Origin of the sequence: Amycolatopsis sp. NPDC023774 (assembly GCF_040639695.1) — a bacterium.
Lineage (GTDB): Bacteria > Actinomycetota > Actinomycetes > Mycobacteriales > Pseudonocardiaceae > Amycolatopsis.
Genome location: NZ_JBFAAJ010000001.1, coordinates 382,704 through 437,706, shown reverse-complemented (window position 1 = coordinate 437,706; position 55,003 = coordinate 382,704). Strand labels below are relative to the sequence as shown.

The following is a 55,003-nucleotide window of genomic DNA, read 5'->3' as shown; positions in this document are numbered from 1 at the left end:
CAGTCGCTGCTGGACAGGACGCGTGCGGGTGACGGGTTCAAGTACTACAACCAGCTCTCGCAGGACGAGATCAAGGCGTTCGCCTCGGCAGTCGACGCGCTGAGCGAGCCGCTGAGCAAGGTCGCGGAGGTTGTGTCGAAGTGAGCGAAGAGGGCACCCGCGTCTCCCGTCGGAAGCTGTTCGGTCTAGCGGGGGCGGGGGTCGCCCTGGCCGGCGCGGGGGCGGCGGCCGGGGTCGGCATCGACAGGATCGGCGGTTCCACGGCGCAGGCCGCAGTGTCCACTGTGGACTTCCACGGCGAGCACCAGGCCGGCATCGTCACGCCGACTCAGCAGAACTTGCACTTCGCCGCGTTCGACGTGACGACGACCGACGTCGGCGAGCTGCGGCAGCTGCTGCGCACGTGGACTTCGGCGGCGCGGCGGATGACGGCCGGGCAGGAGGTCGTGGCAGGCGGCGCCGTCAGCGGCGCGGCCGAAGCCCCACCGGGAGACACAGGTGAGGCGCTGGACCTGCCCGCAGCCGACCTGACGTTGACGATCGGTTTCGGTCCGTCGCTGTTCGACGGCCGGTTCGGCCTGGCGTCGAAGCGACCGGCCCAGCTGATCGACCTGCCGCTGTTCCCCAAGGACAAGCTCGACCCCGCCCGCACCGGCGGCGACCTGTGCATCCAGGCCTGCGCCAACGACCCGCAGGTCGCCGTGCACGCCGTGCGCAACCTCGCGCGGCTCGGCTTCGGCGTCACGGAGGTCCGCTGGTCGCAGCTCGGCTTCGGGCGCAGCGCGTCGACGTCGCGCGCGCAGGCCACACCGCGCAACCTGTTCGGCTTCAAGGACGGCACCAACAACATCAAGTCCGAGGACACCGACTTCCTGCGCGACGAGGTGTGGGCCGCGGCCGGCGACGGCCAGGCCTGGATGGCCGGCGGCTCGTACCTCGTGGCGCGGCGGATCCGGATGCACATCGAGACGTGGGACCGCGAACCGCTGGAGGGCCAGGAGCAGATCATCGGCCGCACCAAGGGTTCCGGGGCGCCGCTGGGCCAGACGGCGGAGTTCGACGACGTCGACCTCGGCGTCCGCGGCGAGGGTGGCGTGCCCCTGATCGCCGACGACGCGCACATCCGGCTCGCTTCGCACCAGACGTTGAACGGGACCCGGATCCTGCGCCGCGGCTACAACTTCGTCGACGGTTCAGACGGTGTCGGCCACCTCGAAGCCGGCCTGTTCTTCCTGGCCTTCAACCGCGATACGCGCAAGCAGTACGTGCCCATGCAACAGGCGCTGTCGTCGAAGGACGCGATGATGGAGTACGTCCAACACACGGGTTCGGCGCACTTCGCGGTTCCGCCGGGCCTCACCCCCACCTCGAACTGGGGCGACGGCTTGTTCGCTTGACTTCAAGTGGGGTTGAACTTGCACGGTGGAGTGCATGTTCACCTCAGCAGAACTCGACTACCTCGCCACGCAGGGTCTCGGCCGGCTCGCCACGCAGCAGCCGAACGGGACCCTGCAGGTAAGCCCCGTGGGCTTCACCTACAACGCCGAAGCCCAAGCCATCGACATCACCGGCTACCACCTGACGCAAAGCCGCAAGTACCGCAACGTCGCCGCCAACGGCCGCGCCGCCTTCGTGGTGGACGACCGGCCGTCGCTCAACCCGATGCGCGTGCGGTGCCTGGAGATCCGCGGCCGCGCGGAGGTGCTGACCGACGTGTTCGCCCCGGACGGCCACCTCGACGGCGCGGTCATCCGGCTCCACCCGGAACGCATCATCAGCATGGGCATCGACGACGGTGATGTGCCGCCGTTGGAGATGAAGCCGAACAACCGCAACGTGTAATGCCGCCCTCGCGCCGGGCGCCGGTGCGCGATCATGTCTGCATGGCGAGTAAATCCGAGGACGGACGTTATCCGTCGACCGAGCCACACGAGACAGGCATGTTGGAGGTCGGCGACGGCCATGCGCTGTATTGGGAGGTGTCGGGCAACCCCGACGGCAAGCCGGCCGTCGCGCTGCACGGCGGTCCCGGCTCGGGGAGCTCTCCGCGATACCGGAGCTTGTTCGACCCGGACCGCTACCGCGTGGTCCTGTTCGACCAGCGCAACTGCGGGCGCAGCACTCCTTCGGCAACCGACCCGGTCGTCGACCTGTCCGCGAACACCACCCAGCACCTCGTCGCCGACATCGAGGCGCTGCGGGCCCACCTGGGAATCGAGCGCTGGCTCGTGTGGGGCGGCTCGTGGGGCGTCACCCTCGCTCTCGCCTACGCGCAGGCACATCCCGAGCGGGTGACCGAATTGGTGCTCGCGGCCGTGACCAACGGTGACCGGCGCGACACCGACTGGATCACTCGTGACATGGGCCGCGTTTTCCCGCGCGAGTGGGAACGGTTCCGCGACGGCGTACCCGCTGCCGAACGCGACGGCGACCTGTCAGCAGCCTACAGCCGGCTGCTCCACGATCCCGACCCCGAGGTCCGCGCCGAAGCCGCACGCGGGTGGTGCGAGTGGGAGGACACGCACATGTCACTGGCCCCCGACGCCGCACCGTTCCTGTCGGTGGCGGACCCGGCGTTTCAGCTGGCCTTCGCCCGCATCGTCACCCACTACTGGTCCCACGGCTGTTTTCTGGACGACGGGCAGCTGTTGCGTGACATCAAGCGGCTCCACGGGATTCCCGCCGTGTTGATCCACGGGCGCTACGACGTCAGCGGTCCGCTCAGCACAGCCTGGGAGCTGCACCGGGCCTGGCCCGGCAGTGAGCTCGTGGTTCTCGACGACACCGGTCACGGCGGCGGCAGCATGACCGCGGCGATCATCGCCGCCACCGACCGCTTCGCTCGCGACCAGAACCAGTAATCGACAGCACCGAAGCGCCGGTTGCCGTACCCGCCCCTCGTGCGAGTAGGACGACCGGCGGGCCCCAGAACACTCAGCGAGGTGCCCCCGCCGCCGAGTACGCCCCCGCGCCCGCCAGGAAAAGCGCGCCCGCCAGCCACCACGACAGCGCGACGTCCGCGGGCTGCAGCGGCCACGCCACCACCTCGTACAGGCCCTCCGGATCGTGGGGCGCGAACAGCGCCACCACGATCCACAGCAACGGGAACGTCCACCCGAACTGGCCACCGAACGCGAAAGCCGCCAGGCCGGCCAGTCCGACGAGGCCGAGGCCGTCACGCAGGATCACCGGGGCCGGGATCGCGGACGCCTGCACCGCCAGCAGGACTCCGACGGCGAGGGCGCCGAGCATGACGAGGTGCACCAGCCGCCGCGGGAACCAGCCGAACGCGGCGGTGCGGTCGAGGTCCACGTCCTGGCCCGACAGCCCGGTGGCCGCGACGGCGATGGACGCGCCGAGCGCCAGCGAGGCGAACACCACCGACCAGTCGGCGCCGGCGAGCACGCGGATCACCACCGGGCACAGCACCAGGGCCGCGAACGACGCGGGCAGCCGGCGCGAGCGGGCGTACAGCGTCAGCCACCTCATCGCGACGCTCCGGTCAGCAACGCGTACGGGTCGCCGGAGCAGGTCTGCTGAGCCTGGCGCGCCGCGGCAACGCGCGCGAGCTGCTCGGAAGCGGGCAGGGCGCGCAGCTTTGTCCACGCGTCGCGCATCGACGTGGTCAGCGAGGGGCCGTAGTGATCTGCGTCGGGCGGGGTGATCAGGTCGCCGAGGAGCCAGGAGGCGATGACGTAGCGGGCCGCCGAGCCGGTGACCGCACCGGAGCACGAAGGGGCGCTCGCGAGGATCTCGTACTCGAGGTCTCGACCGGTTGCGCCACGCAGGAGGTAGCTGTCGCGGCGCACGACGAGCTCGGACGGATCACCGGGCCCGTGGCTGACGTACTCCGAATCGGTCGTCTCCACGATGTGCGTCGGCGCGGCAGGCAGCTTTGCCAGCAGGGTCAACGCGTCCTTGCCCGGACCGGCCACAGTGGACAACCATTCGGCGTGCAGGGTGGTGACGCACACCGGACCGTCGCACACGGGCTTGCCCGCGCCGGTGCTGTCGGTGAAGTTGTCGGCCGCCGAGGCCGGGAAGAGCGGAAGGGCGACGGCCAGCCCGACGACGGCCGGCAGCACCGCGAACCAGCGCCGGGCGGCCAGCACGAGGAACCCCGTCGCGGCCAGGCCCAGGAGCCAGCACAGCTGGCCGATCGACACGGCGAGGACCGGCTCGACGAGAGCGCTGCGCGGCTGGGAAATCGTGGGCGAGAGCAGCGCGATGCGATTCGGCACCGTCTGCTGCACCGAGCTGCCGCGTTCGCCGGCGATCTGCAGCACCACGCCGACCACCAACGCCACGACCCCGGCGGTCGGGGCTGTCAGCGGGTGCGGCAGCAGGCGGCCGAAGGCGAGCCCCACGGCGGCACCTGCGACCACCGAGGCGATGCCGACCAGCAGCGGCAGCACCCACGTGAACGTGAACCGTCCGTCGTTCGCGATCACCTGCCCGAGTCCGACCGCGACGATCAAGAGGTAAGCGACCACCGCGGACAGCCCGATCACGAGCCCGACCTTCGCCGTGCGCCGCCCGACGGGCAGCGGGGTCGTGGCCAGCAGTTCCTCCATTCCGGACCGCCTGTCGCGCATCCCCTGCAGCGCCGCGCCGCACACGATGATGGGCCACAGCAGGGAAAGCAGATAGCGCGACCACAGGACCGACGGTGTCCACTGCAGGTTCCACGCCACGGCGTCTCGCGACCACGGCCCGCTGAACAGGAAGAAGAACCCCAGCCCCACGGCCAGGAGCACGAACAGCAGCCAGGGCGCGATCGTCCGCCGCGCCTCGGTACGCAGCACGCTCACCACGAACCCCTCCCCCGGTCGTGGTTGAGCAGCGCCGAGTAGCCACGCTCGATGGGGCTGTCGCCGATGTCTTCGGGAGTGCCCGCGGCGGCCAGCTGGTCGGGCGTGCCTTGGAAGACGAGCTTGCCCTCGGCGAACAGCACCACGTCGGTGCACGCCGTGGCGACGTCTTCCACCAGGTGCGTCGACACGACGACACACGCGTCCTGCCCGAGCTGCGCCATGAGCTCGCGGAACCGCACGCGTTGCGCCGGGTCGAGGCCCGCGGTGGGCTCGTCCAGCAGCAGGATCTGCGGGTCGTTCACGATGGCTTGTGCGATGCCGACGCGGCGAACCATGCCGCCCGACAGGGTTTTGAGTTTGTCGTCGGCGCGGTCGGCCAGCCCCACGCGTTCGATCGCGCGCTGCACTGCGGCGGGGATGTCCTGTTTGGACATCTCTTTCAGCCACGCCAGGTACTCGACTAACTCACGCACCGTGAACCGCTTGTAGTACCCGAACGTCTGCGGCAGGTACCCGATCCGCCGGCGCAGGCGGCGCTGGTCGATGTGTCCCCCGACTGACTCACCGAGCAGCGCCAGCCCGCCTTCCGCCGGCCGCAGCACCGTCGCCAGTGCTCTGATCAGCGTGGTCTTGCCGGCCCCGTTGGGCCCGAGCAGGCCGTGGACTCCCTTGCCCAGGGACAAATCCAGGCCGTCGACGGCCATTTTCCGCCGCCCCACCCGTACTTTCAGCGCTTCCGCTTGGATTTCCCAGGTATAGGTCGACGGAGCGACCTCAGCGGCTTCGACTGCCCGCATGTCCATTGTCCCCTTCCTCCCTCAGTGGTGCGCGCCGAGCCGGGTGAAAGCGCTCCGGCGGAGCACCACCACCACGGCAGTCAACGCGAAGATCCCGCCCCAGACCGGGAGCGATCCCGGTTGCAGTGCGAACGAATGCCCCTTGGCCAACGTCGGCAGCACCAGCACCGCGAGCCACGCGGCCACCAGCACCAACGCCGCCCGGCTCACGCCGATGAGCCCGCCCAGCGCCAGGGTTCCCGTGGTGAACGCGAGGCTCGGCAACAGCGCCAGCCCCAGGTTCGTGCCGGTGACCCAGCCCGCGACCAGCAGCACGGGAACCACCGCCACCAGCACCGCCGTGGTGCGGCGGAGAACCAGGTCCAGGCCGGCCCGCGGGCTGGCGGCGACCAGCTCGTACGCCGGGTCGAGGCCGCGTGACCACGACGCCGCCACGCCCAGCACCGGCAGCACCGGTGCGAAGATCTGGACGAACGACAGGTTGCCCTGGAATCCACGGTCGAGCACCACGGCCACGACCGCCACCAGCACCGTCATCACCAGCCACGGCAGCATCACCGGGGTCGCCCAGCTGCGGAACTTGAAGCGACTGGGTACGGGTTGCGGTTCGGTGGCGAGCTGGGGCTGGAGTCCGTTCCAGACCTCGGCGACCATCGGGTCCGATGTGGACAGTTGCGCCAGCCGCGCGCGGCAGACGGCACACGTCTCCAGGTGGGCCTCGGCGGCCCACTCCTCGTCGCCCGGCAGCGTGCCGCCGTCGAGGTAGCCGGTCAGGAGTCGATCGGAGACGTGTTTCATGTCAGTGCCTCTCGCATGGCGATCCGCGCGCGGCGCGCCCGCGTCTTCACAGTTCCTTCCGGCAGCCCGAGCAGCACGGCGGTCTCCCGGACGGACAGCCCGTCGAGCACCATCGCCTGCAAGACCTGCCGCAGCTCCGGGGCGAGTGAGCGCAACGCGTCGCCGACCTCGTCGCCGACGGTGCCCTTGAGCGCTTCCTCCTCCGCGGCCGGCGCGGTGACGTCGACCTCCGTCACGGTGGGCACCTGCGTGTGCTGCGCCCTCCGCCGAAACGCGTCAACCAGCCTTCTCGCGGCGATCGTCCAGACCCAGCCGACCGCCGACCCGCCGGCCGCCGCCCCCGCGAACGACCCGGCCGCCCGCCACACCGCCAGGTACGTCTCCTGCATGACCTCGGCGACCACCTGCTCATCCGCACAGCGGCGCCTCAACCGCACCGCCAACCACGGCGCCGTGCGACGGTAGAACTCCTCGAACGCCGCCCGATCCCCCCGCGCAGTCCGGCGGACGAGCTGCTCCTCGTCCACCTCTGGCGCGGGCTTCTGGTGCTTCACATCAGGCAAGACGCCGCGAATCATCCCACGGTTCTCGTGATTGTGTGGTTTGGGTCACACCAGTGGATGCAGGGCGTGCTGGTCGCGAGTGAGGCGTTGCGGCGGGGGTGACGCCGAAGGTATGAACCCGCCCGGGCGGTGAAGCGGCGCGAAGCAGCGGCGGACCAGGCGGCGTAGCTGCTCCGGCGTGTTCGCTGCGCCGCGGGAATCCGGCGTTGCCACGCGAAGGACGTGCGCGGCAGACCAGCCCGTCGCCTGCGGGCCAGGGATGTCGGCCGCTCGGCGCAGCGCTCCGCCATCGGGAAGGCAGAACCCGTCAGCCTGCGCAGGCGCGTTGGGAACACCTGTGGTCACGCCACTGCACAGGAGGGCATGCGGGCGGCAGGCGACAGCTGGGGAGTGACGCGGAAGGCCTGGACCGCCCGGGGCGGCGAAGCGGCGATCTGCCCCCACGCGGCCACAGCGCCACAGAAATTCGGCGCTGGAACCCGTCGGCCCGCGAAGGCGGGCCGGCTCCGCCGTGGTCACACCACCGGTTGCAGAGGCATCCGGGCCGCAGGTGGCAGCGGTGACAGCTGCGGACTGGCGCGGAAGGCCTGGATCGCCAGGGCGGCGAAGCGCCGTGAAGCGGCGACGCGGATGGCGGGCGAGGTGGCGTGGATGCCGTTGTTGGCCATGAGGACCAGAACGAGGTCGTCGACGACGAAGTCGGGGCGGAGGTGGCCCGTGGTTTTGGCGCGGCGGGCCAGTTCGGCGATCGAGGCGAGGGCGGAGTCGCGGGCGGTGGTGAAGTCGAAGGCGCGCGGGAAGCGCGAGAGGAAGGCCCCGGTGAAGCCGCGGTCGCGGGCGTGGACGTCGAAGAGTTTTTCGATGACCAGGCAGAAACCGAGCCACGGGTCAGGGCTGGCCAGGCCCTCGTCGACGATCTGCCGGCACACCTGGAGCTGAGCAGCGAAAGCCGTGCCCGCCAGGTCTTCCTTGGTCGGGAAGTGGCGGTAGAGCGTGGCGGGGCCGACGCCGGCGCGACGCGCGATTTCGCGCATCGGGACGTCGAGGCCTTCGGTCGCGAAGACCTCGCGGGCCGCGGCGAGGATGCGGTCGCGGTTGTCGCGGGCGTCAGAGCGGACTGGGCGCGGGGCGTCCACGGGGGAAGCAGCACCGCCCGTAGCAGCGGGGCCGGGGCGCGGGGTCTGAGGCAAACGAGCCGTCACGCTCTCACTTTAGCCGAAACGGACGCCCCCGTCCGTTAGCGTCGGAAGCCGTACGAGAGGAGAACACGCAGGTGAAAGCAGTGGCGATTCAGGAGTTCGGGCCGGCCGCCGGGTTGCGGGTCATCGAAACACCGGAGCCCACACCCGGTGCGGGTCAGGTGCTGATCGAGACCGAGGCCATCGGCGTCGGCGGGGTCGACGCGGTGATCCGGCGCGGCACGCTCGGCAGTTACGGCTTCAAGCCCGGCCACATCCCCGGCAGCGAGGTCGCCGGGACGGTCATCGCGGTCGGCGCGGGCCTGGACGAAGGGCTGAAGGGCCGGCGCGTGTGGGCGTTCACCGGCACCGGCGGCGGGTATGCCGAGAAGGCGGTGGCCAGCGACTTCCTGCCCATCCCCGAGACTCTGACCAGCGAAACCGCCGTGGCGATCGGCACGTCGGGAGCCGTCGCGCATTTCGCGCTGGCCCATGCGCACTTCAAGCCCGGCGAGTCCGTGCTGGTGCGTGGGGCGGCCGGGAGCATCGGGGTGTCGGCGGTTCAGCTGGCGGCGAGAAACGGCGCCGAAACCGTGGCCGTCACGACCTCGAACGAAGAGCGAGGTGCGCGCCTCCGGCAACTTGGCGCGACGGAAGTCCTCGACCGCGCGGGGACCGGCGAAGGCAAGTACGACGTCATCGTCGACCTGATCGCCGGCCCGAACCTGCCGGACTTCTTCGACAAGCTCAACCCGAACGGCCGCCTGGTCGTCGTCGGCGTGGTCGGCGGGATGCCGCCCGGCGACTTCGCCGCGAAGCTCCTGCAGAACTTCCAGAAGTCGTGGGCGTTCATGACCTTCAGCGCCGACACCGTGCCCCGCGAAGAACTACAGGCCGTGCGCCTGGAGCAGTTCGACGACGAAACGTTCCACGGCGTCGTCCACGAAACCCTGCCGCTCGACCAAGCCGCCCTCGCCCACCAGAAGATGGACGACGGCGAAGTCTTCGGCCGGATCGTGCTGAAACCCTAAGCGTTGGCCGCCTGGATGAAGTCGCGGACGGACGTCACCGGGTCACCCGAGCGCACCAGCGCCTCGCCAACCAGGACGACGTCCGCACCCCAGCTGCGGTACTCCGCGACGTCGCCCGGGCCGGCCACGCCCGACTCCGCCACGCGCACCCGGTCCGCGGGAATCTGCGGGCCCAGCTCCTTGAACACGGTCCGGTCGACCTCCAACGTCGTGAGGTCGCGCGCGTTGATCCCCAGCACCTGCGCGCCGGACGCGACCGCGCGCTCCAGCTCGCCGGCCGTGTGCGATTCCACCAGTGGCGTCAGGCCCAGCTCCACCGCGAGGCCGTGCAGGTCGCCGAGCAGCGAGCCCTCCAGCGAGACGACCATCAGCAACGCCAGGTCCGCCCCGAACGCTCGCGCCTCCCACAGCTGGTACGGCTCCACGATGAAGTCCTTGCGCAGGACCGGCACGCCCACCCGCGCCCGCACGGCTTCGAGGTCCGCCAGCGACCCGCCGAACCGGCGGCGCTCCGTCAGCACGCTGATGGCCGCCGCGCCGCCCTGCTCGTACTGGCCCGCCAGCGCGGCCGGGTCGGTGATGTCGGCGAGCGCGCCCTTGCTCGGGCTCTTGCGCTTCACCTCGGAGATGATCGACACGCCGGGCGCGCGGAACGCGGGCAGCGGGTCCCGCGTCGGCGGCAGATCGCGGACGCGCGCCTGCAGGTCGGCCAGCGACGTCGACCGCTTGCGCTCCTCCAGATCCTCCCGGACACCCTCGAGGATCCCGTCCAGCACGCTCATACCCAACTCCTCCGCCAACGACCGCTCAGCCACCATCGTCGGTCCACCCGGGACAGAAGGCACGCGGGAGTGCGCGCGATCACTGCGTGACATACCGCCCAGGGCACACTGCGTGGCCGAAGAGACGCCGACCGCGCCGGACCAGAACCCAAAATGTCCGTTACGGCCAGAACTTCCGCCAGCCGTCCGCTTCCAGAGTCGACGGTTCCACGCCCGCGTCCCGCGCCGCTTCCTCAGCCGCCCGGATATCGCGCGCGAACTGCTTCGCGACGGCGCGCAGCTCACCCTCCGGATCGGTGCCCGCCCGGCGCGCCGTGGCCGCAGTGCGGAACAGCTGCGCCGCCGGGTCCGAGCCGGCCGGGAACAGGTCCAGCGGAATTCCCGCCCTCCCGCTGCGTTGCCCGAGCTTCGCGGCCAACGCGACGGCGGGCTGACCGAGCGCGACACCGTCCACAATGGAGCGACGCTGCTTCTCCGCCTGCTTGAGCTCTTCCCACTTCAGGTTCTGCTGGTCGACCGTGGCCACCTTCGCGGCGTTGGCGAACACGTGCGGGTGCCGCCCGACGAGCTTCGCCGTCAACGCCCGCGCGACGTCGTCGATCGTGAACGGATCCTCGGTATCCTCCGCGGCCACGCGGGCGTGGAAGAGCACCTGCAGGAGGACGTCGCCGAGCTCTTCGCGCAGGGCCTCGCGGTCGTTCTCCTCGATGGCGTCGAGCAGCTCGTAGGTCTCCTCGACGAGGTACTGGCGGAGCGTTTCGTGCGTCTGCACCGCGTCCCACGGGCATCCGCCGGGAGAGCGCAGGCGGTCCATGACCTCGGCGGCTTCCAGCAGCGGCGCCACCGGAGCCTCGATCACGCGCGCGCCCGCCGCCACCAGCGCGGCAGCTTCCGGCGACGACACGGACCCGGCGATCAGCACGAAATCACCGGAAACACCGGACGGAACCGGCGAAACCCCGAACGCCGACGCATCGACGTCCGAAGCTGCGTACACCGCGGCGCCACGCAACAACCCCACGGCCGCGGCCGGAACGGTCGCCCCGTGCGCGACCACCACCACCGGCCCGGTCACGGCTGAACGAGCCATTGCTGAATCAGTCACTGCTGAGCCGGAGCACTACCCCGGACCGGCAGCACGATGCCCTGGAAGCTGTTCGCGTTGGCCGCGAGGTCCATGCCGACCGGGTCCCAGACGCCGTAGCGCGGGTTGATCTTGAAGTCCACGTCGTTCACGTACGGCTGGAGCAACCGCACTCCGATCGCCCCGATCTGGTCGGGCGTCGGCTGCTGGACCTGGTCGGTCGCCACCGGCTTGCCGGTGGCGCGCTGCCGCACGACGGCCGTGACCCACCACGTCGGTGCCGACGTCGGGTTCGGCTGGAACGCGATGGCCGTGTTCGCCGGGACGCCGAACAGCACCGTCGCGGCGTCCTCCGGTGACGACAGCGCCGGCGCCTGCTGCCCGACGTTGCCCTGCGCGCCGTTCTGGATCTCGGCTTGGATGGCATTGGGGTTGGCCGCGTACTCCTCGGCCTTCGCGATGGCCTGGCTCCGCGCGGTCGCCGCGTCGATGGCCGGCGCTTCGCTGTCGGACGTCGGCGCACCGATGCTCGTGTAGTCGAAGTTCACCGACAGCGTCGGCAGGTACTTCGCCGCGAGCTTCTGCTCCAGGTACTGGTCGGTGATCGCCTCGCGGTGGTCGCGCACGCGCCAGACGAGCTGCGTCACGGCCGCGGGCTGGTCCTGCGCGAGGTTCTCCGGCAGCGCGCCGGCCAGCGGGTCACCCTGCGACATCGCGGCGGAGATGGCGGCGTCGTCGGTGGAGAGGCCTTCCTTCTGGGCGGCCTTGTGCACCACCGCGTGCAGCAGCTGCTGGCGCACGATCTCCCGGCCCACCAGGTCGAGCTTGTGCTGCGCGGCGAGCTGCTGCGCGTACGGCTGCTCCTGGACGGCCTTGTCCAGGAGGTTCTGCACCTGGTCGATGGTGGTGACCTGGCCGTCGATGACGGCCGCGGTGCCCACCTGGCTGGGCCCGGCGCCGCACCCGGCGAGCAGAAGGCCACTGGCAACTACACCTGCCAGCGCGCTAGACCGTTTCTTCGAGCCGAGGCGCCCCATGATCCGCATCACAGGCCATACCCTCTCACACCGCCGCCCCTGAAACGCAACACCATCGGGGTGCGCGAAGCATTATTGTCGACAAATGGACTCATGGTTGTCGATCGAGGTTCTCGACGGGAAGTTCGCAGCGCACAGCTGGCAACGCGCGCACGGCGACAACCTCACCGAAGCCGCCCTGACTCACGGCGCCGGACAGTGGACATGGCACGTCCACCGCTGGGGCGTCACGCTCGAGATCGAGTTCGCCACGGAGGCGCAGCGCGACCGGTTCCGCGGGTTGCCCGCCGTGACGGCCGCCCTCGACGCCGTCCCCGACCCCGAGCGCGGCCTGCTCGTGTACCCCGGCCGCGGCGGCGGCTCGGGCTCACGCGTGCCGCGCCACCCCCGGCCCCTGCCGAGGGCCGACGCGGGCGCGGTGCCTACACCGAAAGAGGAAGTCCGTTTACAGCTGGCAACAGGTGAGCCGCCGATGTTCCAGCTCAGCTCAATCGGCTGAGGAGTTCACGCCAAGCGACCGCGGGGACGGTGAGGTGGCCGGCCTCTCGGTCCTTGGTGTCTCTGACGCGCACCTCGCGACCGGTCGCCACCTCAACACAGTCACCCGCGTTGAGGCTGTAGGGGCCCTTGAGCCAGCCGACCTCGACGCAATCGCCACCGTTTGAGCTGTAGCTGCTCTTACGCCAATCGAGGAACATCCTGCCGCGCTCCAGGTGAGTAGAGGTCCGTCGCCAACCTGGCGTCAAGTTCCCTCGATTCTGCCTCACCGAGCGCAACATCACCAAGGCGCTTCAGAACGCCTTGGTACGCCTCGACCTCCTCTGCCTTCTCAAGAAAGAGCGATGTGATCTCGCTGTCGATGTATGCGACTGGTCTGAATATGTCGGAGCTGATCAGCTGAAACTGGCCCGCCACTCCCGGATGACCACCTGCGTGCGCAGGCACTACCCGGATGCTGATGTTCGAGCGCACTGAAAGCTGCAGCAACTGGTGAAGCTGACCGGACATCACAGCCTTATCCGCTTGCCCAACCGGCAACCGCAGCACGAACTCACGCAGGTAGAACTCGAAGTTCACCGTTGCGCTCTTCGTGAGGATGACCTGCCGCGACATTCGAGCGAAGACTCGCTCATCGACATCGTCCCGCTTCGGAACATTGCCGGTCTCCGTGATCAGTGCGCGGGCGTAGTCCGGAGTCTGCAGCAAGCCCGGCACGACCGAGCCCTGATAAGACGAGATCGACGTGGCGCGTTCTTCGTGCCACACCAAGGTCTTCACCTGCACCGGCAGGTTTGGGTAGGTCTCCAGCAAACCGGGCTCGTCGAGGTCGTCACACAGGGCGTAGATCTCCGCGGCCTCGTCGCCGATCACGCCCATGAGCGTGAGCATCTTGACCACGTCGATGTACTTGCTGCCGCGTCGCCCGTGGAACATGTTGGAGATGCGGGTGGGCGGCCAGTCCAGGCGCCGCGCCATTTCGCGCACACCCCAGTGGTGTTCCGCCATCAGCTCGCGAAGGCGGACTCCCAGCTGGCGACTGCGCACGGTCGTCGGGCGATCAAGCATGCGATCAAGGCTACGGTCGCAACCGGTTCCGCTCCAGCGTTTCCGCTGGTAGTTCGCCCGAAGAGGCGCGGTGTCCCCGGCTCAGGACACGTCACACGGTTGCGGGAGTTTTCGTGAGCTGGGTCAGGAACTTCGTGCACCAGTCGAGCAGTTCCTGGTCCCGCAGCGTCGGCGCGCCCATGCGGCCGCCGGCTGGGCCCTCGGTCGGCTTGGGCACGGAGACCGTGTTCGTCACCGCCTTGTACATCGCCTTGGGGTACAGGCGCTTCAGCCGCACCATTTGCGAGTCGGCGAGTGGCAGGGGCGCGAAGCGGATGGTGTTGCCCTGCACCGCGACCTCCGTGACGCCCGCGGCGCGGCAGGTGTGGCGGAAAGCCGCGACGGCGAGGAGGCGGTTGACCGGGGCGGGTGGCTGGCCGTAGCGGTCGATGAGTTCTTCGCGCACGGCGTCGAGGCCCGCGGTGTCGGGCGCGGCCGCGATCTTGCGATAGGCCTCCAGGCGCAATCGCTCGCCTTCGACGTAGTCGTGGGGGATGTGGGCGTCGATGGGGAGGTCGACGCGGACTTCGGCGAGTTCCTCCTCCTCGCTGGGCTCGGCGCCGGCGTGGCGGCGGAACGCTTCGACGGCCTCGCCGACCAGGCGCACGTACAGGTCGAAGCCGACGCCCGCGATGTGGCCGGACTGTTCGGCGCCGAGGATGTTGCCCGCGCCGCGGATCTCGAGGTCCTTCATCGCGACGGCCATGCCCGCGCCCAGTTCGGTGTTCTGCGCGATGGTCGCGAGCCGGTCGTGCGCGGTCTCCGTCAAGGGCGCTTCCGGCGGGTAGAGGAAGTAGGCGTAGCCGCGTTCGCGGCCACGGCCGACGCGTCCACGCAGCTGGTGGAGCTGCGCCAGCCCGAGGAGATCACCGCGTTCGACGATGAGGGTGTTGGCGTTGGAGATGTCCAGGCCGGTTTCGACGATCGTGGTGCAGACGAGCACGTCGTACTCGTTTTCCCAGAAGCCCTGGATGATCTTTTCGAGCTTGTCCTCGTTCATCTGGCCGTGGGCCGTCACGACACGCGCTTCGGGCACCAGCTCGCGAATGCGTTTGGCGGCCTTCTCGATGGAGGAGACGCGGTTGTGGACGTAGAAGACCTGGCCGTCGCGCAGGAGCTCGCGGCGGACCGCGGCGCCGACCTGCTTGTCGTCGTAGCCGCCGACATACGTCAGGATCGGGTGCCGGTCTTCGGGCGGGGTGAGGATGGTGGACATCTCGCGGATGCCGGCGAGCGACATCTCCAGCGTGCGCGGGATGGGGGTGGCGGACATCGTGAGCACGTCGACGTGCGTGCGCAGCGCCTTGATGTGTTCCTTGTGCTCCACGCCGAACCGCTGCTCCTCGTCGACGATCACGAGGCCGAGGTCCTTGTACCGGATACCGGTCTGCAGCAGGCGGTGCGTGCCGATGACGATGTCGACCTCACCCGCGGCGAGCTGTTCGAGGACCTGGTCGGACTCGGCCTTGTGCGTGAACCGCGAAAGGCCCTTGATGGTGACCGGGAACGACTGCATGCGCTCGGTGAAGGTGTTCAGGTGCTGCTGCGCGAGCAGCGTGGTCGGCACGAGCACGGCGACCTGTTTGCCGTCCTGCACCGCCTTGAACGCGGCGCGCACGGCGATCTCGGTCTTGCCGTAACCGACGTCGCCGCAGATCACGCGGTCCATGGGGACGCCGCGCTCCATGTCGGCCTTGACCTCGTCGATGGCGGCGAGCTGGTCGTTGGTCTCGGTGAAGGGGAACGCGTCTTCGAGCTCGTGCTGCCAGGGCGTGTCGGGGCCGAAGGGGTGGCCGGGCGCGGCTTGGCGCGCGGCGTAGAGCTGCACGAGCTCGGCCGCGATCTCCTTGACGGCCTTCTTGGCCTTGGCCTTGGTGTTCTTCCAGTCGGAGCCGCCGAGCTTGTTGAGCGTGGGCAGCTCGCCGCCGACGTAGCGAGAGACCTCGTCGAGCTGGTCGGTGGGCACGAACAGCCGGTCACCCGGGTGGCCGCGCTTGGAACTCGCGTACTCCAGCAGCAGGTACTCACGCGTGGCGCCGGCGACGGTGCGCTGCACCATCTCGACGAAGCGGCCGATGCCGTGCTGGTTGTGCACCACGTAGTCGCCGGCCTTCAGCGCCAGCGGGTCGACGGCGTTGCGCCGCCGCGACGGCATCTTGGCGTTGAGGTCCTTTGTGGACGTGCCGGCGTTGGCGCCGCGGCCCGTGAGGTCGGCCTCCGACAGCACCACGAGGGCGCGCTCGGGTGAGACGAAGCCGTCGACGAGGGCACCGCAGGTGACGGTGACGACGCCGGCGCGCGGGGCCTCGGTGATGCCGTCCGCGGCCAGCGCGGCCGGCACCTCGGCGGTGGTGAGCTGCTCGACGGCGCGGCTGGCCGTGCCGTGGCCCGCGACCACGAGCACGCCGGTGCCGCCGGCGGCGACGTGGGCGCGCAGGTCTGTCATCGCGCGGTCGAACTCGCCGCGGTAGGCGGGCGCGGCCTCGACGCCGACGCGGTAGACGTCGGGGTCTTCGCTGCTCAGCTGGGTGATCGTCCACCAGGCGCGCTTGGTGTCCTGCGCGTGTTCGGCGATCTCGGCCAGGTCGCGGTAGGCCGACGCGCCGAGGTCGATGGGTGCCTGCCCGCCGGCCGCGGCCGTGGTCCACGACGCTTCGAGGAACTCCTGGCCGGTGCGCACGAGGTCGTGGGCGCGGGCGCGGATCTTCTCCGGGTCGGCGAGCAGCACGTGGCTGCCGCGCGGCAGTGCGTCGGTGAGCAGGGTGAGCTCGCCGGCGCACAGGACCGGGATGAGGGCTTCCATGCCTTCGACGGGGATGCCGTCGGCGAGCTTGGTGAGCATCTCGGCCAGCTGCGCGTCGGCCTCGTAGGTGACGGCGAGCTCGGCTGCCTTGGCCTTGACGTCGGCGGTGAGCAGCAGCTCGCGGCACGGCGGCGCGGTGATGTGCTGGATCTCGCCCGGCAGAGAGCGCTGGTCGGAGACGGCGAACGGGCGGATCTCGCTGACCTCGTCGCCCCAGAACTCCACGCGCACGGGGTGCTGGGCGGTGGGGCCGAACAGGTCGAGGATGCCGCCGCGGACGGCGAACTCGCCGCGCTTCTCGACCATGTCCACCCGGGTGTAGGCGAGCTCGACCAGGCGCTCCAGCAGGCCTTCGAAGCTCTGCTCCTCGCCGACGACCAGGTCGACGGGCGCCAGCGAGCCGAGGCCGGGGGCCATGGGCTGGATCAGGCTGCGGACGGTGGCGACGACGACCTTGAGCTCGTCGTCGCCCTGGTGCAAGCGGTGCAGCACCTCGAGGCGGCGCCCGACGGTGTCGGCGCGCGGCGAGAGGCGCTCGTGGGGCAGCGTCTCCCACGAGGGGAAGTCGACGACCTTCTCGCGCCCGAGCAGGGCTTCGAGGGCGGCGGTGAGCTCGTCGGCCTCCCGGCCGGTGGCGGTCACGGCCAGCACGTGGCGGCCCGCGCCGCCCCTGGATTCGTCTTCGGCGAGCGCGGCGGCGACCAGCTGACGTGCGGTCACGGCGCCCTGCAGTTCAAGCAGCGGGGCGCCGGCTCGCTCGACGACCCCGCGCAGGGCGGGGTCGGGGAGGATGGCTTGGAGGAGTCCGGACAGTGGAGCGTCGGTCACGCCTTTCAGAGTACGTCGGGGCACCGACAGTCCGGGGCCGACCTGGCCACGTGGTGAGGGCGGCGCGCGGGCCCCGGGGTCCGCTGGGCCGGCTGTCACCCGGGCGACGTGGCCCTGCCCGCCTGGCGGCTGGTGAAGCCGGGGGTTCGCGACGGGAGGCAGAACGCGGCCGGCGCGGCGGCCGCCGCCGGCGCCTACCAGCCATTTTGTGGTGATCGCCGGTGATGGTGTGGGGGGTGTTGCCCGTGAGGCCGGCGCCCTTCTCGAAGTTTCCCGAAGCCTGATTGCTGCGGGTGCCGGACGGACTTGCGGCACCCGGGTCGTGAATCAGCGCGCACTCCGACCGGCCGGAGTGCGGCTCGCCCGTTCACGAAACGGCTCAAGCCGCCCGCCTCACTGCTTGATCAGCGTCGCGACGTTGATGTGCGGCCAGTCGATGCCGAGGAAGCGCAGGATGATCGTCTGCGTGTACTGGAGCTGGAGGAACTGGCCCAGCACCGGGTCCTGCACCTTCTCGATCCAGAACACGGCCGTCATGCTGGTGGCGTTGGCGTTCGCCACCACGAACGGGATGTTCTGGGATGCCGCCGGCGGTGCCGCCGATCGCCTCGGTGGTCGAGAGCGGGAGCACGATGGTTTCGGTGATCTTCTGGCCCTTGATCGCGTCGGTGAGCACCACGTTCGGGTTCACCACCGCTTCGGCCGGGTTGCCGACGGGCAGCGCCGTGTGCTTGAACGGCGCGAGGTACTTCTCATCGGTGACCGGTTTGCCCGTGCTTGTCCTGATGGGCGTCGAAGCCACCGGATCGATGCGCGGGCCGCCTTGCACGGTCAGCGGTTCTCCCTGCGCCAGCAAGGCATCCCCGTGCGGGATGGTCGCCAGCCTGGTCACGGTCTCGGGCGCGGCCGGCGCGGTGGTGGCCGGAACGTCGAGCCACATGCCCGTTTCGAAGTGCAGCGCGCCGCCCGTGGCCGCGTCCGCGATCTGCTGTGTGTAGTGCACACCGCGGAAGAACGCGGAAGAAGATGTCGTCCTGGGCCGACCCGCGGTCCGGCACCGGAGCGCCGATGGGCGCGAACTCGATCGTCTCCTGCGCCGCGCTGAGCTACAGGAAAAACGGCTGTTCGTCGTGTTTGTCCGGGCGCGAGATCAGGTTGAACCCTCTGCCCATCCACCGGCCCGGCAGCTCCCGCAGCGACCGCAACGTCGCGAGGTCGGCGGGAGCACCCGCGCGGAAGACGTGCGGAGTGGTCATGACTGAACTTCCTTTCCGTGGCAACGGATCCCGGTGATCGAGTCCGTGGGTGACACGGTGGGGACCTGCGCGATGACTCAGAAGTTCACTCGATCGGGCAACGACGTCGCCCGGGTGGTGCCGCGGTTCCAGTCGGGGTCTCCGGTGATCTTCATGACTTTCCTTCCGTGTCAACAGATCCGCCGGGTGGGGATCCATTCACGACACGGATGGAGGCGCTCGAGGGTTCAGTGTTGCGGAAAATTGGTCGGCAAGAGTTCCGACAGCAAGCGCAGCTGGTCGGCCACCACGTCGACGTCCAGGGCGGCGATGCGCAGAAGAATGTGGTCTGCACCAGCTAGTTCGTACTCGCGCAAGCCGGCCGCGACGGCCGCGACCGGGCCGGTGAGCATCGTCTGGATGGTGCCGATCGCGGACAGCGGGCGGCGGTACGTGGCTTGGCAGTAGGTGTCCAGCGCCTGGCGGCCGCGTTCCGGATCGTCGTCCAGGAAGGTCGTGGCGAACAGGGCCGGGGCGATCGGTCGGTCGGTGAGCGAGCGGATGGTGGTGAGGCCGCGGGCGTAGTCGGCGGGGTCGGGCGGGTAGGGCAGCCAGCCGTCGTAGAGGTCGGCCGTGCGGCGGAGAGCGGACGGGGTCGCGCCGGCGAGCCACAGCGGGGGGCCGCCGGCGCGAGAGGGCGCGGGGACGTCGGGGAGCCAGTCGTGGTGGAGGACCTTGCCGTGGAACGACCGGGGCGTTCCGGTCCAGAGGTCGCGCCAGAGGCGGACGACGTCGTCGAGGTGGGAGAAGCGCGTCTTGAACCGCACGCCGACCAGGTCGAACTCCGGCTCGCTGAAGCCGGGGAACCCCGCCCCGAGCCCGAGCACCAGGCGGCCGCCGGAGAGCTGGTCGAGCGTGGAGATCGTGAGCGCCGCCTGCACGGGCTGCCGCAACGCGGGCAACAGCGCGGCGGTCCCCACCGTCACGCGCTCGGTGGCCTGCGCGACGGCGGTCAGCAAGGTGAGCGGCTCGGCCCGCGCGCGGACGAGCGAATCGCCCGCCCAGACGGAGTCGAAGCCGAGGCGCTCGGCCTCGCGCGCGAGCTCGACGACGGCGGTCACGGGAAGCTGGGCTTGCCCGGCGGGCAGGAGGAGTCCGTAGTGCATGGGCTCGAGACTGTTCCGCCGCGGGTCCCGCGGCAATTCCCTGGAAGGAATGGCGCGCCCGTGCGGGTTCTGCTTGCCTGGCGCCATGGATCCGGCCTTCGCCACCGCGCTGCGCCACGCCCGCACCCGCCGCCGTCTCAGCCAGCTCGACCTGGCCCTGGCCGCCGGCACCACGCAGCGGCACGTGAGCTTCCTGGAACGTGGCCGTTCGGCTCCCGGCCGTGGCATGGTCGTCCGCGTGGCCGAAGCCCTCGGCCTGCCCCTGCGCGAACGCAACGCCCTGCTCGTGGCGGCCGGCTTCGCCCCGCGCTACGCCGAGACGCCTCTCGACGATCCCCGGCTGGCCCCCATCCTCGGTTCCTTGACCGCGCTCCTCGACGGCCACCGCCCGTACCCGGCGCTGATCGTCGACCGCTACGGCACCCTGGTCGCCGCGAACGACGCCTTCACTCTCCTGACCGACGGCGTCTCGCCCGACCTGCTGGTGCCACCCGTGAACGTCCTGCGCCTCGCCCTCCACCCCGACGGCATGGCCCCGCGCATCCACAACTTCGCCGACTGGGCGCAGCACGTGCTCGAACGCCCTCGCCAGGGTCTGCCGGACCCGCGCCAGGCCGAACTGCTGGCGGAGCTCACGTCGTACCTGCCCGTGCCTTCGCCGCCTTCGCCGGACCACCTCGGCTTCGCGGTGCCCCTGCAGCTGTCCACCTCCCTGGGCGACCTCAGCCTGATCACCGCCATCACCCGCCTCACGACGGCGGTCGACGTGACGATCGCGGAGCTGAGCCTGGAGACGTTCTTGCCCGCGGACGCGGAAACGGCCGCTTTGCTCACGGCCGGCCACCCGCACGCGGCCGCGACCGAACCCGCCTGACCCGCAAGCCCACGACAGCAGAGCCCCACGACAGCAGAGTCCCACCCTCTCGGGGCGGCCCTGGCACCAGTCGACCGGCACACCCCGGCAAAACCCCGCCCTGAGCTGGGGTTATCCACAGCCGAGCGGGTTGGGGACAAAGCCGCGCTCGCGCAGAATTCGGCTCTGTGCAAGGACATCGACAGCCGGCCGGGCCCAGTACACCAAACTTGCGAAAGCGGCCCCGCTCAAACCGGCACAACCCACCCCGTCAGCTGCCCCGCCAGCAACTCGAGCCCCGCCCACATGACCGCGGCACAGACGCTCCCTACCGCAAACCGCCGGTACGGCAGCCCGGCCGACCCGGCGACCCGGGGCACCAGCGTCCGCACCCCCGCCAAACACCGGCCCAGCACCACCGCCGGCAGCCCGTACCACACGATCACCGACTCGGCCCGGTCCCAGCGCGCCGCCCCGACCCGGCGCCCCAGCCGCGAAGAACGCAGTCGCGGCCCCAGCACCCGCCCCTCCCAGTACGCGACCTGATCGCCGAGAGCAGCGGCGAAAACGCACACCACCAACGCCACCCACCAGGACAGGGTCCCCCGCTGCACGAGAAAGCCCATCATCAGCAAAGTGGACAGTGTCGGCAGCACGATCCCTGGCAACAGAGCCGTTTCCGCCGTGATCACCAGCGCACAGACGACGTAGACGACCACCGCGGGGGCGTCAAGAAGCGGGTGCAGCAGAGCGTTCACGGGAAACCCCGGCGGAAACCGGCAACGCGGCCCGGTACACATACGCCGGCGGCAGGTTCCGCCACACCAGCGGCGTCCGCTCGACCACGAAGAAGCGGCTGCGCAACAGCCGGGCGAAACGGCGGGCCGGCGGTGTCCAGGCGGTGTGCGCGTAGGCGAACGTCGTGACGCAGCCGCGCGGGGACAGGACCGAGCAGACCGAGTCCAGAATCTCCTGCTGCCGCGAGGAAGGCATGGCCGTCCAGGGCAGGCCGGAGATCACGACGTCCGGTGGGGCCAAGCCCAAGGAGCCCACCGAGGAAGCCGAGCCGCACACCACCGAGATCGAGGGAAACCGCGAACGCAGCGAAGAGGCCAGCCGGGGGTTGAGCTCCACCGCCGTGAAGGACGCGGACGCCGGCAGCAACGCCAGTACCGCCGAGGTGATCACCCCCGTCCCCGGCCCCAGCTCGACGACCGAAGACGCGCCCTCGAGACCGAGGCCGCGGGTCATGACGGTGGCGAGGAAGCCCGAACTCGCCGCGACGGCACCTGTCAGCATGGGGTGCCTGAAGAACTCCGTGGTGATCGACATGAACCCGAAACTAAGGACGCCACCCATGGCCGCGGATCGGCCGATCGGGCCGCGTGGGTCGTCCCTTCGGAGGAGGCGAGGCATACCGCGGAAGGACGCGGCGAGCGGCCGGCGGGCATTACGTTCGAAGACGTGCGAGCACTGGTGAGGTGGGTGCGCAGGCAGCACTGGACGCTGGACCTGCCGCTGTACGCGGTCTTCGTGCTGCTCGGGCCGAACGTCGCGGCCGGCGACTGGTCCCCTGCAGTTGGTGCCGCTGGCGTTCCTGCTGCCCCTGCTCGTGCGAAGGCGGTGGCCGCGGACGACGGCGGTGCTGATCATCGCCGGGGTGGCGGCCGTCTACACGAACCCGATGTGGGCGGTTGACCGCGGGCGCAGTGAGCTGGCGATGGCAGTGGTGCTGTTCACGCTGGTCAAGAGGGGTGGCCGCCGGTTCGCGGCGCTGACCGCGGCGGCGGTGTTGGTCCTCGACTCGATGTGGGGGTTCAGGTGGGCGTCACCACGCAGAACCCGACGTTGACGATCGTCGGCGTGCTGCCGCTGCACATCGCGGCGTGGGCGCTCGGCGAGTTCTTCCGGCCGAAGGAGCAGCTGACCGACGAGGAACGGCTGCGCGCGGACCTCGTGGTGTCCGAGCGGCAGGCGCAGGCGCGCGCGGCCGTCGCGGAGGAGCGCACGCGCATCGCGCGCGGGCTCCACGACGTGCTCGCCCACAGCATGAGCGTGATCGTGCTCAACGCCGAGGGCGCGAAGCTCGCGCGGCACCAGGACCCGGACGCCGTGGACCGCTCGACACCATCAGCCGGACCGGGCGCGGGGCGCTCGCGCAGCTGCGGCGGCTGCTCGAGGCGATGCACGCCGGCGAGCCCGCGCGCACGCCGCAACCGACGCTGGACGAGCTGCGCGCGCTCGTGGAGCAGTCCGGGCGCGACGTCGAGCTCGACGTGACCGGTGACGCCACCGACCTGCCCACGGGCGCCGCGCTGCAGGCGTACCGCATCGTCCAGGAGGCACTCACCAACATGCTCAAACACGCTCCCCCCGACGCGTCCGCCCGGGTGCGCGTGGAGTTCACGCGCACCGAGGTGCTCGTCGAGGTGACGAACACCGGGGGCCGCGAGCCCGTGGCGGCCGGGCTGACGTCGTCGGGGCGCGGGCTGGCCGGGATGGCGCAGCGCGTGGAGCTCTACTGCGGCAAGCTCGAGACGGACCCGCTGCCCGACGGCGGGTTTGCGTACTCGCGACGCTGCGGACGGGCGCGGCGCGATGACGTCGGTGCTGATCTGCGACGACCAGGAGCTGGTGCGCGTCGGGCTGCGGATGATCGTGGACAGCCAGCCGGACCTCGACGTCGTCGCTGAGGCGGCCGGCGGTGCGGAGGCCGTGCGGATCGCCTCAGCTCACTGCGCCCGCGGTCAACCGCCCACATCGGGTTCGTGTAGACGGCCGCCACCCCGGCGATGATCAGCACCGGGAGCAGCGGCCCGACCTGGTGCTCGTGGACGTCCGCATGCCGGTGCTCGACGGCGTCGCCGCGACCGAGCGCATCTGCGCCGCCCTGCCGGACGTGCGGGTGCTGGTGATCACGACGTTCGACCTCGACGACTACGCCGGCTCGGCCCTGCGCGCCGGCGCGAGCGGGTTCCTGGTGAAGGACGCGCCGTCGGACGAGATGCTGGTGGCCATCCGCGGCGTGCTGCGCGGCGACGCGATGGTGTCGCCGTCGGTCACGCGGCGGCTGCTCGACCGCTACCTCACCGGCGGCCCGTCGAGTCGGCGAATCTGGGTTCGCTCACCCGAGCGTGAGAAGGACGTACCCGGGCTGATCGCTCGCGGGCTGTCGAACGGCGAGATCGCGGGCAAGCTGTTCATCGGCGAGACGACGGTGAAGACCCACGTCGGGCGGGTCCTCGCCAAGCTGGGCCTGCGGGACCGGGTGCACGCGGTGGTGTTCGCGTACGAGTCGGGGCTGGTCCGGCCCGGCGATTGAGACGCGAACGTCGCTTTTGTCGGGCATGCTGGGTTGTATGCGCCTGCCCGGAGTCGTGCTGCTCGCGGTCGTCGCGGTGCTCGCTGCCGCTTGTTCGGGGGCGGCGAGTGCGCCGCCGCCGTTGACGAGCGCACCTTCGTCGGCTTCTGCCACCGGGTTTCGCGTCGAGGAGGTGGCGGGCGGGCTCGAACACGGGTGGGACATCGGGTTCCTGCCGGACGGATCGCTACTGGTGCCGCAGCGGCCGGGCAAGCTGGCGTTGATCCGGAATGGGCGGACCACTGAGGTGCGCGCTGATTTTTCCGACGTCCTCGTGCAGGGTGAGGGCGGGCTGATGGGGATGGTGCTCGCCGCGGATTTCGCTTCGTCACGGGAGTTCACCACGTGCCAGACGCACCAGGCGGATGGTCGGGCTGTCGACGTCCGGCTGGTCACGTGGCGGCTCGCGCCCGATGGGGCGAGCGCCTCGAAGGTACACGACTTGCTGACGGGGCTGCCGGTGAACCTCAGTGGCCGTCATTCCGGCTGCCGGCCGACGCTGGCTCCTGACGGCGCGCTGCTCGTCGGGACCGGGGACACGGCGCGGTCGACGATCGCGCAGGACCGCCACAGCCTGGGCGGGAAGGTGCTGCGGATCAACGCGAAAACCGGGGAAGCGTTGCCGGACAACCCGTTCTTCGCTTCGACGGATCCGCGCGAACGGCGGATTTACACCTTCGGGCACCGCAACATCCAGGGAGTCGCGATCCGGCCCGGGACGGGGCAGGTGCTGGCTTCCGAGCACGGGCCGACGTTCGACGACGAGGTGAACCTGATCCGGCCCGGCGCAAACTACGGCTGGGATCCGTCGAAGGGCGGGTCGGATTCTTCGTACGACGAGAGCGTTCCGATGACGGATCTCGCACGGTTCCCGGACGCGGTCCGTCCACTCTGGACCTCCGGGGAGATCACCGAGGCGACTTCCGGTGACGCGTTCCTGACGGGTCCTCAGTGGGGTGCCAACGAAGGCGCGTTGGCCGTGGTGGCGTTGAAGGGGCAGAAACTGCTGCTGCTGCATCTGGATTCCACGGCGAACGTCACTTCGGTGACGCTGCCGCCGGAATTCGACGACCGGTTCGGGCGGTTGCGCGCCGTCCGTTCCTCACCGGACGGCGCGCTTTACGTGACCACGTCGAATGGTTCCGACGACAAAGTCCTTCGCGTCACCCCGGGCGCCTAGTGTCGTGAGTCATTAGTTCGCCGGTAGTTGGTAGGGTGTGGCATGCCGAACGTGTGCGCGGCGATGGATCCGATGGTGATGATCCGGCCGTTGTCGGCGAGGCGGTCGCGCAAACCTGCCGTGACCAAGGCGGCGGTGAAGACGTTGGCGCGGAAATTGGCCGTCCACGCGGTGCTCAGGGTGGCGAGGTCGGTGTTGTCGTCGCGGAGGAAATCGGTGTTGCCGCCGGCGTTGTTCACCAATACGTCAACGCTTTCCGGCAATTGCGGCAAGGCCGCTTCGACGGCTTCGTGATCGCCTGCGTCGAACGTGACCGCCCGAGCGCCGAGCAGTGCCGCGGCCTCGGTGAGCACGCTCCCGCGGCGGCCGGTGATCGTCACGCAGTCGCCGGCCCGCACGAACGCGGCCGCGATGGCGTAGCCGATTCCCGTGCCGCCGCCGGTGACCACCACTTCCCGGTTCATCCCGAACACCTTTCCCCAGTGGACGAACACCGACCGTACCGGGACCGGCCTAGGATCTGCCGTATGACTGAGATCGACCCCGCGTCGACGGCGCTCGTGCTCGTCGACTTCCAGGAGCGGATCGTCGCGATGCCGACGACGCCGTTCGCCGGGCCCGAGGCCGCCGCCAACGCCGTGCGCCTGCGCGACGCGTTTTCCGAGGCCGGCGCGCAGATCGTGATCATCCAGGCCATGCGGCCGGGCTCCGAGGGCGCGCCGGGCAGCGACGTGATCCCGGAGCTCAAGCCGCGCAACGGCGAAAAGCTCGTGGTCAAGGCCACGATCGGCGGCTTCCACAACACCGACCTGCACGCGCACCTGCGCGACGCGGGCGTGCGCACCGTCGTGCTCGGCGGCATCGCGACGGAGTTCGGCGTGGAGTCGACGCTGCGGGCGGCCGCGGACCACGGGTACTCCGTGATCGCCGTGTCCGACGCGATGACGGGTCTTTCGGACGTGTCGCACGAATCGTCGACCACGAAGATCTTCCCGCGGCTCGGCACGGTGCTCACCACGGCCGAAACCCTTGCGGCACTGGGATGATCGACAAACTGGCGTGGCTGCACGTGGTGGACGGCCGCGTGCTCACGGTGGTCTCGACGGGTAAAGACACGTGGTACCTGCCGGGCGGCAAGCGCGAACCCGGCGAGTCCGACGCCGAGGCGCTGGTGCGGGAGATCGCGGAGGAGCTGTCGGTCGCGCTGGACCCGTCTTCGCTCGAGCCCGTGAGCGTGTGGGAGGCACAGGCGGACGGGCGCGCGGCCGGGACGGTCGTGCGGATGACCTGTTACACGGGCTCGTTCTCCGGCTCCTTGGCGGCGTCAAGCGAGATCGCCGCCTTCGACTGGCTGGGTTTCGAGGACCGTCCCCGGGTGTCGGCGGTCGTGCAGCTCATCTTCGACGACCTGCACGCACGCGGCCTTGTTTAGCCGAGCTGCTGCTGCATCGCCGCGGCCAGCGCGTTGAGCCCCGACAGCGGGCGCACCATCACCACGAGCTCGGTGATCTCGCCGGAATCGTTGGTACGCAAGAAATCGCACCCCTCCACGGCACGGTCGCCGACGCGCGCGGTGAAGACCAAGGCGTGGCCGTGGTCGTCTTTCAGCTCTCGCTGGTAGCCGAAGTTCTCGAACACGGCGAACGCCGCGCGCAGAATCACCGCCACCTGCTCGCGCCCCAGGTAGGGCCGGTGCACGGCGGGACTCCGGAACACGGCGCCCTCGGCGAACAACGCGATGGCGGCCTCGATGTCCCGGCCTTCGATGGCTTCCCGGAAAGTCTTCATCGGATGATCGTCAAGCACTGACACCGTTCGGACAAGCCCCCAGCTCAGCCCAGCAGCTTCGGCTTGTGCTCCAAATGCGACAGCCCGTTCCAAGCCAAGTTCACCAAATGCGCCGCCACCTCGTCGCGCTTCGGCTTGCGCGCGTCCAGCCACCATTGGCCCGTCAACGCCACCATCCCGACCAGAGCCTGCGCGTACAACGCCGACAGCTTCTCCTCGTAGCCGCGCGCCGCGAATTGCTGGGCGAGGATGTGTTCGACCTGGCCCGCGATGTCGTTCAGGACGGTGGAGAAGGTGCCCGTGGAGCTGGCCACCGGGGAGTCGCGGACGAGGATGCGGAAGCCGTCGTGGGAATCCTCGACGTAGCTGAGCAGGGCGATCGCCGCTTGTTCAAGCATGACGCGCGGGTGGCCGCCGTGGAGGGTGTTGACCATGCGGTCGAGCAGGAGCTGGGTTTCGCGGTCCACGACGACCGCGTAGATGCCTTCCTTGCCGCCGAAGTGTTCGTAGACCACGGGTTTCGAGACGTTCGCGCGGGAGGCGATCTCTTCCACCGAGGTGCCGTCGAAGCCCTTCTCCGCGAACAACGCGCGCGCGACGAGGAGCAGCTGTTGCCGGCGCTCGCTGCCCGTCATGCGCACGCGCGTCACCGGCGCCGCCGGTCGTGCGCCGGTGACTGCTGCTTCGCGCTTCGCCCTTCGTCTCCCCGCCATGCGCAGCAGGGTAGCCGCAGGGTGTCACGCCATCGGAGTGAGCACCGTTCGCGAGAAGGCGCCACCCGAAGCGGCGGCGTGCGCGACAGCCTTGTCGACCTCGGGCAGCTCGAACCGCGTCACCCGCTCCGGCGCCAGGTCGAGCGCACCCGACGCGAGGAGGCGGATGATCCCGACGTTGGCCGCGCGCGGGTACATCCACTGGCCCCGCACCGTCACCGAGTTCCGCATCAGCCACGGGTACGGCAGGGACAGCTCCGCGCCGCCGAGCATGCCGACACCGCCCATCAGCACCACGCGGCCGTGTTCGCGCACGGTCATCGCGGCGGCGCGGGCGACGGACGCCGGGGCCCGCGGCGGGAGAAGGTCGAGCACGAGGTCGACGGGACCGTTCGCGCGCATCGCGGCGAGGTCCGTGTCAGCGTCGCCGCAGAGCTCGACCGGCCGCACGCGCGGGCCGAACCGCTCGGCCAGCAGGTCGAGCACCGCCCGGTCGCGGCCTGGCGCCACGACGCGGCCGGCACCCATCGCCAGCGCCACAGCCACCGCGCAGCTGCCCAGATTGCCGGTCGCGCCGCTGACCAGCACCGTCTCTCCGGCCGCGAGCCCGCCCGCGAGCAGGCCGCCATACGGGATCACGTGCACGCTCAGCGCCGCCCACCGCAAAGGTTCACGCCGGCGGGCAGCGGATGGACGTTTTCCGTGGGCACGCGCATGAGCTCGGCGAACGCGCCGTCGTGGAAGTACCGCGACAGCCGCGCGCCGGGAGCTCCAGCCCTGCAGCGTGATGTCGGGGGTGAGGGCATCGTCGCGGGCGCGAACGGTCGAATCGCACCACACGAGGTCACCCGGAGTCAGTTTGGTCGCGGCCGCCCCGGCACGCCGGACGCGCCCGATCCCCCCGATGCCGGGGACCACGGGCGGTTCGAGCGGATACCGCCGTGCACCGCTGAACACTTCGGCGGCGTACGGGGGCGATCGTCGCGAGGACCTCGACGAGCACTTCGCCGTCCGGCGGATCGGGCACCTCGCCGACGACGAGCGGGGAACCGAAAGTGGTCAGGGTGGCTGCGCGCACGGGAATGCCCTTCTGTTCAAGCACTTTCCCGAACGGTAGGACCTTGCAAAGCCATGCCGGAAGCGAAGATCAGGCAACCCGGCTGTGCGTAACACGCATGGTCCAGGCACGACACGAGGCGCCGGCGAAGACACGGCCCCCTCAGCCGAACGCGGTGTTGCGCGCGTGGTCTTCCCAGGCCGTCAGATCGGCCCGCACCTGGTCGAGGTGGCCGCTGATGGCGTCGACGGCGTCCGCGCCGAGGGCCAGGCGCAGCGGGGTCTCCGGCGCGTCGAGCGCGACGAGGATGGCGGCGGCGGCCTTGGCGGGGTCGCCGGCCTGCGTGCCGTCGGCGTCGACGACGAGGCGGCGCGTGGGACCGACCGAGTCGGCGTAGTCGGCGATCTCGCGGCTGCGGCTCGTGCTGCCCCACAGGCCGGTGCGGAACGCGCCCGGCTCCACGATCAGCACCTTGATCCCCAGGCGCCCCACCTCGTCGGCGAGCCCCTCCGACAGCCCCTCCAGCGCGAACTTCGTGCCGCTGTAGGCCGAGACCCCCGCGAACGACAGCTGCCCGCCCATGCTGCTCATCTGCACGATGGCGCCGGACCGCCGCTCGCGCATGTGCGGCAGCGCGGCGCGCACGAGGGCCGCGGGGCCGAAGACGTGCACGTCGAACAGCGACCGCAGCTCCTCGTCGGTGGTCTCCTCGAACGCGCCGACGTGGCCGCGGCCGGCGTTGTTCACCAGCACGTCGAGCCGGCCGTACCGCGCGATCACCGACGAGACGGCGGCGTTCACCGCCGCGACGTCAGTGACGTCGAGCGGCACCGCGTCCACCTGGTCCGGGTGCGCGGCGACGACGTCGGCGAGCGTTTCGGTGCGCCTCACAGCCGCGACCACCACGTCGCCGGCCGCCACCGCGGCCTCGGTGAGCGCGCGGCCGAAGCCGCTCTTCGCGCCGGTGATCAGCCAAACCTTGTTCATGTCCCGAGCCCCTTTCGCTGTCACCGACTCTGGGCGAAAATCGCTCGCGGGTCCAAGACCTCCTGTGATAGCCATGAGCTATGGACGTGCACGGGCGCGATCTGCGGTATTTCGTCACGGCCGCCGAAGAGCTCCACTTCACGCGCGCGGCCGAGCGGCTCTACGTCTCCCAGCCCGCGCTGAGCAAGCAGATCCGCATGCTCGAACGGCAACTCGGCGCGCGGTTGTTCGACCGCGACCGCCGCGAGGTCCGGTTGACGCCGGTGGGAGAGGCCTTGCTGCCGCATGCCCGCCGGGTGCTCGCGGAGTGGGACGCGGCGCACGACGCCGTCGCACAGGCGAAGGCCGAGCAACGCGGGACGCTTGTCGTCGGCATGAGCACGAGCCCCGGCCGCGGCGGCATGCTACCTGCGATCCGGTCGAGGTTCACCGACGAGCACCCCCACGCCCGGCTCACACTGCGCCAGGTCGGCTGGCACGACTCCACGGCGGGGCTCGCGGAAGGCGCCACCGACGTCGCCTTCGTGTGGCTGCCGGTGCCGGGCGCCGAACGCTACAGCTGGGTCGTGGTCGCCGAAGAACCCCGGCTGGTCGCGATGTCGGCCACCCACCCGCTGGCCAATCAGTCCGCAGTGGACTTCACCGACCTGCTCGACGAACCGTTCCTCGCCCTGCCTGCCGACGCCGGCCCGCTGCGCGACTACTGGCTCGCCCCGGAAGCCCGCGGCGGCCGCGCTCCCGTGATCGGCGCGGAGATCAGCAGCGCGGACGAAACCTACGAGGCCCTCGTCGACGGCCGCGGCGTCTGCCTCATCGCCGCGGGCAACGCGCCCCTGCTCACCCGCGGCGACGTCGTCGCCCTCCCGGTCCGCGGCGTGTCCCCCAGCCGCCTCGCACTCGCGTGGCGCAAGGACGACGCCCGCCCGCTGGTCCGCGGTTACGCGCGCGCTGCCCGGCTGGCCACCGAGAACAAACCCTGAAAAAGAAAGCGGACCACCGAAAACCGGTGGTCCGCGAAGAAAACAGAAAGAACTCAGCCCTCGGAAGCGATCCGAGCCAGCCGCTGCGGAGTCGGCCAACGCACGTCGTGCACCCAGCCGAACTTCTCGAACATCCAGATCAGGCGGGCCGACATGTCGATCTGGCCGCGCTTCACGCCGTGCCGGGCGGACGTCGGGTCGGCGTGGTGCAAGTTGTGCCAGGACTCGCCGAAGGAGAAGATCGCCAGGGGCCAGAAGTTGGCCGAGCGGTCACGGGCCGCGAAGGGCCGTTCGCCGATCATGTGGCAGATGGAGTTCACGGACCAGGTCACGTGGTGCAGCACGCAGATGCGCACGAGGCCGGCCCAGAAGAACGCGGTGAGCGCGCCCCAGAACGACCACGAGATGAGACCGCCGAGCAGGGCGGGCAGGGCCAGCGAAACCAGCGCCCACAGCCAGAACAGGTCGTCGACCTTCCGGATCGCCTGGTCCTTCACCAGGTCCGGCGCGAAGCGAGCCTGGTTGCTCGTGTCGCGCTCGAAGAGCCAGCCCATGTGGGCGTGCCAGAAGCCCTTCGCGATGGCCGTCGGCGACGTGCCGAACATCCACGGCGAGTGCGGGTCGCCGTCGCGGTCGGAGAAGGCGTGGTGGCGGCGGTGGTCGGCGACCCAGGTGATCACCGGGCCCTGCAGGGCGATGCTGCCGGCGATGGCCATCACCACGCGCAGCCACTTCTTCGCCTTGAACGACCCGTGCGTGAAGTACCGGTGGTAGGCGACGGTGATGCCCAGGCCACTGACGCCGTAGAAGGCGACGAACAGCGCGACGTCGACCCACGTCAGCCCCCAGCCCCATGCGAACGGCACGGCGACCAGCAAGGCCACCAGCGGCGCGAGCACACCGAGGTACACCGAAACCTGCACGCCTATGCCGCGTTGACCGTCGACGATCGGCTTGGGGCCCTTCGGGGCCGGTGGCTCTCCAGCGGGCCGGGAACGATCGAGGGTGGCCGTCATACGCTTCACTTCTTCCTACGAGCCCCGTGCACAGGGTGTCCTAACCTACGATTCCGTAAGTTACGGTACAGGAGGTTTCGAGCCACGGGGAGGCCCGAAATGTCCGTTCTCTTGACCTCGAGTTCAACCTGAGGGGTACCCACAACGCCGGCGCCTCACCCTCGTGCCACCACCGTCGCCGATCATCGCTATCCTGACCAGGATCGATCCGCCGTAGTGTAATCGGCAGCACTTCAGATTTTGGTTCTGACAGTTCAGGTTCGAATCCTGGCGGCGGAGCAGCGAACGACCGGACCCGAGGCGATGGGGATGTGGGGCGGCTGAGCGACGAAGCGATCGAATCCGGGGGCGCCAAGCGACCGACTCTCGTCGAGATGTCCGACGCGTGGCTGGTCGGGCGCGCGCGTGAGCTGATCGCCGCCGTCCAGCGCCAGGAGTTCGACAAGCAGCTCGAGATCGTCGCGATCATGGACGAGCTGCTCGACGAGACCCTGCGCCGCGGCGAACCGACGCTGGTGGCACAGCTGCTGCGCGCATCGGCGTTCGCGCGGCTGGTCACGCGCGGGCTGGCGGCCGAAGCGGAGCCGCGGCTCGACGAAATGCTCGCCCACACCCGCCGCCACGGCCTGTCGCTGCTGCGAGCCGACGCACACGCCCTGCGCGGGCGCCGGCTCGTGCTGGCCGCACAGGAGGACGCCGCGCTCACCGAGATCGCCCGCGCGCTCGCGATCCTCGACGATTCCACGATCCCCGACCGCCAGATCGGCGTGCGCAACTGGAACCGCATGCAGTCGATGGCGCTCATCGACTGCTGGATCGTGCTCAACCAGCTCGGCGTGTACGAAGCCGCCGAAGAGGTCATCGGCCGCGCACACCAGGCGATCCGCGAGAGCGCGAGCCCGCACGAGATCACGCTGCAACTGATGAACCGCGTGAAGATGCTGCTGGGTTGGGGTCTGCGGCTCGAGCGCATCGAGCGGTACGACGAGGCGGCCGAGAAGTTCCGCACCGCCGCGTCGATGGCGGTGGCGGCCGAGGGCCCGTTCGCCGAGTCGCTGTTCCCGCGCAAGGCCGGGGTCTCCGCCGTGGACCAGGTGGGCGTGCTCGCTTCCGCGCTGGCGCTGCACAACCCGGCCGCGGAGCACGTCGACCGCCTCGAGCAGATGCGCCACGGCCACCACTTCCCGCACGAGCAGGAGATCGTCGCCATCGCGCTCGCGCGTTGCCTCGACCGCGCCGGTCGCCGCGAAGAAGCGCTCGACGTGCTGCGCGAGACGCGCGAGGCGATGTCCGAGGACATCTCCCAGCCGTCGATGCGGCTCAACATCGCCCGCGAGCTCGCGCGGCTCGACACCACGCCGGATTACGCGTCGGGCGCCAGCAAGTCGCTGATCGACTACGCGACCACGCTCGAGTCCGAGATGTGGACGCTGCGCGAGTCGCAGATCGCCACGCTCAACGCGCGCCGCGAGCACGAACGGTTGTCGGCCGAACACGGTGCGATCACGCAGCAGGCGCTGCAGGACCCGCTCACCGGCCTGCCCAACCGCCGCGCGCTCGACGAACGCCTGCGCGCACTGGCGTCGTCAGCCGACGCGCAGCCGCTCGCCGTCGCGCTCGTGGACCTCGACGGGTTCAAGGGCGTCAACGACAAGCAATCGCACGCCGAGGGAGACAACGTGCTCCGCGTCGTCGCGAGCACGTTGCGTGACGCCCTGCGTGGTGACGACGTTGTCGCGCGCTACGGCGGGGACGAGTTCATCGTCCTGCTGCCGGGCGCGCCCGCGTCGGCCGCGAAGATGGCGCTGGGGCGCGCGGTGAAGTCGGTGGCGCAGCTGCCGCACCACCTTTCGCACGGCGTCACCCTGTCCATCGGGCTGGTGTCGCTGCGGCCGCAGGAGCGGGCCGAGCAGGTGCTCGCGCGCGCGGACGCGGCGATGTACGAAGCAAAACGCGGTGGGGGCAACCAGGTCGCCTCCGCCAATTCGATGGCGGGCGACGCCGGCGCGAGCTGGCCCGCGGAGAGCATCCCGGCCGACCCCTCGTGGGGCGTCGAGGAGCCCACGTAGGATCGTTGCCCGTCGGAACGAGCCGGTGAAATCGTTGGGAGTCTCGTTGAGCGGCCCGCTGAGCACGCTGATCCTCGCCGCGGGTGAGGGCACCCGCATGCGTTCGTCCACTCCGAAGGTGCTGCACCCGATCGCCGGGCGCCCCTTGGTGGAACACGCCGTCCGCGCCGCGGCCGGACTGAACCCCGAACACCTGGTGGTGGTGATCGGCCACGGCCGCGAAGCCGTCGGTGCCGAGCTCGCGCGCGTCGGCGAGGTGCTGGGCCGCGAGGTGACCACCGCCGTGCAGGCCGAGCAGAAGGGCACCGGCCACGCCGTGTCGTGCGCGCTGCACGAGCTGCCCGCCGGCCTCACCGGCACCGTGCTCGTGAGCTACGGCGACGTGCCGCTGCTCGACACCGAGACCCTCGCCGCGCTGCTGGCCGAGCACACCGGTTCGGGCAACGCGGTCACCGTGCTCACCGCCGTGGTCGCCAATCCCGCCGGCTACGGGCGGATCGTGCGCGACGACGCCGGAGTGGTCCAGTCGATCGTCGAGCACAAGGACGCGACACCGGCACAGCACGAGATCACCGAGATCAACTCGGGCGTCTACGCGTTCGACGCCGCCGTGCTCGCCGACGGCCTCGCGCGGCTGTCGACGGACAACGCGCAGGGCGAGCTGTACCTCACCGACGTACTGGGCATCGCCCACCACGACGGCAAGGGCGTCGGCGCGCTCGTGGTAGACGACCCGTGGGTCACCGAGGGCGTGAACGACCGCGTGCAGCTGGCGACGCTGGGCGCGGAGTACAACCGCCGGATCGTGCGCCGCTGGCAGCGCGAGGGCGTGACCGTGACCGACCCGAACACGACGTGGATCGAAGCGGACGTGACGCTCTCGCGCGACGTGCTGCTGGAGCCGAACACACAGCTCAAGGGCACCACGTCCATCGGCGAGGGTTCGGTGGTCGGACCAGACACGACGCTGACCTCGGTGACCGTCGGCGCGGGCGCCTCGGTGGTCCGGGTGCACGCCGACGACTCCGAGCTGGGCGACGGCGTGAACGTCGGCCCGTACACGTACCTGCGGCCCGGCACCAAGCTGGGCGCGAAGGGCAAGCTGGGCGCGTTCGTGGAGACGAAGAACGCGCAGATCGGTACCGGCACGAAGGTCCCGCACCTCACCTACGTGGGCGACGCGACCGTCGGCGACCACAGCAACATCGGCTGCTCCAGCGTCTTCGTGAACTACGACGGCGTGAACAAGCACCACACCGTCGTGGGCTCGTATGTCCGACTCGGTGCAGACAACACGCTCGTGGCGCCGGTGCGGATCGGTGACGGCGCTTACAGTGGAGCGGGTGCGGTCATCCGGGACGACGTCCCGCCTGGTGCACTAGCGGTGTCGGCGGGGCCTCAGCGCAACGTCGAGGGCTGGGCGGTCCGGCGCAGGCCGGGCACGCCCGCGGCGGAGGCGGCGGAAGCCGCGCTCGCCGCGAGTGAGGACACCGCCGTGTCCGTGTCGGAAGCAGGAAACGACGGGGAGTCGCCAGCATGAGTCCGAAGTCAGGCACGCCGAAGAAGAATCTGATGCTCTTCTCCGGCCGTGCGCACCAGGAGCTCGCGGAAGAGGTCGCCAAGCACCTCAACGTGACGATCACCCCGCAGACCGCGCACACGTTCGCCAACGGTGAGCTGTTCGTGCGGTTCGAGGAGTCGGTGCGCGGTACCGACGCGTTCGTGATCCAGGCGCACACCACGCCCATCAACGAGTACGTGATGGAGCAGCTGATCATGGTGGACGCGCTGAAGCGCGCTTCCGCCAAGCGGATCACCGTGGTCATGCCGTTCTACCCGTACGCGCGGCAGGACAAGAAGCACAAGGGCCGCGAGCCGATCTCGGCCCGGCTCATCGCCGACCTGTTCAAGACCGCGGGCGCCGACCGGATCATGACCGTCGACCTGCACACCGCCCAGATCCAGGGCTTCTTCGATGGTCCGGTCGACCACCTGATGGCCCAGTCCGTGCTCGCCGACCACATCAAGGCGACCTACGGCGACGCGGACATCACGGTCGTTTCGCCCGACTCGGGCCGGGTTCGGCTGGCGGAGAAGTGGGCGCAGCAGCTGGGCGACCGGCCGATCGCGTTCATCCACAAGACGCGCGACCCGGACAAGCCGAACCAGGCCGTGGCCAACCGCGTGGTCGGCAAGGTGCAGGGCAAGCTCTGCGTGCTGATCGACGACATGATCGACACCGGCGGGACGATCGTGAAGGCGACCGAGGCGTTGATCGAGGAAGGTGCCGCGGACGTCGTCATCGCCACGACGCACGGGATTCTGTCGGACCCGGCGACCGAGCGGCTTTCGCAGTGCAAGGCGCGTGAGGTGATCGTCACGAACTCGCTGCCGATCCCCGAGGAGAAGCGGTTCCCGGGGCTGACGGTGCTGTCGATCGCGCCGATGCTGGCGGAGGCGATTCAGCAGGTGTTCGAGGACGGTTCGGTGACTTCGCTGTTCGACGGGGCTGCTTGAGAGTTCTCGGGTTTTCCTTTCGCCGTCGGTGGATTTCGGTCCGCCGGCGGCGAAACTGTCTGTGCTGCGCGGCGCGGTGGGGCTAGGTTCGTGCGGCATGGGGAACTTCAAGTTCGGTGTCAGTCTGCGGACTGTCGATTCGTCGTTCGCCGGCTTGTGCCGGCGGGCCGAGGAGCTGGGGTACGACGCCATCAGCGTGCCCGACCACTTGGGAGACGGGCGTCCGGCGCCGTTCCCGGCGCTGGTGGCCGCCGCGGCTGCCACTTCTCGGCCGCGGGTGGGGACGCTGGTGTCGAACCTGCCGTTCTACAACGTCGCTTTGTTCGCGCGGGACGTCGCCAACACACACGTCCTGACCGGTGGCCGCTTCGATCTGGGGCTGGGTTCGGGCCACATGAAGTCGGAGTTCGACGAGGCCGGGTTGCCGTGGTTGAAGGCCGCCGATCGGATCGCTTACCTGCGCGATGGTCTGACCGAGCTGCGTGAGCGGTTGGGTGCGGATCTTCCGCCGCTGCTGATCGCGGGCAACAGTGACGGGGTGTTGTCGCTGGCCGCGTCGGACGCGGACATCGTGGGATTCGCCGGTCTGCGGCAGGCTCCGGGCAAGCCGCCGGGCACGTTCGTGCTGGACCCGGCTTCGGAGATGGACTCGCGGGTGTCGTACTTCCGGTCGCTGGCCGGAGATCGGGACATCGAGTACAACATGCTGATCCAACGGGTGGTCGTGACCGACGATCGCCGCGCGGCCGCCGCGGAGTGGCAGGCGCTGACGGACCCGGAACCCGGCGTCGACGACCTCCTCGAAGCCCCGCAGCTGCTGCTCGGGACGGTCGACGAAATCGTCACGCAGCTCGTCGAACGCCGGGAACGGTACGGGTTTTCCTACATCACGGTGTTCGACTCGATGATGGAGACGCTGGCGCCGGTGGTCGCTCGGTTGCGCGGCCGTTGACCATTGCCACGCTTTCGGCGGTTGGCCCACTGTCGGCACGCCACAACAACGTTTGCCGGGATCGCCCGATCGTCGGTACGCCGCGGTAGTCCTCGAACAGCAGGCTCGGTCGGCGCTGCCCGGAAGGCGTGGCCGGCAGAAGATCCAACAGATCGTCATGGCATTCGCGCTCCGAGCCTCATGCAACAAGCGATCTTCAGTCCCCGGCCACCCTTTCCGCCGCGGAGCGCACGGCAGCCACCGCATCGCCGGCGATCAACGTCAGGACGCGGCCCAGCAGCCCCTCCGGGACGGCGTCCTCGTCGATGTCGGCCTCGACGGCCAGGCCGTTGCTCAGCGCCAGCAGGATCACCGCGAACTCTTCGGCCGGCAACGGCAACGAGAAACCGAACCCCGAAGCCAAGCGCTCCAACGCGGCCGTGATCGTCCGGCGGACAGCACGGCGGCGGTCGCGCAGAGCAAGCCGGCGGTCGGCATCGTGGTGCGCCAAGGCGAAGAACTCCGCCAGCAGCCGGTGCCACACCGCGTCCGTGCGCATTTCGTGCACCAGCACCGCCGCGACGTCGGCGAGGCCGGCCGCGCCCGTGCCGGCTGAGGCGAAACTCGCGAGGCTCTCGGAAAGCCGGTGCGCCGCGTGCTCCTCCATCAGGGCCAGCACCAGCTCGTCCTTCGACGCGAAACTGGAGTAGACCGCGCCTTTCGTGAGGCCGGCGGCGGCCGCGACCTCGGTCAGCTTGGAGGCCGCGATGCCCTGGTCGCCGAAGACCTGGAACGCCGCGTCGAGGATGCGTCGGCGCGTTTCGGCGCGCGTCGGCCGCGTGCGGCCCGGTGCGGGCATCGAGGTTAATCCTCCTGATCAAGGGCTTGACTTTCCCGAAGCCAACTCAATACCTTCAGGTATCCAATACCGGGAGGTATCCGATGTCAAGCGCACAGCGGTACCTCGACAACGGCACCGAGCGCGAGCGCACGTTCGCCCAGCTCCACGAAGACGTCGACCGTGTGGCGACCAGGTTGCGCGACCACGCGGGCAGGGGCGACAAAGTCGCACTGCTCGCCCCCGCGAGTCCGGAGTGGACGATCTGCGACCTCGCGATCGCCCGCACCCGCGCGATCTGCGTGCCGATCCACCCCACCAGCACGCCGCGGCAGATCAGCTGGATCCGCGAAGACTCCGGGGCCGTCGCGGCGTTCGCGGGCAAGCCCGGGCGGATCACCACGATCCCGGTCCTCGGCACCGAAATTCCCGGCACACAGCCAAATCCCGGGCCACGACAAGATCCGCGACCCGACGACGTCGCCGCCATCGTCGACACCTCCGGCACCACCGGCGACCCCAAGGGCTGCGTGCTGACACACGGCAACAGCACCTCGATCGTCGCCACGCCGCGGCAGCTGACCGATGTCGGCCCTGACGACGTCCCGTTCGCCTACCTGCTCACCCGGATGCTCCAGTACTTCTGCCTCGACACGGGCGCCACCATCACGTACTCCAGGGGCAACATCCGCACTGTCCTCACCGAACTGGCCGAGGTCGCCCCCACCTACGCACCTTCGGTTCCGGCGAGGTCCGAGAAGATTCACACCGCCATAGGCGGACTCGAGGTCGACGAAACGCGCAGAACCCGCCTCCGCCAAGCGTTCGGCGGCCGCCTCAAGCCCGTCTTCGGGCTACCACGACAACCCCCCGGCGCTCGCCGCGGAAACCGGGATCAACACCGACAAACCCGGCTGGCACCCCGACGAACGACTGCGCTCGGTCATCGCCCGTGACGTGGCGTCGGTGAACGCACGCTATTCTCCGCCCGGCGAATCCGGGACTTCGCGCTCGTACCCGAGCCGTTCTCCGTCGAGTCCGGTGAGCTGACCCCGACCCTCGAGATCCGCAGTGACGTCGTCGCCCGGCGCCACGCCGTGCTCTACCCACCCCCTGAACCACCGGCAACGCCGCCGGTGACCGTGAGGAAGGACCCTTCTGCATGAGGAAACTGCGGACCAAAGCGGCCGTGCTGGCCGCCGTGGCGCTCGTGGCGGCCGCGTTCACCGCCGCGCCCGCGCAGGCGGCCGGCGGCAACAACGACCCGTCGTGCCGCCCGAGCGCGGCCCACCCCCGGCCCGTGGTCTTCCTCCACGGCCTGGGCGCCACCTACTACGAGGACCTGAACTTCCTGCAGTCGGCCGTCGCGGCCAAGGGCTACTGCACCTTCAGCCAGACCTACGGTGCCTACCCGGGCTTCCCGGTCGTCGGTGGCCTGCGCCCCATCGCCGACTCGGCGGCCGAGATCAAGCAGTTCATCGGCCAGGTGCTCGCGGAGACCGGGGCGTCGCAAGTGGACATCGTGGGCCACTCCGAGGGCGGCTTCCAGTCCCTCTACGTCACGAAGACCCAGGACATCTCGGACAAGATCGGCTCGGTCGTGTCCATCGCGCCGCCCACGCACGGCACCACGTTCGCCGGCCTCACGAAGCTCGCGTATTTGCTCGGGCAGGGCGAGCGCGACGCCGTCGGCAAGGCCCTGGCCACGCTCGGCTGCCCGGCGTGCGACGACCTGATCACCGGCGGCGCCGCCGTGAAGAAGCTGACCACCGGTCCCATCGCGCAGCCCGGCGTGAAGTACACCGTGATCACGTCACGCTACGACGAGCTCGTGACCCCCACCGACACGGCGTTCGTGCGCGAGCCGGGTGTGGTGAACGAGTACGTGCAGGACACGTGTCCGTTCGACCCGGTGGGCCACATCGGCGAGGCCTACGACCTCAACGTCTGGAACCTCGTCACCAACGCCCTCGACCCGGCGCACGCCACGAAGTTCTTCTGCGCCGTCGGCTCCCCGGGCTGATCAGCGCTCCCGTGAAGGGCACCTTTGAATCCTTCAGTGGTGCCCTTCACGGAGCAGACCTCAGTACGCGACGGTGAAGCGCGCCCGGCTGTGGCGCGGCTCGTCGATCTCGTCCACGAACGCGATCGCGAAATCGTCACCACTGATCTGCGAACGGCCCTCCTCGTCGGACAGCAGCACGTCGCCACCCACCCGGAACGACCCCGTGCGCTCGCCGGCGTTCCAGGCGCCGAACTCCGCCGCCGGGCTCACGTAGAACCATTCGACGTCGCCCGGCAGCTCACGCAGGGCCGCGAGGACCTCGGCATGGCTGCTCGCCTCGGCCTTGTACTCCTCGGGAAAGTCCGGCGTGTCCAGCAGCCGCGGACCGCCCTCGGCCACCAGCAGCGACGCCGCGCCGCCCACGAACGACAGCCGCGCACCGGCCGCGCGGGCCGCGTCGGCGAGCGCCGGCAGCGCGTCGAGCAGCCGTTGCCCCTCCTCGTTCGCCCGGCCCGGGGTCGCGACCACGATCACGTCGGCACCTTTGGTCACGTCGGCGACGAACCCGGCGTCGTGCATCGAGCCCGTGCGGGCCTCGACCTCGGCCGGCAGGCCCTCGGTCTTGCGCGCCACCCCGACGACCGCGTGCCCGCGCCGCAGCGCCTCGTCCGTGATCCGGCCACCGGCATACCCCGTCGCGCCGAAAACCACCAGATTGCTCATGTCCCCGCTCCTCCTGGTCGAACTCTCAGCCGAAGGCGAGGGTAGAGACGGGAGATCCACTACTTCAACGAAACCAACGCACCGCCGGGTAGGTGTGCAGGTCAGCCGCCGAGCTGGGCGAACGACGTCGCCAGCTTGGCCTTCGCCGCGTTCGCGTCGAAGGGCACGCGCACCTCGCCGACGGCCGTCGGCTTCGCGAGGACCTGGTAGCTGGCCGTGCGGTTGGGCAGCGAGAACTTGACCGAGCACGACATGGTGAGGGTCGCGTCGGCGGCCGCGTCGCCCTGTGTGGAGCAGGTCTTCGAGCCGAGAGAATCGGCGCTGACGTCGATCGTGAGCGTCACGTGCACCACCGGCTTCGAGCCCGGGCTGTTGCCGACGACGCTGTTGGTCACGTCGACGGTGGCGGTGCACGAGCCGACGAAGTCCTTGCAGTCGAGGCGGTCGTTGGTGACCACCACACTCGCCTGCGCGAGCCCGTCGAACGGCTGCCCGAGCCCGCCGACGGTGTTGTCGAAGTCGGTGTGGAACTTCTTGAGCGCGTCGCCGGTCAGCGGCTTCACCTGGAACCCGGTGCCGAGCTTCGGGCCGCCCAGCGGGTCGAGCAGGGCCGGGGCGAACGAGACCACGCGGTAGGGCTTCGCGGTCGTCACCTGCAGCGTGCCGAGGCCGCCGCCGAGCTGGTAGACCTCCGTGCCGTCCTCTAGCTTGCGCTTCACCGGGTCGGCCGTCTGGTTGAGACTCGACAACGATTTGGCCAGCCCCATCGAGAGCCGGCCCGGGGCGAACTGCGGGCCGGGGTCCATCGGCAGCTCCGTGCCGACGGTGTGCACCCAGCCGCCACCGAACTGGGCGCTGTTTTCCTCGAGGCCGTGCGACTTCCAGTAGTCGGCGTCGGCGGAGAGGTAGAGATCGTCCCCGAGCTCGGTGACCTGCACCACGTGACCTTCGAACGGCAGCGCACCGAACCCATCGCCGTCGCGAGTGAGGCGGAAACCGAGCCCGATCGGCTTGCCCGAGGCGTCCTTCACCGTGGTGTCGAACTCCAGCGCGGGCGCCCGGCCCAGCGCGTCCAACGCGGCATCGACGGCATCTCGCTGCTCCGCCAGCCGGTCGGCTATCTGCTGGTCAGCGGGCGAAACCCCCGCCGAACCGACCACTGAGACCTGGCACCCCGTGAGGACGCCACCCAGCAGCACGACCGCCGCGGCGATCCATCGAGCCCGCATTCTCGCCCCTCTATTTCCGCGGGAATCATCCCATGCCCGCGGCACGCGCCTGCACCACCGGAATTGTGTCGTCATCACCGGCAGGACCAAGGTTTAGTCGTGCGGGGCCACCCGCCGCAACCTCCTTGTCGAACGAGGGTTTACACTTCTCGAGTTGTCTCGGCGAGGCGGGTGCACCGTGTGGTGCCCAGCGTGATCGACGCGGCGGCTCGAGAAGCCCCGTGGAATGTGCACGCCTGGAAACTCGCCGCCGTACGCAGCTGATTTTCGAAGTACACCGCCCAAGCAGAGATCGACGATCCCCGCCGCCACCTGCTGCACCGATTTGTGATTTGAAGGAGTGCTACACCGTGTCCGAGGTACGTCTTACCGTCGAGCCGCGCACCGAGTTCGGCAAGGGCGCCGCGCGGCGCACCCGTCGCGCCGGCAAGATCCCCGCGGTCCTCTACGGGCACGGCTCGGACCCGCGGCATTTCGCGCTGCCGGCCCTCGAGTTCGCCCGCGTGGTCCGCGAGAACGGCAGCAACGCCGTGCTCACCCTCGACCTCGAGGGCTCCAGTGAGCTGGCGCTGACCAAGACCATCGTGGTCCACCCGCTGAAGAACTACATCGAGCACGTCGACCTGCTCGTGGTTCGCCGCGGCGAGAAGGTCACCGTGGACATCCCGGTGGTCGTGACCGGCACCGCCGGCCCGGGCGGCCTGGTGAACCAGGACCTCGACACCCTCCAGATCGAGGTCGAGGCGCTGCACATCCCGGAGCAGATCGAGGTCTCCGTCGAGGGTCTCGAGATCGGCACCCAGATCACCGCCGCGCAGGTCACCCTGCCGCAGGGCGCGGTCCTGGTGACCGACGCCGAGGCGCTGGTCGTGGCCGTGAACGAGCCGCAGCGTGAAGAGACCGGCGACGAAGAGGCCGCCGCCGAAGGCGCCGAGGCTCCCGCCGGGGACGCCGAATAAACTCACTTCCGTGAGTGAAGACCTGCCTGGGGCCGGCGAGCTGATCGTGCTCGCCGGCCTCGGTAATCCCGGGCCCCAGTACGCCGGCAACCGCCACAACGTCGGCTTCATGGTGCTCGACGAGCTGGCCACCCGCATCGGGGGCAAGTTCAAGGCGCACAAGAGCGGCGCCGAGGTGCTGGAGGGGCGACTCTCAGGCCGTCGCGTGGTGCTGGTGAAGCCGCGTTCGTTCATGAACCTCTCCGGCGGTCCCGTGGTCGGCGCCGCCCGGTTCTTCAAGGTCGAGCCCTCGGGCGTCGTCGTGGTGCACGACGAGCTCGATGTGCCGTTCGGCGCCCTGAAGCTCAAGCTCGGCGGCGGCGACAACGGGCACAACGGCCTGCGCTCCATCACCAAGTCGCTCGGCACGCGTGAGTACTACCGCGTGCGGTTCGGCATCGGCCGTCCGCCGGGGCGCCAGGACCCCGCCGATTTCGTGCTGAAGGACTTCTCGACGGTCGAGCGCAAGGAGCTCCCGTTCGAAATCTCCGTGGCCGCGGATGCGGCCGAAGCACTGCTCTCGAAGGGGCTCACCGCGGCCCAGAACGAGTTTCACGCAGGTTGATCGGCCGGTTGCGCTCTGTTGGTGATCATGAGTGGCGCTGCGTAGTTTTTGCTCACTCGATGGGCGGCTTATGGGGCCCTGATCGAGTCGTCCGGCGCGTGCGGGCTTCCCGGCGCCCCGGTGACCGGTTAGGACGGAATGCGGGAGTCCGCACACCGACCCTGAATCGGAGAATGTTTCATGTCGTTCACCGCCGAGGACCTCATCGAGGTCACCTTCGGTAACGCCCCGATCGGCCGCCGCGGCTATGCCAAACAGGAGGTCGACGAGTTCGTGCGGCGCATCGCGAAAACGATCGCCGAAGAGGACGACCTGACCGCGGCCGAAGTTCACCACGTCATGTTCAACAAGCCGCTGATCGGCAAGCGCGGCTACGACGAACGCGAGGTCGACCAGTTCCTGGACGCCGTGGAGGAACAGCTGGCCGACCTGTCCGGCCGACGCGCTCCCGCCGTCCCCGGCGCACGCGACGAGCACGAGGCGACAGCCTCCCGGGCACCGCGTCCGGAGGTGACGGAGAACGCCGAGTCCTTCCAGGACCGGTAAGTCTTCTCGGCTTTGACGGCGTCGTTCCCCCGCGGCGCTTTCCCGGCCGGTTGCTCAGCTTTCCTCCTTCTTCCTGAAACAACCCCGCCCTCCGGACTCCCAAGCCCCGAGAACACGGAACCGGCCCGCTCAGTGTGGTGAGCGGGCCGGTTCCGTGTTCGTCGCGGTCGAAGCCGGCGTCAGTGTTCTGCGTTGTGGGCGATCTTGTCCGCGTACTGCACCGCAGTCGCAGCTCGTTTGACCTTGCCCGACGGAGTCTTGGGCAGGCTGCCGGCCGGGAGGACCACCACGGCGAACGGGCGCATGTCCACCGCGTCGCGAACGCGAGCGGCGACCTGCTTCGACAGCGCGCGTTCGGCCTCCGCGTCGCCCGCCAGCTTGGACTCCACGACGACGGCGAAGCGTTCGCGGCGGCTGCCCGCGTCGAGGCGGACGGCGACGGCGTTGCCGGCACGTACGCCCTCGACCGAGGTGGCCGCGCGTTCGATGTCGGTGGGGTACAGGTTGCGGCCGCCCATGATGATGACGTCCTTGCGACGGCCGCAGATGACGATCTGGCCGTCGATGAGGTAACCGAGGTCGCCCGTCTTCATCCAGCCGTCGGCGTCCTGGGTGTCGAGGGGGCCGTCGACGGTGAGGTAGCCCGGGGTGACGGCCGGGCCGCGGAGGCGGATTTCGCCGACTTCGCGGTCGCCCAGCAGCGAACCGTCAGCGGCGACGATGCTCGCCTCAAGGCCGTCCAGCGGGCGGCCCAGCACGGCGAAGGAGCGCACGGCGTCAGTGCCCCGTCGAGGGTCGCCCTCGGGGACCGGGACGGCGCGGTCGTCCGCCTCCAGCGCGTCAGCCTCGACGACGTCCAGCGTGAGACCGGTGAACAGCGGCGCGAAAGACACCGCCAGCGTCGCCTCGGCCATGCCGTACGCCGGGAACACGCACTCGGCCGGCATCTTGAAGCGGGCGCCCGCGTCGACGAAGGTCCGCACGGCCGTCTCGTCGATCGGCTCGGCGCCGTTGAGCGCGATGCGGAGCTTGGACAGGTCGTAGGCGTTGTCGTCCTCGACGCGGGCCATGCGGCGGCCCACGATGGCGTACGCGAAGTTCGGCGCGGCAGTGGTGGTGCCGTTGTACTTGGAGATCAGCTCGGGCCAGATCAACGGGCCGGACAGGAACTCGACGGGCGTGATCTTCACCAGCTCGACGCCGAAGGTCATCGGCACCGTCAGGAAGCCGACCATGCCCATGTCGTGGAACGTCGGGAGCCACGACACCATCACGTCGACGTCGAAGTCGAACTCCGCGCGGTCGACCATGGCCTTGACGTTGGTGTAGAGGTTGCCGTAAGTGATCCGCACGGCCTTGGGGTCGGCCGTCGAACCGCTGGTGAGCTGGAGCAACGCGGTGTCGCCCTCGTCGGTCGGCACGACCTCGCCCAGCGGCTCCGCCTCGGCCAGCTCCGTGATCAGGCGGTGCTCGATGCCCTTTTCGGCCAGCACAGGCGCGAGCTGGTCGAACGGCTCGCCCAGCACCACCAGCCCGGCGCCGATCATCCCCAGCACCTTGACCGTGTCCTCGGCCCACTCGGCGAGGTCCGTGCGCGCCGTCGGCTGGTGCAGCATCGTCACGCTGCCGCCGGCCAGCCACACGGCCTGCACGGTGGGCGCGATGAGCACCGGCGCCGCGGCCAGCACGGCCACCGCGCTCCCGGGCTTCAACCCGCCTGCGACCAGGCCTCCGGCGATCTTCTTGGCCTGGTCGTGGACCTCGGCCCAAGTCCGGCGCACCGGCTCCTTGGGCTCGCCCGTGACCATGCCGCGCTGCTGACCCCGCCCCGTCGCCGTCTCGACGAGCGTGTCCACGAACCGACTCATGCGCGACAGATTACTGTCTGGGTGTCAACGCTTGCCCGCGGTGGCGCGAACAGCACCGATCAAGCCGTCATTCGAGCGCTTCCGACGTCTCCAGCCACTTCGCCTCGACGTCTTCCTTCTCCGCGTGCACGCCCTTCAGCTCCGTGTTCAACGCGATGAGCTTGTCCGGGTCCGTGGCCGCCTCGAGCAGCGCCGCGTGCAGCTTCTCCTCGCGCGCGGCCAGCTGGTCGAGCTTGCGCTCCAGCCGTCCGAGCTCCTTCTGCGCGGCCCGGATCTCCGCGTTGCTGCGCTTGGTCTCGGCCTTCCCGGAAGCCGCCGACGCACCCCGCCCCGGCGCCATGTCACGGCGCCGCGGCGTCGCCTCGCGCAGCTTCGTGCGGCGATCGAGGTACTCCTCGATGCCGCCGGGCAGGTTCGTCACCTGGCCATCGCCGAACAGGGCCACGGTGGTGTCGCAGACGCGCTCCACGAGGTAGCGGTCGTGCGAGACCACGACCATGGTGCCGGGCCAGCCGTCGAGCAGGTCTTCAAGCTGCTGGAGGGTGTCGATGTCGAGGTCGTTGGTCGGCTCGTCGAGCAGCAGCACGTTGGGCTCGGCCATGAGCAGCCGGCACAGCTGCAGCCGGCGCCGCTCGCCACCCGACAGATCACCGACGGGCGTCCACTGCCGTTCGGCCGGGAAGCCGAGCTTCTCGCCCAGCTGCGAAGCCGTCATCTCCTGCTTGCCGAACACCACGCGCCCGGCCACCTGCTCGATCGCCTGCAGCACGCGCAGGTCGCCCGGCAGGTCGTCGAGCTCCTGGCGCAGGTGCGCGAGCGCGACCGTCTTGCCCTCGACCCGCCGCCCGGTTTCCGGTTCGATGTCACCGCCCAGCAGCTTGAGCAGCGAGGTCTTGCCCGAACCGTTCACGCCGACGAGACCCACGCGGTCACCCGGCCCGATGCGCCACGTCACGTGGTCGAGCAGCGTCCGGTCGCCGACGCTGAGCGTCACGTCTTCCAGCTCCAGCACCGTCTTGCCGAGGCGGCGCTTGGCGAACGCCATCAGCTCCACGGAGTCGCGCAACGGCGGCACGTCGGCGATCAGCGCTTCGGCGGCTTCCACCCGGTAGCGCGGCTTCGACGAGCGCGCCTGCGGGCCGCGGCGCAGCCAGGCCAGCTCCTTGCGCGCCAAGTTCTGGCGCTTCTCCTCGGCCGTCGCGGCCAGGCGCGCCCGCTCGGCCCGCGCGAAGATCCAGTCGGCGTAGCCACCTTCGTACTGCTCGACGCGCCCGTTCGCGACCTCCCACGTGAGGCCCGCGACGGTGTCGAGGAACCACCGGTCGTGGGTCACGACCACCACGGCGATCCGGCGGGCGAGCAGGTGGTCGGCCAGCCAGCGGACACCTTCGACGTCCAGGTGGTTGGTGGGCTCGTCGAGCACCACGAGGTCGAGCTCGCCGGTCAGCGCCGCGGCGAGCGCGACGCGACGGCGTTCGCCACCGGAGAGGTTCGCGGTCGGCGTGTCGAGCCCGATGGCGGTGATGCCGAGCCCGTCCACAATGGACCGCACGCGCGCGTCGGCGGCCCATTCGTGTTCCGCGCCATAGCGTTCGAGCACGACGTCGCCGACCGTGCTGCCCGAAGGCAGCTCGGTTCGCTGGGTGACGACGGCCATGCGCAGGTCACGAACATGGCTCACCCGACCGGAATCCGGCTCGCTCAGACCCGCGAGCACCTCCAGCAACGTCGTCTTGCCGCCTCCGTTGAGACCGACCACACCGATGCGCTGTCCTGCGGCGACGCCGAGCGAAACGCCGTCCAGCAGCGGTTTCACGCCGTACGACTTGCTCACCGACTCCAGGTTGACCAGGTTGGCCATCCGATTCAGCCGATCCTTTCCACAGTGGACTAGAGGTTCAGGCGTGCACGCGCGGTGGCGCGCCACGGGGTGCGTCGTCGCCGCCGACCAGCCGGGCGCCGGGCACCGGGCCGTGGGCGACGCGCACCGTCCGGCAGACGCCGGCGCCGGACAGCTCGGCCGCCACCTCGACGGCGGCCTGCGCGTCGGCGCAGAGGAACGCGCACGTGGGTCCCGAGCCGGACACGCAGCCGGCCAGCGCGCCCGCGTTCACGCCCGCGCGCAGCGTGCGGCGCAGGCCGGGGCGCAGCGACACGGCCGCCGCCTGCAGGTCGTTGCCCAGCAGCAGCGCGAGCTGGCGCGGGTCACCCGACGCGAGGGCCTCGACCACGGGCGTGTGCGAGCCGATGCGCGGCGGGTTGCCGTCGGCGCGGAGGCGGTCGAGCTCGCCGAACACCTTCGGCGTCGACAGGCCTTCGGTGTCGAACGCGAGCACCCAGTGGAACGTGTGGCGCGACAGCACCGGCACGAGCTGCTCACCGCGGCCCGTGCCGAGCGCGGTGCCGCCGTAGAGCGCGAACGGCACGTCGCTGCCGAGCTTGCCCGCGATGGCGGCCAGCTCGTCGCGCGTCACGTCGAGCTTCCACAGCGAGGCCAGGCCGACGAGTGTCGCCGCCGCGTCGGCGCTCCCGCCCGCCATGCCACCGGCGACGGGGATACCCTTGCGGAGCACGATCCGCACCTTCGGGTCGTCGCCCTCGGCGCGACCGGCGTAGGCGGAGAGCTCCTGAGCCGCGCGCCAGGCGAGGTTGGTGGCGTCGGTGGGCACCAACCCCTCCCCCTCGCCGAAGACCTCGAGCCCCGGCTCGTCGGTGGCCGCGACGGTCACCTCGTCCGTGAGCGACAACGCCTGGAAGACGGTGACCAGGTCGTGGTAACCGTCGTCGCGCAGGTCACCGATGGCCAGGTGCAGGTTGACCTTGGCCGGGACCCGGACGGTGACTGGTGGTGGAACTACGGCGAGCACCCGTCAAGCCTACGTGGCCCGGCGCCTGGGCTCCCCACCAGGAGAAAACAGTCGTTCTCAGGACGGCGGTCCCAACCTTCCGGACGCCCGCGCCCTCCCCCCGGACCCCTGTCCCACCCGCCCCACTGTGGCGTTGGTTGCGCTCAACGCACCCAACGCGGCGTTCGGTGCGTTGAGCGCACCGAACGCCGCATTGGGGCGCTCTGGGTCAGGCCGGTGGGCCAGACGGACGGCTCAGGGGCGTGGGGTCAGGCGGCGACGCTCTGCGCAGCCCGCACGGCCGGCGTCACGTGGGCGCCGCGGTCGGCGATCCACGCCAGCGCCGCGTCGGCCCGCTCGCCGCGGACACCGATGCGGAAACGCGCGATCGGGGTGTCGCCGATGCGCGTGAGACCGCCGCCGATGGTGGCGACCTCCACGTCGAAGCGGCCGGCCGCCTCGGGCAGCAGGGCGCCGACGGACGCGAAGCCGATCAGCACGACGTCGGCGGACCGGTCGTACTTCGCGGCCTGCGCGCGGGCGGTCTCGATTGCCGGCAGCACCGCCTGCGCGGTCCAGCTGCCCGGCGAGGCGATGAGGTCGAGCACGTGACCGCGTTCGACGACCACGCCGTCTTCGAGCACCGCGACGTCGTCGCAGACGCGGCGGACGACCCCGGCGTCGGGGGTCGTCAGCAGGACGGTGGTGCCCAGCTCGGCGCGGGCCCGGTCGAGCACGGCGAGCACCGCACCGGCTTCCTCGGGGGCGATGCCGGCGGTCGGGTCGTCGGCGAGCAGCACGGCCGGGCCGGCGGCGAGCGCCTTGGCCACGGCGACGCGGCGCAGCTGGCCGGGGGTGAGGTCGGCCGGCTTCTGCGCGGCGCGGGCGGTGAGGCCCACGAGGTCGAGCAGGTTGCCGACGCGGCTCTTGCGCTGCGGGCCGTCGACGCCAAGCTGCTCCAGCGGCGTGGCGATGTTGCCGGCGACGGTGCGCTCGGCGAGCAGCTCCGGCTTCGTACCGACGACACCCAGCTGACGGCGGACCTCCCGCAGCCGTCGGCCGTCGAGCGCACCGGTGTTGAGGCCGTCGAGCCGTACGACACCTCGGTCCGGGCGCTCCTGCAGGGCGATGCAGCGGGCGAGCGTGGACTTGCCGGAGCCGGCGGGGCCCACCACGCCGAAGAGGGAACCGGCCTGCACGTCGACGCTCACATCACGCAGCGCAGCGACCGGATTTCCGTTGAGGGGAAAGGACTTGGACACGTTTTCGACAGTGATCACGAAGAGAGCTCCAGGCAGTGGGCGCAGCACCGTTTCCAGGCGCGCCGGGCGTCACCGAATCACCGTCCTTTTCGGACGGTGCGCAGAATTGCGTAAGAAAAGATCAGGCGATGACTGTGGAGCGTCGACACGCACATACCGTGCGGCGACCTTCATCGACGACGCGCCGCCGGGTCAACAGGAGCGGGCGGGCTACCCTCTGCATCGGAAACAGCCTCCATCGGTCCTGGCTGTAGCACCTGCCCCATGGGGAGTGGTTGCTGCGACTTCGGCGAGCCAGGTCTCTCAGTCGCTCGGGATGGACTTTCTGAGTAAAGCCGATCCCACTGGGTGAACGCAAGCGCGTTGGTGCAGATCACACGAGTGGTGGTGCCCGGATACCGGGACACTCGTAGCCACATCGTGGACCCCGAAGGCTCCGGCACCGAATCTCTTCCGCGCGGCGAATCCGGCCACCAATTCCACTGTGGACGCTGCCGAACCCTGGTGGAGCCGCGATTCCGGCCCGATGATCCGGGAGTGGCGCGCGCGTGGGTAAATGACGGTTCGGCAAGGTAGTTCGCCACGGCGAGACACCGCGTCTTCCCGGCCGGACACCCACTCCCGTCCGCGAGCCGACTCCGGACTTGCGTCACACCGCTGATGATACGCGTGTATCGGATACAGTCGTACCACAACAGCGGAGGAGGACCATGGCGCGGCGCGTCGACCACGAGCAGCGCCGGCGCGAGATCGCGACGGCGGTGTGGCGCATCGCGGCCGAACGCGGACTCGACTCCGTGAGCATGCGCGAGGTGGCCGCCGAGGCAGGCGTGTCGCTGCGGCTGGTGCAGTACTACTTCGAGACGAAGCACAACCTGCTCGTGCTCTCCCTGCGTTATCTGCACGAACGCGGCGAGCAGCGCGCGCAGGCCCGCATCGCCGCGCAGGTCGACCAGAGCGTGCGCGGCGTGGTCCGGACGCTGCTCACCGAGCTGCTCCCGCTGGACGCCGAGCGCGAGCTGTCACTACGCGTCCACCGCGCGTACTTCAGCCGCACCCACAGCGACCCTGCGTTGGCGAAGGTTTTTCTCCACACCGAGACGCCGATCGAGGACCTGCTCACCAGCCTGTTGCGCCGCGCGGCTCTCCCGCCCGGCGTCCAGCCACGGCAGGAGGCCAACCTCCTGGTCGCGGGCTTCACGGGCCTGGGTCTCGACATCCTGCACGGCCGTTTCACCCCACCCGAAGTCCTCGCGACGCTGGACTACCACCTGGCGCGGCTCTTTCAGGCTTGAGCCGCGAGCCGCACGAAGTCGTGCACGTCGAGCTGTTCGCCGCGCGTCTTCGGGTCGATGCCGGCCGCCACGAGGAGCTCGCCCGCGCGATCGGCCGAACCGGCCCAGCCGGCGAGGGCCGCGCGCAGTGTCTTGCGGCGCTGGGAGAATGCGGCGTCCACGACCTCGAACAGCCGCTGCCGCTCAACGCCCTCCACGGGAGTGCCACGTTCGAAAGCCACGAGGGACGAGTCGACGTTCGGCACCGGCCAGAACACCGACCGCGGCACGGCACCGACCTTGCGCGCCGGGCCGTACCAAGCGAGCTTCACGCTGGGCACGCCGTAGATGCGGCTGCCGGGACCGGCGGCCATGCGGTCGGCGACCTCGGTCTGGACCATCACCATCCCGCGCTGCAACGACGGCAGCTCGGCCAGCAGGTGCAGCACGACGGGGACCGCGACGTTGTACGGGAGGTTCGCCACCAGCGACACGGGCTCGGCCGGCAGGTCCGCCGCGCTGATCCGCAACGCGTCGGCGCCGACCACGGTCAGCTGATCCGCGACGGAAGCGGCGCGTTCGGCGGCAGTGCGCGGAAGCCGCGCCGCCAGCTTCGGATCGATCTCGACGGCCACCACACGCGCACCGGCGTCGAGCAGTCCCAGCGTCAGCGACCCCAGCCCGGGGCCGACCTCGAGGACGACGTCGCCCGGCTGAACCCCGGCCAGCTCGACGATGCGGCGAACCGTGTTGGGGTCGTGCACGAAGTTCTGGCCGAGCTTTTTCGTCGGCCGGACGTCGAGCTCGTCCGCCAGCCCGCGGATCTCGGCAGGCCCCAGCAGTTCAACCACCGGGGAAGCCTACCGAGCCGCGGGAAACGCGGAACTCAGGCCCGCTTGCCGCAGACCGGCCAAGCGCTGTAGCCACCGCGGGCGTCGCGGACCTTCTCGGCGATCGCGATCTGCTGGGCACGCGAAGCCTGGTTCGGGTAGGCCGCGTAGGCGTCGCCGCCGTAGGCGTCCCAGGTGCGCTTGTCGAACTGGAGGCCGCCGTAGTAGCCGTTGCCGGTGTTGATCGACCAGTTGCCGCCGGCCTCACACGCCGCGATGCGGTCCCACGCGGAACCGTCGCCGATCGCCGGGTCGGCGGGCTTCATCGTGCCCACCTTGAGGATCTTCGGCTTGGCATCGACGAGGACCTTCACCGAGACCTGCTCGCGGGAGACCTCTTCGCCGTTCTTCTTGGTGACCTTGTAGGTCACCATCTTCTGGCCCGGGGTGCCCGGGTCCTGAACGGTCGTCTTGCCCTGCTCGAGCGTCGGGTCGTCGACCTTCTGCACATCGGGGTCGATGGTCTCCTGCTGGTTGACCATCGAGACGCCCATGCGGCTGACGTGGACTTCGGCGCCGTCCTTGAGGGAGACGTTCAGACCACCCTCGACCGCGTCGTCCGGGCCGAGGTTCATCTTGAAGTCGGAGAGGAACTCCTTGGTGGTCACCGCATTGGTGGTGAGCTGGCGCGGCGCGTTGCTGCCGTCGAAGAGCGTGATGTGCTTGAGGGTCTTGACCTGCACGGTCGAGCCCTCGAGCGGCAGCTCGCCGTTGGCAGGCATCGACGTCCAGGCGCCCTTGCCCATCATGTCGGCCATGCCGAGCTGGGTCATGGCCTCGCCCAGCGTGGTCGCGCGCACCCAGGACGGGCGGGACACGCCGTCGACGACGAGGTTCAGCTGGCGGCCGCGCTCGAGCTTGATGACGCCGCCGTCGCCGACCTCGGCCTGCGGCGAGGGCGAAAGCGAGTCGTGGGCGCCGACAGAGAGGCCGGCGTCTTCCAGGACCTCGCCGACGGTGTCGCCGTAGCTGTGGACGGTGAGCTCGTGGCCGTCGACGTCGACGGTCACGCTCTTGTTCATCGCCAGCGCCGCGGCACCGCCGCCGCCGACGGAGATCATGACGGCCAGCACGGCGCCCTTGAGGAAGCGGCGCTTCCAGGTGCGGGTGGCCTCGCGCAGACCTTCCTCGACGGCGACCTTCTTGGCCTCCGGAGTGGCGGTGCGGTCCTCGGCGAGCTCGTCCGGGAGGGCGAGCGGCGGGAGCATGGTCGTCTCGGCGTTGATCAGCCGGATCAGCTCGTCGACGTCGACGTCGATCTCGGCCATCATCGCGTCGGCGTCCGGGCCGAGAGCGAGGAGCACGTCCTGCTCCGTCACGTACAGCTCGTCGGAAAAACCGAGGTCCCCGTATGCGGTGTCTGCGAGCTCGCGGTCGAGCACGGCCACCGAACCAGCGGAAGTGAAAAGGGTCTGCGCAGCACCACGATTCTCGGTGCTATGGCGCGAGCCACCCTGCCTACTACCAGTCACTGGGTCGTTCCCTTTCCCAGGGCAGGACGTGTCACCACGACCTGTTCCTTCGTCGCGACGCACCATTCGGCGCGCCTCTCAAGTCCGACACCCCCAGCCAGCGCCATCGTCACGGTCCCGAGTCGTACCAACCTCGGTGCCGCTTCCCCGACGTGCACTGACGTGACTGTGGGCGTATCAGCCGGATCCGCGTCCGCGGTTCCGACCGGCACGATCACGGGACAGTAACGGAGGTCGCCGGGTTGCGCAAACACCGCCCGGAGTGTCGTGACCTGTGTCACTCGTCAGTGTGGGCTAGTGCGCTCCCCGAACGTCGCAATCCGTTCAACCCGTTGTGACACTGGGCAATTGGTAGACGCGCTCGGCAGTGGTCCGGACCGCTTGGGCCACTTCGTGGACCGCTTCGCCCCTCAGCGCCGCGAGGTGCCGGACGGTGTAGGCGGTGCAGTAGGGCTCGTTCGGGCGCCCACGGAACGGGTGGGGGGTCAGGAACGGCGCGTCGGTCTCGGCGAGGTACTGCCCCGCCGGCGCCAGTCGCGCGGCCTCGTGGAGCCCGCGAGCGTTCTTGAAGGTGACGGTGCCGGCGAACGAGAGCACGTAGCCCTTGTCGAGGCAGCGCCGCGCGATGTGCTCGTCCCCGGAGAAGCAGTGGAAGACGACGGTGTCCGGTGCGCCCTCTTCGTCCAGGATGCGCAGCACGTCCTCGTGGGCGTCGCGGTCGTGGATCATCAGCGTCTTGCCCAGGCGCTTGGCGAGGTCGATGTGCCAGCGGAACGCGTCCTGCTGGGCGTCGTGGGGCGAGTAGTCCCAGTAGTAGTCGAGGCCGGTCTCGCCCACGGCGACCACGCGCTCGGCCGACGCCAGACGCTCCACTTCGGACTTGTCGGCGGCGCCGAAGTCCTTGGTGCGCGTGGGATGCACGGCGACGGCGGCGAACACGCGTTCGTCCCACGTGGACGCGTCGACGGCCCAGCGCGCCGAGGCGAGGTCGTCGGCGACCGTGACGACCCGGGCCACGCCGGCGCGTTCGGCGCGGTCGACCATGGCCGTCACGTCGGCGGCGGTGACGGCTCCGCACGCGTCGAGGTGGGTGTGGGCGTCCACGACCGCGGCGGGCAGGCGGTCGGGTATCGGCGGCAGTTCGCGCTTGTCTTCACCCATGCAGTTGAAACTACTGCGTGGCCTCGCCGCGGCGTCCAGGGTGGTGGCGGTGAAAAGCGCCCCAATGTGGCGTTCGGTGCGCTCAACGCACCGAACGCCACAATTGGGTGGCGGGACACCACCCATGCAGCGAGGTGGGGAAGTTGAAGAAGG

57 protein-coding genes, 1 tRNA gene, 1 pseudogene and 1 riboswitch (1 of these 60 running past the window's edge) are annotated in these 55,003 nt (G+C 70.1%); of the genes and pseudogenes, 26 read left to right on the top strand and 33 right to left on the bottom strand.

The features are described from left to right. The 4 genes in view from efeO to pip are tightly spaced (at most 41 nt apart) and all read left to right on the top strand, a layout consistent with a single transcriptional unit that may run on beyond the window. On the top strand, window positions 1-144 hold the 3' portion of the coding sequence (gene efeO, locus AB0F91_RS02240; RefSeq protein ID WP_360593994.1) for an iron uptake system protein EfeO. Its footprint begins 1,008 nt before the window's first position; the window shows 144 of its 1,152 coding nt (coding positions 1,009-1,152); its start codon lies beyond the left edge, outside the window; its stop codon occupies window positions 142-144. Continuing rightward, a complete protein-coding gene (gene efeB / locus AB0F91_RS02235; RefSeq protein ID WP_360593993.1) occupies window positions 141-1,397 on the top strand; it encodes an iron uptake transporter deferrochelatase/peroxidase subunit in 1,257 nt (418 codons plus the stop codon). The genes efeO and efeB overlap by 4 nt, the downstream gene beginning before the upstream one ends. Before the next feature lie 34 nt (window positions 1,398-1,431). Next, the gene (locus tag AB0F91_RS02230; RefSeq protein WP_360593992.1) at window positions 1,432-1,842 is read left to right on the top strand and encodes a PPOX class F420-dependent oxidoreductase; all 411 of its coding nucleotides are present in this window, start codon (window positions 1,432-1,434) and stop codon (window positions 1,840-1,842) included. 41 nt (window positions 1,843-1,883) lie between these two features. After that, window positions 1,884-2,861 (top strand): prolyl aminopeptidase, encoded by a 978-nt coding sequence (gene pip, locus AB0F91_RS02225; protein WP_360593990.1) that lies wholly within the window; start codon window positions 1,884-1,886, stop codon window positions 2,859-2,861. 73 nt (window positions 2,862-2,934) lie between these two features. Here pip and AB0F91_RS02220 read toward each other — a convergent pair whose 3' ends face one another. The 6 genes from AB0F91_RS02220 to AB0F91_RS02195 all read right to left on the bottom strand — a co-directional run bounded on the left by AB0F91_RS02220 (window position 2,935) and on the right by AB0F91_RS02195 (window position 8,108). Then, window positions 2,935-3,489 carry a hypothetical protein gene (locus AB0F91_RS02220; protein ID WP_360593989.1) on the bottom strand — a complete coding sequence of 185 codons (555 nt, stop codon included), beginning with the start codon at window positions 3,487-3,489 and terminating at the stop codon, window positions 2,935-2,937. Then, on the bottom strand, window positions 3,486-4,811 hold the full coding sequence (locus AB0F91_RS02215; protein ID WP_360593987.1) for a hypothetical protein: 1,326 nt from the start codon (window positions 4,809-4,811) through the stop codon (window positions 3,486-3,488). The genes AB0F91_RS02220 and AB0F91_RS02215 overlap by 4 nt, the downstream gene beginning before the upstream one ends. After that, a complete protein-coding gene (locus tag AB0F91_RS02210; RefSeq protein WP_360595118.1) occupies window positions 4,808-5,611 on the bottom strand; it encodes an ABC transporter ATP-binding protein in 804 nt (267 codons plus the stop codon). The genes AB0F91_RS02215 and AB0F91_RS02210 overlap by 4 nt, the downstream gene beginning before the upstream one ends. 21 nt (window positions 5,612-5,632) lie before the next feature. After that, complete coding sequence (locus AB0F91_RS02205) at window positions 5,633-6,409, bottom strand: zf-HC2 domain-containing protein (RefSeq protein ID WP_360593986.1); 777 nt, start codon at window positions 6,407-6,409, stop codon at window positions 5,633-5,635. Beyond that, complete coding sequence (locus tag AB0F91_RS02200; protein ID WP_360593984.1) at window positions 6,406-6,987, bottom strand: RNA polymerase sigma factor; 582 nt, start codon at window positions 6,985-6,987, stop codon at window positions 6,406-6,408. Before AB0F91_RS02200 ends, AB0F91_RS02205 begins: the two co-directional genes overlap by 4 nt. 500 nt (window positions 6,988-7,487) lie before the next feature. After that, window positions 7,488-8,108 (bottom strand): helix-turn-helix domain-containing protein, encoded by a 621-nt coding sequence (locus tag AB0F91_RS02195; protein WP_360593983.1) that lies wholly within the window; start codon window positions 8,106-8,108, stop codon window positions 7,488-7,490. Between the two features lie 137 nt (window positions 8,109-8,245). Here AB0F91_RS02195 and AB0F91_RS02190 point away from each other — a divergent pair, with 137 nt between their 5' ends. Next, a complete protein-coding gene (locus AB0F91_RS02190; protein ID WP_360593981.1) occupies window positions 8,246-9,181 on the top strand; it encodes a zinc-binding dehydrogenase in 936 nt (311 codons plus the stop codon). Here the strand turns inward: AB0F91_RS02190 and trpC are convergent. The 3 genes from trpC to AB0F91_RS02175 all read right to left on the bottom strand — a co-directional run bounded on the left by trpC (window position 9,178) and on the right by AB0F91_RS02175 (window position 11,988). Next, window positions 9,178-9,963 (bottom strand): indole-3-glycerol phosphate synthase TrpC, encoded by a 786-nt coding sequence (gene trpC, locus AB0F91_RS02185; RefSeq protein ID WP_360593979.1) that lies wholly within the window; start codon window positions 9,961-9,963, stop codon window positions 9,178-9,180. The genes AB0F91_RS02190 and trpC overlap by 4 nt on opposite strands. A gap of 160 nt (window positions 9,964-10,123) precedes the next feature. Next, window positions 10,124-11,038 carry a MazG family protein gene (locus tag AB0F91_RS02180; RefSeq protein ID WP_360593977.1) on the bottom strand — a complete coding sequence of 305 codons (915 nt, stop codon included), beginning with the start codon at window positions 11,036-11,038 and terminating at the stop codon, window positions 10,124-10,126. A 26-nt stretch (window positions 11,039-11,064) separates the two neighbouring features. Next, on the bottom strand, window positions 11,065-11,988 hold the full coding sequence (locus AB0F91_RS02175; RefSeq protein WP_360593975.1) for a hypothetical protein: 924 nt from the start codon (window positions 11,986-11,988) through the stop codon (window positions 11,065-11,067). Between the two features lie 181 nt (window positions 11,989-12,169). Between AB0F91_RS02175 and AB0F91_RS02170 the strand changes: the two genes are divergently transcribed. Next, on the top strand, window positions 12,170-12,583 hold the full coding sequence (locus tag AB0F91_RS02170) for a hypothetical protein (protein ID WP_360593973.1): 414 nt from the start codon (window positions 12,170-12,172) through the stop codon (window positions 12,581-12,583). On the opposite strand, the gene AB0F91_RS02165 is transcribed toward AB0F91_RS02170, so the two are convergent. The 6 genes from AB0F91_RS02165 to AB0F91_RS02140 form a co-directional block, all read right to left on the bottom strand. Beyond that, complete coding sequence (locus AB0F91_RS02165; RefSeq protein ID WP_360593971.1) at window positions 12,567-12,782, bottom strand: DUF397 domain-containing protein; 216 nt, start codon at window positions 12,780-12,782, stop codon at window positions 12,567-12,569. The genes AB0F91_RS02170 and AB0F91_RS02165 overlap by 17 nt on opposite strands. Continuing rightward, the gene (locus tag AB0F91_RS02160; RefSeq protein ID WP_360593969.1) at window positions 12,763-13,650 is read right to left on the bottom strand and encodes a helix-turn-helix transcriptional regulator; all 888 of its coding nucleotides are present in this window, start codon (window positions 13,648-13,650) and stop codon (window positions 12,763-12,765) included. The genes AB0F91_RS02165 and AB0F91_RS02160 overlap by 20 nt, the downstream gene beginning before the upstream one ends. A 91-nt stretch (window positions 13,651-13,741) precedes the next feature. Beyond that, window positions 13,742-17,305: a transcription-repair coupling factor gene (gene mfd, locus AB0F91_RS02155; protein ID WP_360595116.1), complete on the bottom strand. Its 3,564-nt coding sequence runs from the start codon at window positions 17,303-17,305 to the stop codon at window positions 13,742-13,744. A 394-nt stretch (window positions 17,306-17,699) separates the two neighbouring features. After that, window positions 17,700-18,323, bottom strand: coding sequence for a hypothetical protein (locus AB0F91_RS02150; RefSeq protein WP_360593967.1), 624 nt, complete (start codon window positions 18,321-18,323; stop codon window positions 17,700-17,702). Between the two features lie 103 nt (window positions 18,324-18,426). Beyond that, on the bottom strand, window positions 18,427-18,576 hold the full coding sequence (locus AB0F91_RS02145) for a hypothetical protein (protein WP_360593965.1): 150 nt from the start codon (window positions 18,574-18,576) through the stop codon (window positions 18,427-18,429). Window positions 18,577-18,803: 227 nt separating this feature from the next. Next, the gene (locus tag AB0F91_RS02140) at window positions 18,804-19,721 is read right to left on the bottom strand and encodes an LLM class flavin-dependent oxidoreductase (RefSeq protein ID WP_360593964.1); all 918 of its coding nucleotides are present in this window, start codon (window positions 19,719-19,721) and stop codon (window positions 18,804-18,806) included. 85 nt (window positions 19,722-19,806) lie between these two features. Between AB0F91_RS02140 and AB0F91_RS02135 the strand changes: the two genes are divergently transcribed. After that, entirely contained in the window at window positions 19,807-20,595 is a 789-nt protein-coding gene (locus AB0F91_RS02135) for a helix-turn-helix transcriptional regulator (RefSeq protein ID WP_360593962.1), read from the top strand. Between the two features lie 227 nt (window positions 20,596-20,822). Here the strand turns inward: AB0F91_RS02135 and AB0F91_RS02130 are convergent, their stop codons facing one another. Then, window positions 20,823-21,332, bottom strand: coding sequence for a DedA family protein (locus AB0F91_RS02130; protein WP_360593960.1), 510 nt, complete (start codon window positions 21,330-21,332; stop codon window positions 20,823-20,825). Further along, on the bottom strand, window positions 21,304-21,906 hold the full coding sequence (locus AB0F91_RS02125) for a methyltransferase domain-containing protein (protein WP_360593958.1): 603 nt from the start codon (window positions 21,904-21,906) through the stop codon (window positions 21,304-21,306). The genes AB0F91_RS02130 and AB0F91_RS02125 overlap by 29 nt, the downstream gene beginning before the upstream one ends. Before the next feature lie 250 nt (window positions 21,907-22,156). Between AB0F91_RS02125 and AB0F91_RS02120 the strand changes: the two genes are divergently transcribed. From AB0F91_RS02120 to AB0F91_RS02100, 5 genes and pseudogenes are all read left to right on the top strand, one after another. Then, the gene (locus tag AB0F91_RS02120) at window positions 22,157-22,426 is read left to right on the top strand and encodes a hypothetical protein (protein WP_360593956.1); all 270 of its coding nucleotides are present in this window, start codon (window positions 22,157-22,159) and stop codon (window positions 22,424-22,426) included. Further along, complete coding sequence (locus AB0F91_RS02115; protein WP_360593954.1) at window positions 22,396-22,854, top strand: histidine kinase dimerization/phosphoacceptor domain-containing protein; 459 nt, start codon at window positions 22,396-22,398, stop codon at window positions 22,852-22,854. The genes AB0F91_RS02120 and AB0F91_RS02115 overlap by 31 nt, the downstream gene beginning before the upstream one ends. Then, on the top strand, window positions 22,758-23,267 hold the full coding sequence (locus tag AB0F91_RS02110) for an ATP-binding protein (protein WP_360593952.1): 510 nt from the start codon (window positions 22,758-22,760) through the stop codon (window positions 23,265-23,267). Before AB0F91_RS02115 ends, AB0F91_RS02110 begins: the two co-directional genes overlap by 97 nt. Further along, window positions 23,173-23,896: pseudogene (locus AB0F91_RS02105) on the top strand (response regulator transcription factor). Before AB0F91_RS02110 ends, AB0F91_RS02105 begins: the two are co-directional and overlap by 95 nt. A gap of 37 nt (window positions 23,897-23,933) precedes the next feature. After that, window positions 23,934-25,115: a PQQ-dependent sugar dehydrogenase gene (locus tag AB0F91_RS02100; RefSeq protein WP_360595114.1), complete on the top strand. Its 1,182-nt coding sequence runs from the start codon at window positions 23,934-23,936 to the stop codon at window positions 25,113-25,115. On the opposite strand, the gene AB0F91_RS02095 is transcribed toward AB0F91_RS02100, so the two are convergent. Then, the gene (locus tag AB0F91_RS02095; RefSeq protein ID WP_360593950.1) at window positions 25,112-25,579 is read right to left on the bottom strand and encodes an SDR family oxidoreductase; all 468 of its coding nucleotides are present in this window, start codon (window positions 25,577-25,579) and stop codon (window positions 25,112-25,114) included. The genes AB0F91_RS02100 and AB0F91_RS02095 overlap by 4 nt on opposite strands. Before the next feature lie 63 nt (window positions 25,580-25,642). Between AB0F91_RS02095 and AB0F91_RS02090 the strand changes: the two genes are divergently transcribed. Then, window positions 25,643-26,161 (top strand): isochorismatase family protein, encoded by a 519-nt coding sequence (locus AB0F91_RS02090; RefSeq protein ID WP_360593949.1) that lies wholly within the window; start codon window positions 25,643-25,645, stop codon window positions 26,159-26,161. Continuing rightward, a complete protein-coding gene (locus AB0F91_RS02085) occupies window positions 26,158-26,547 on the top strand; it encodes an NUDIX domain-containing protein (RefSeq protein ID WP_360593947.1) in 390 nt (129 codons plus the stop codon). Before AB0F91_RS02090 ends, AB0F91_RS02085 begins: the two co-directional genes overlap by 4 nt. Here the strand turns inward: AB0F91_RS02085 and AB0F91_RS02080 are convergent. The 4 genes from AB0F91_RS02080 to AB0F91_RS02065 form a co-directional block, all read right to left on the bottom strand. Beyond that, entirely contained in the window at window positions 26,544-26,903 is a 360-nt protein-coding gene (locus tag AB0F91_RS02080) for a nuclear transport factor 2 family protein (protein ID WP_360593945.1), read from the bottom strand. The two genes, AB0F91_RS02085 and AB0F91_RS02080, sit on opposite strands and share 4 nt — an antisense overlap. A gap of 44 nt (window positions 26,904-26,947) precedes the next feature. Continuing rightward, a complete protein-coding gene (locus tag AB0F91_RS02075) occupies window positions 26,948-27,538 on the bottom strand; it encodes a TetR/AcrR family transcriptional regulator (protein WP_360595112.1) in 591 nt (196 codons plus the stop codon). A gap of 102 nt (window positions 27,539-27,640) precedes the next feature. Further along, window positions 27,641-28,261, bottom strand: a complete 621-nt coding sequence (locus tag AB0F91_RS02070; RefSeq protein ID WP_360593944.1) for a zinc-binding dehydrogenase — start codon at window positions 28,259-28,261, stop codon at window positions 27,641-27,643. Between the two features lie 574 nt (window positions 28,262-28,835). After that, window positions 28,836-29,660, bottom strand: coding sequence for an oxidoreductase (locus tag AB0F91_RS02065; protein WP_360593943.1), 825 nt, complete (start codon window positions 29,658-29,660; stop codon window positions 28,836-28,838). Window positions 29,661-29,740: 80 nt separating this feature from the next. On the opposite strand from AB0F91_RS02065, the gene AB0F91_RS02060 reads away from it, so the two are divergent. Beyond that, window positions 29,741-30,640, top strand: a complete 900-nt coding sequence (locus AB0F91_RS02060) for a LysR family transcriptional regulator (protein WP_360593942.1) — start codon at window positions 29,741-29,743, stop codon at window positions 30,638-30,640. Between the two features lie 53 nt (window positions 30,641-30,693). On the opposite strand, the gene AB0F91_RS02055 is transcribed toward AB0F91_RS02060, so the two are convergent. After that, window positions 30,694-31,656, bottom strand: coding sequence for an acyl-CoA desaturase (locus AB0F91_RS02055; protein ID WP_360593940.1), 963 nt, complete (start codon window positions 31,654-31,656; stop codon window positions 30,694-30,696). A 207-nt stretch (window positions 31,657-31,863) separates the two neighbouring features. Here AB0F91_RS02055 and AB0F91_RS02050 point away from each other — a divergent pair. From AB0F91_RS02050 to AB0F91_RS02030, 5 genes are all read left to right on the top strand, one after another. Further along, a tRNA-Gln gene (locus AB0F91_RS02050) sits at window positions 31,864-31,935 on the top strand. A gap of 95 nt (window positions 31,936-32,030) precedes the next feature. Then, window positions 32,031-33,725, top strand: coding sequence for a GGDEF domain-containing protein (locus AB0F91_RS02045; protein WP_360593939.1), 1,695 nt, complete (start codon window positions 32,031-32,033; stop codon window positions 33,723-33,725). A gap of 46 nt (window positions 33,726-33,771) precedes the next feature. After that, window positions 33,772-35,265: a bifunctional UDP-N-acetylglucosamine diphosphorylase/glucosamine-1-phosphate N-acetyltransferase GlmU gene (glmU, locus tag AB0F91_RS02040; protein ID WP_360593937.1), complete on the top strand. Its 1,494-nt coding sequence runs from the start codon at window positions 33,772-33,774 to the stop codon at window positions 35,263-35,265. Next, complete coding sequence (locus AB0F91_RS02035; protein WP_360593936.1) at window positions 35,262-36,242, top strand: ribose-phosphate diphosphokinase; 981 nt, start codon at window positions 35,262-35,264, stop codon at window positions 36,240-36,242. Before glmU ends, AB0F91_RS02035 begins: the two co-directional genes overlap by 4 nt. A gap of 97 nt (window positions 36,243-36,339) precedes the next feature. Next, window positions 36,340-37,194: a TIGR03621 family F420-dependent LLM class oxidoreductase gene (locus AB0F91_RS02030; RefSeq protein WP_360593935.1), complete on the top strand. Its 855-nt coding sequence runs from the start codon at window positions 36,340-36,342 to the stop codon at window positions 37,192-37,194. Window positions 37,195-37,390: 196 nt separating this feature from the next. Here AB0F91_RS02030 and AB0F91_RS02025 read toward each other — a convergent pair whose 3' ends face one another. Then, window positions 37,391-38,032 (bottom strand): TetR family transcriptional regulator, encoded by a 642-nt coding sequence (locus tag AB0F91_RS02025; RefSeq protein ID WP_360593934.1) that lies wholly within the window; start codon window positions 38,030-38,032, stop codon window positions 37,391-37,393. An 83-nt stretch (window positions 38,033-38,115) separates the two neighbouring features. Between AB0F91_RS02025 and AB0F91_RS02020 the strand changes: the two genes are divergently transcribed. Further along, complete coding sequence (locus tag AB0F91_RS02020; RefSeq protein WP_360593932.1) at window positions 38,116-38,967, top strand: AMP-binding protein; 852 nt, start codon at window positions 38,116-38,118, stop codon at window positions 38,965-38,967. 206 nt (window positions 38,968-39,173) lie between these two features. Beyond that, window positions 39,174-40,034, top strand: a complete 861-nt coding sequence (locus tag AB0F91_RS02015; protein ID WP_360593930.1) for an alpha/beta fold hydrolase — start codon at window positions 39,174-39,176, stop codon at window positions 40,032-40,034. Between the two features lie 60 nt (window positions 40,035-40,094). On the opposite strand, the gene AB0F91_RS02010 is transcribed toward AB0F91_RS02015, so the two are convergent. Then, window positions 40,095-40,739, bottom strand: coding sequence for an NAD(P)H-binding protein (locus tag AB0F91_RS02010; protein WP_360593928.1), 645 nt, complete (start codon window positions 40,737-40,739; stop codon window positions 40,095-40,097). Window positions 40,740-40,840: 101 nt separating this feature from the next. Continuing rightward, window positions 40,841-41,968 (bottom strand): hypothetical protein, encoded by a 1,128-nt coding sequence (locus tag AB0F91_RS02005; protein ID WP_360593926.1) that lies wholly within the window; start codon window positions 41,966-41,968, stop codon window positions 40,841-40,843. Between the two features lie 350 nt (window positions 41,969-42,318). Between AB0F91_RS02005 and AB0F91_RS02000 the strand changes: the two genes are divergently transcribed. From AB0F91_RS02000 to AB0F91_RS01990, 3 genes are all read left to right on the top strand, one after another. Then, on the top strand, window positions 42,319-42,927 hold the full coding sequence (locus AB0F91_RS02000) for a 50S ribosomal protein L25/general stress protein Ctc (protein WP_360593924.1): 609 nt from the start codon (window positions 42,319-42,321) through the stop codon (window positions 42,925-42,927). Between the two features lie 10 nt (window positions 42,928-42,937). After that, window positions 42,938-43,531 (top strand): aminoacyl-tRNA hydrolase, encoded by a 594-nt coding sequence (gene pth, locus AB0F91_RS01995; protein ID WP_360593922.1) that lies wholly within the window; start codon window positions 42,938-42,940, stop codon window positions 43,529-43,531. Window positions 43,532-43,711: 180 nt separating this feature from the next. Further along, entirely contained in the window at window positions 43,712-44,077 is a 366-nt protein-coding gene (locus AB0F91_RS01990) for a DivIVA domain-containing protein (RefSeq protein WP_360593920.1), read from the top strand. Window positions 44,078-44,256: 179 nt separating this feature from the next. Here AB0F91_RS01990 and AB0F91_RS01985 read toward each other — a convergent pair whose 3' ends face one another. The 4 genes from AB0F91_RS01985 to AB0F91_RS01970 all read right to left on the bottom strand — a co-directional run bounded on the left by AB0F91_RS01985 (window position 44,257) and on the right by AB0F91_RS01970 (window position 50,071). Next, window positions 44,257-45,945: a fatty acyl-AMP ligase gene (locus tag AB0F91_RS01985; protein WP_360593918.1), complete on the bottom strand. Its 1,689-nt coding sequence runs from the start codon at window positions 45,943-45,945 to the stop codon at window positions 44,257-44,259. Between the two features lie 67 nt (window positions 45,946-46,012). Next, window positions 46,013-47,806 carry an ABC-F family ATP-binding cassette domain-containing protein gene (locus tag AB0F91_RS01980; protein ID WP_360593917.1) on the bottom strand — a complete coding sequence of 598 codons (1,794 nt, stop codon included), beginning with the start codon at window positions 47,804-47,806 and terminating at the stop codon, window positions 46,013-46,015. 37 nt (window positions 47,807-47,843) lie between these two features. Continuing rightward, window positions 47,844-48,812 carry a 4-(cytidine 5'-diphospho)-2-C-methyl-D-erythritol kinase gene (locus tag AB0F91_RS01975; protein WP_360593916.1) on the bottom strand — a complete coding sequence of 323 codons (969 nt, stop codon included), beginning with the start codon at window positions 48,810-48,812 and terminating at the stop codon, window positions 47,844-47,846. Between the two features lie 248 nt (window positions 48,813-49,060). Next, window positions 49,061-50,071, bottom strand: coding sequence for an ATP-binding cassette domain-containing protein (locus AB0F91_RS01970; RefSeq protein ID WP_360593915.1), 1,011 nt, complete (start codon window positions 50,069-50,071; stop codon window positions 49,061-49,063). Between the two features lie 214 nt (window positions 50,072-50,285). Beyond that, window positions 50,286-50,376: riboswitch (SAM riboswitch) on the bottom strand. A 387-nt stretch (window positions 50,377-50,763) separates the two neighbouring features. Here AB0F91_RS01970 and AB0F91_RS01965 point away from each other — a divergent pair. Beyond that, window positions 50,764-51,348 carry a TetR/AcrR family transcriptional regulator gene (locus AB0F91_RS01965; protein WP_360593914.1) on the top strand — a complete coding sequence of 195 codons (585 nt, stop codon included), beginning with the start codon at window positions 50,764-50,766 and terminating at the stop codon, window positions 51,346-51,348. On the opposite strand, the gene rsmA is transcribed toward AB0F91_RS01965, so the two are convergent. From rsmA to AB0F91_RS01950, 3 genes are all read right to left on the bottom strand, one after another. Beyond that, the gene (gene rsmA, locus AB0F91_RS01960) at window positions 51,339-52,178 is read right to left on the bottom strand and encodes a 16S rRNA (adenine(1518)-N(6)/adenine(1519)-N(6))-dimethyltransferase RsmA (RefSeq protein ID WP_360593913.1); all 840 of its coding nucleotides are present in this window, start codon (window positions 52,176-52,178) and stop codon (window positions 51,339-51,341) included. The genes AB0F91_RS01965 and rsmA overlap by 10 nt on opposite strands. 35 nt (window positions 52,179-52,213) lie before the next feature. Further along, window positions 52,214-53,599: a transglycosylase family protein gene (locus AB0F91_RS01955; protein WP_360595111.1), complete on the bottom strand. Its 1,386-nt coding sequence runs from the start codon at window positions 53,597-53,599 to the stop codon at window positions 52,214-52,216. Window positions 53,600-54,013: 414 nt separating this feature from the next. Then, the gene (locus tag AB0F91_RS01950) at window positions 54,014-54,850 is read right to left on the bottom strand and encodes a TatD family hydrolase (RefSeq protein WP_360593912.1); all 837 of its coding nucleotides are present in this window, start codon (window positions 54,848-54,850) and stop codon (window positions 54,014-54,016) included. Window positions 54,851-55,003: the final 153 nt, after the last annotated feature.

Excerpts from the sequence above, each read along its gene's own strand:
- AB0F91_RS02165 (WP_360593971.1), bottom strand. The coding sequence starts at position 12,782 with ATGTTCCTCGATTGGCGTAAGAGCAGCTACAGCTCAAACGGTGGCGAT.
- AB0F91_RS02100 (WP_360595114.1), top strand. The coding sequence starts at position 23,934 with ATGCGCCTGCCCGGAGTCGTGCTGCTCGCGGTCGTCGCGGTGCTCGCT.
- AB0F91_RS02065 (WP_360593943.1), bottom strand. The coding sequence starts at position 29,660 with ATGAACAAGGTTTGGCTGATCACCGGCGCGAAGAGCGGCTTCGGCCGC.
- AB0F91_RS02020 (WP_360593932.1), top strand. The coding sequence starts at position 38,116 with ATGTCAAGCGCACAGCGGTACCTCGACAACGGCACCGAGCGCGAGCGC.
- AB0F91_RS02025 (WP_360593934.1), bottom strand. The coding sequence starts at position 38,032 with ATGCCCGCACCGGGCCGCACGCGGCCGACGCGCGCCGAAACGCGCCGA.
- AB0F91_RS02075 (WP_360595112.1), bottom strand. The coding sequence starts at position 27,538 with ATGACGGGCAGCGAGCGCCGGCAACAGCTGCTCCTCGTCGCGCGCGCG.
- pip (WP_360593990.1), top strand. The coding sequence starts at position 1,884 with ATGGCGAGTAAATCCGAGGACGGACGTTATCCGTCGACCGAGCCACAC.
- AB0F91_RS01990 (WP_360593920.1), top strand. The coding sequence starts at position 43,712 with ATGTCGTTCACCGCCGAGGACCTCATCGAGGTCACCTTCGGTAACGCC.
- AB0F91_RS02080 (WP_360593945.1), bottom strand. The coding sequence starts at position 26,903 with ATGAAGACTTTCCGGGAAGCCATCGAAGGCCGGGACATCGAGGCCGCC.
- AB0F91_RS02140 (WP_360593964.1), bottom strand. The coding sequence starts at position 19,721 with ATGCACTACGGACTCCTCCTGCCCGCCGGGCAAGCCCAGCTTCCCGTG.
- AB0F91_RS01985 (WP_360593918.1), bottom strand. The coding sequence starts at position 45,945 with ATGAGTCGGTTCGTGGACACGCTCGTCGAGACGGCGACGGGGCGGGGT.
- trpC (WP_360593979.1), bottom strand. The coding sequence starts at position 9,963 with ATGAGCGTGCTGGACGGGATCCTCGAGGGTGTCCGGGAGGATCTGGAG.
- AB0F91_RS02145 (WP_360593965.1), bottom strand. The coding sequence starts at position 18,576 with ATGACCACTCCGCACGTCTTCCGCGCGGGTGCTCCCGCCGACCTCGCG.
- AB0F91_RS02210 (WP_360595118.1), bottom strand. The coding sequence starts at position 5,611 with ATGCGGGCAGTCGAAGCCGCTGAGGTCGCTCCGTCGACCTATACCTGG.
- AB0F91_RS02005 (WP_360593926.1), bottom strand. The coding sequence starts at position 41,968 with ATGCGGGCTCGATGGATCGCCGCGGCGGTCGTGCTGCTGGGTGGCGTC.
- AB0F91_RS02085 (WP_360593947.1), top strand. The coding sequence starts at position 26,158 with ATGATCGACAAACTGGCGTGGCTGCACGTGGTGGACGGCCGCGTGCTC.
- AB0F91_RS02125 (WP_360593958.1), bottom strand. The coding sequence starts at position 21,906 with ATGTCGATCACCACGGAGTTCTTCAGGCACCCCATGCTGACAGGTGCC.
- AB0F91_RS02135 (WP_360593962.1), top strand. The coding sequence starts at position 19,807 with ATGGATCCGGCCTTCGCCACCGCGCTGCGCCACGCCCGCACCCGCCGC.
- AB0F91_RS02045 (WP_360593939.1), top strand. The coding sequence starts at position 32,031 with ATGTCCGACGCGTGGCTGGTCGGGCGCGCGCGTGAGCTGATCGCCGCC.
- AB0F91_RS02095 (WP_360593950.1), bottom strand. The coding sequence starts at position 25,579 with ATGAACCGGGAAGTGGTGGTCACCGGCGGCGGCACGGGAATCGGCTAC.
- AB0F91_RS02170 (WP_360593973.1), top strand. The coding sequence starts at position 12,170 with ATGGACTCATGGTTGTCGATCGAGGTTCTCGACGGGAAGTTCGCAGCG.
- AB0F91_RS01950 (WP_360593912.1), bottom strand. The coding sequence starts at position 54,850 with ATGGGTGAAGACAAGCGCGAACTGCCGCCGATACCCGACCGCCTGCCC.
- AB0F91_RS02060 (WP_360593942.1), top strand. The coding sequence starts at position 29,741 with ATGGACGTGCACGGGCGCGATCTGCGGTATTTCGTCACGGCCGCCGAA.
- AB0F91_RS02090 (WP_360593949.1), top strand. The coding sequence starts at position 25,643 with ATGACTGAGATCGACCCCGCGTCGACGGCGCTCGTGCTCGTCGACTTC.
- AB0F91_RS01965 (WP_360593914.1), top strand. The coding sequence starts at position 50,764 with ATGGCGCGGCGCGTCGACCACGAGCAGCGCCGGCGCGAGATCGCGACG.
- AB0F91_RS02160 (WP_360593969.1), bottom strand. The coding sequence starts at position 13,650 with ATGCTTGATCGCCCGACGACCGTGCGCAGTCGCCAGCTGGGAGTCCGC.
- AB0F91_RS02015 (WP_360593930.1), top strand. The coding sequence starts at position 39,174 with ATGAGGAAACTGCGGACCAAAGCGGCCGTGCTGGCCGCCGTGGCGCTC.
- AB0F91_RS02110 (WP_360593952.1), top strand. The coding sequence starts at position 22,758 with ATGCACGCCGGCGAGCCCGCGCGCACGCCGCAACCGACGCTGGACGAG.
- AB0F91_RS02220 (WP_360593989.1), bottom strand. The coding sequence starts at position 3,489 with ATGAGGTGGCTGACGCTGTACGCCCGCTCGCGCCGGCTGCCCGCGTCG.
- AB0F91_RS02055 (WP_360593940.1), bottom strand. The coding sequence starts at position 31,656 with ATGACGGCCACCCTCGATCGTTCCCGGCCCGCTGGAGAGCCACCGGCC.
- AB0F91_RS02030 (WP_360593935.1), top strand. The coding sequence starts at position 36,340 with ATGGGGAACTTCAAGTTCGGTGTCAGTCTGCGGACTGTCGATTCGTCG.
- AB0F91_RS01980 (WP_360593917.1), bottom strand. The coding sequence starts at position 47,806 with ATGGCCAACCTGGTCAACCTGGAGTCGGTGAGCAAGTCGTACGGCGTG.
- AB0F91_RS02200 (WP_360593984.1), bottom strand. The coding sequence starts at position 6,987 with ATGATTCGCGGCGTCTTGCCTGATGTGAAGCACCAGAAGCCCGCGCCA.
- AB0F91_RS02230 (WP_360593992.1), top strand. The coding sequence starts at position 1,432 with ATGTTCACCTCAGCAGAACTCGACTACCTCGCCACGCAGGGTCTCGGC.
- AB0F91_RS02205 (WP_360593986.1), bottom strand. The coding sequence starts at position 6,409 with ATGAAACACGTCTCCGATCGACTCCTGACCGGCTACCTCGACGGCGGC.
- AB0F91_RS02035 (WP_360593936.1), top strand. The coding sequence starts at position 35,262 with ATGAGTCCGAAGTCAGGCACGCCGAAGAAGAATCTGATGCTCTTCTCC.
- AB0F91_RS02010 (WP_360593928.1), bottom strand. The coding sequence starts at position 40,739 with ATGAGCAATCTGGTGGTTTTCGGCGCGACGGGGTATGCCGGTGGCCGG.